This window comes from Streptomyces sp. NBC_00285, from assembly GCF_036174265.1.
GTDB lineage: Bacteria > Actinomycetota > Actinomycetes > Streptomycetales > Streptomycetaceae > Streptomyces.
This window is the reverse complement of the sequence record NZ_CP108055.1, coordinates 7,234,415-7,292,085: the sequence shown is the minus strand read 5'-3', so window position 1 is coordinate 7,292,085 and position 57,671 is coordinate 7,234,415. Positions and strand designations below refer to the sequence as shown.

30 protein-coding genes and 1 tRNA gene (2 of these 31 running past the window's edge) are annotated in these 57,671 nt (G+C 69.7%); 14 read left to right on the top strand and 17 right to left on the bottom strand.

Translation table 11 applies throughout. From position 1 onward, the window contains the following. Both nrtL and OHT57_RS33760 read right to left on the bottom strand, forming a co-directional pair. A protein-coding gene (gene nrtL, locus OHT57_RS33765; RefSeq protein ID WP_328750509.1) for an ArgS-related anticodon-binding protein NrtL crosses the window boundary here: on the bottom strand, positions 1-1,086 show its 5' portion. Its footprint begins 24 nt before the window's first position; the window shows 1,086 of its 1,110 coding nt (coding positions 1-1,086); its start codon is at positions 1,084-1,086; the stop codon falls past the left edge of the window. A 210-nt stretch (positions 1,087-1,296) separates the two neighbouring features. Beyond that, positions 1,297-1,815, bottom strand: a complete 519-nt coding sequence (locus OHT57_RS33760; protein ID WP_328750508.1) for a response regulator — start codon at positions 1,813-1,815, stop codon at positions 1,297-1,299. 129 nt (positions 1,816-1,944) lie between these two features. On the opposite strand from OHT57_RS33760, the gene OHT57_RS33755 reads away from it, so the two are divergent. Continuing rightward, positions 1,945-2,016: transfer RNA gene (locus OHT57_RS33755), tRNA-Arg, on the top strand. A gap of 737 nt (positions 2,017-2,753) precedes the next feature. Here OHT57_RS33755 and drmC read toward each other — a convergent pair. The 4 genes from drmC to OHT57_RS33735 form a co-directional block, all read right to left on the bottom strand. Next, positions 2,754-3,515 carry a DISARM system phospholipase D-like protein DrmC gene (gene drmC / locus OHT57_RS33750; protein ID WP_328750507.1) on the bottom strand — a complete coding sequence of 254 codons (762 nt, stop codon included), beginning with the start codon at positions 3,513-3,515 and terminating at the stop codon, positions 2,754-2,756. Then, positions 3,512-5,416, bottom strand: coding sequence for a DUF1998 domain-containing protein (locus OHT57_RS33745; RefSeq protein WP_328750505.1), 1,905 nt, complete (start codon positions 5,414-5,416; stop codon positions 3,512-3,514). Before OHT57_RS33745 ends, drmC begins: the two co-directional genes overlap by 4 nt. Continuing rightward, positions 5,413-9,285: a DISARM system helicase DrmA gene (gene drmA, locus OHT57_RS33740; protein ID WP_328750504.1), complete on the bottom strand. Its 3,873-nt coding sequence runs from the start codon at positions 9,283-9,285 to the stop codon at positions 5,413-5,415. The genes OHT57_RS33745 and drmA overlap by 4 nt, the downstream gene beginning before the upstream one ends. Positions 9,286-9,413: 128 nt before the next feature. Then, positions 9,414-10,997: a hypothetical protein gene (locus tag OHT57_RS33735; protein ID WP_328750503.1), complete on the bottom strand. Its 1,584-nt coding sequence runs from the start codon at positions 10,995-10,997 to the stop codon at positions 9,414-9,416. Positions 10,998-11,391: 394 nt separating this feature from the next. Between OHT57_RS33735 and OHT57_RS33730 the strand changes: the two genes are divergently transcribed. Then, positions 11,392-12,216, top strand: coding sequence for a hypothetical protein (locus OHT57_RS33730; RefSeq protein ID WP_328750502.1), 825 nt, complete (start codon positions 11,392-11,394; stop codon positions 12,214-12,216). 155 nt (positions 12,217-12,371) lie between these two features. Here OHT57_RS33730 and OHT57_RS33725 read toward each other — a convergent pair whose 3' ends face one another. The 3 genes from OHT57_RS33725 to OHT57_RS33715 form a co-directional block, all read right to left on the bottom strand. Further along, complete coding sequence (locus OHT57_RS33725; RefSeq protein WP_328750501.1) at positions 12,372-16,607, bottom strand: hypothetical protein; 4,236 nt, start codon at positions 16,605-16,607, stop codon at positions 12,372-12,374. Positions 16,608-16,647: 40 nt separating this feature from the next. Next, positions 16,648-18,129, bottom strand: a complete 1,482-nt coding sequence (locus OHT57_RS33720; RefSeq protein ID WP_328750500.1) for a lipase/acyltransferase domain-containing protein — start codon at positions 18,127-18,129, stop codon at positions 16,648-16,650. A gap of 145 nt (positions 18,130-18,274) precedes the next feature. Further along, complete coding sequence (locus OHT57_RS33715; RefSeq protein ID WP_328750499.1) at positions 18,275-18,682, bottom strand: ATP-binding protein; 408 nt, start codon at positions 18,680-18,682, stop codon at positions 18,275-18,277. A 230-nt stretch (positions 18,683-18,912) separates the two neighbouring features. Between OHT57_RS33715 and OHT57_RS33710 the strand changes: the two genes are divergently transcribed. Both OHT57_RS33710 and OHT57_RS33705 read left to right on the top strand, forming a co-directional pair. Continuing rightward, positions 18,913-19,752 (top strand): helix-turn-helix domain-containing protein, encoded by an 840-nt coding sequence (locus tag OHT57_RS33710; RefSeq protein WP_328750498.1) that lies wholly within the window; start codon positions 18,913-18,915, stop codon positions 19,750-19,752. Continuing rightward, complete coding sequence (locus OHT57_RS33705) at positions 19,749-19,970, top strand: DUF397 domain-containing protein (protein WP_328750496.1); 222 nt, start codon at positions 19,749-19,751, stop codon at positions 19,968-19,970. The genes OHT57_RS33710 and OHT57_RS33705 overlap by 4 nt, the downstream gene beginning before the upstream one ends. 42 nt (positions 19,971-20,012) lie before the next feature. On the opposite strand, the gene OHT57_RS33700 is transcribed toward OHT57_RS33705, so the two are convergent. The 5 genes from OHT57_RS33700 to OHT57_RS33680 form a co-directional block, all read right to left on the bottom strand. Continuing rightward, positions 20,013-21,995, bottom strand: a complete 1,983-nt coding sequence (locus tag OHT57_RS33700; RefSeq protein WP_328750495.1) for a competence protein CoiA family protein — start codon at positions 21,993-21,995, stop codon at positions 20,013-20,015. A 128-nt stretch (positions 21,996-22,123) separates the two neighbouring features. Then, complete coding sequence (locus OHT57_RS33695; RefSeq protein WP_328750494.1) at positions 22,124-26,458, bottom strand: Eco57I restriction-modification methylase domain-containing protein; 4,335 nt, start codon at positions 26,456-26,458, stop codon at positions 22,124-22,126. Then, the gene (gene drmD, locus OHT57_RS33690; protein ID WP_328750493.1) at positions 26,455-29,676 is read right to left on the bottom strand and encodes a DISARM system SNF2-like helicase DrmD; all 3,222 of its coding nucleotides are present in this window, start codon (positions 29,674-29,676) and stop codon (positions 26,455-26,457) included. The genes OHT57_RS33695 and drmD overlap by 4 nt, the downstream gene beginning before the upstream one ends. Positions 29,677-29,801: 125 nt before the next feature. After that, positions 29,802-31,385, bottom strand: coding sequence for a serine/threonine-protein kinase (locus OHT57_RS33685; RefSeq protein ID WP_328750492.1), 1,584 nt, complete (start codon positions 31,383-31,385; stop codon positions 29,802-29,804). 38 nt (positions 31,386-31,423) lie between these two features. Further along, on the bottom strand, positions 31,424-32,362 hold the full coding sequence (locus OHT57_RS33680) for a serine/threonine-protein kinase (protein WP_328750491.1): 939 nt from the start codon (positions 32,360-32,362) through the stop codon (positions 31,424-31,426). A 74-nt stretch (positions 32,363-32,436) separates the two neighbouring features. On the opposite strand from OHT57_RS33680, the gene OHT57_RS33675 reads away from it, so the two are divergent. Then, a complete protein-coding gene (locus tag OHT57_RS33675; protein ID WP_328750490.1) occupies positions 32,437-34,587 on the top strand; it encodes a UvrD-helicase domain-containing protein in 2,151 nt (716 codons plus the stop codon). A gap of 76 nt (positions 34,588-34,663) precedes the next feature. Here the strand turns inward: OHT57_RS33675 and OHT57_RS33670 are convergent, their stop codons facing one another. Next, complete coding sequence (locus OHT57_RS33670; protein ID WP_328750489.1) at positions 34,664-37,249, bottom strand: GmrSD restriction endonuclease domain-containing protein; 2,586 nt, start codon at positions 37,247-37,249, stop codon at positions 34,664-34,666. Positions 37,250-37,454: 205 nt separating this feature from the next. Between OHT57_RS33670 and OHT57_RS33665 the strand changes: the two genes are divergently transcribed. After that, on the top strand, positions 37,455-39,503 hold the full coding sequence (locus tag OHT57_RS33665) for an N-6 DNA methylase (RefSeq protein ID WP_328750488.1): 2,049 nt from the start codon (positions 37,455-37,457) through the stop codon (positions 39,501-39,503). Positions 39,504-39,542: 39 nt separating this feature from the next. On the opposite strand, the gene OHT57_RS33660 is transcribed toward OHT57_RS33665, so the two are convergent. Then, positions 39,543-41,036 carry a serine/threonine-protein kinase gene (locus OHT57_RS33660; protein ID WP_328750487.1) on the bottom strand — a complete coding sequence of 498 codons (1,494 nt, stop codon included), beginning with the start codon at positions 41,034-41,036 and terminating at the stop codon, positions 39,543-39,545. A 148-nt stretch (positions 41,037-41,184) separates the two neighbouring features. Here OHT57_RS33660 and OHT57_RS33655 point away from each other — a divergent pair, with 148 nt between their 5' ends. Genes OHT57_RS33655 through OHT57_RS33640 form a run of 4 tightly spaced genes read left to right on the top strand, consistent with a single transcriptional unit; the run spans position 41,185 to position 50,556 of the window. Beyond that, positions 41,185-42,819, top strand: a complete 1,635-nt coding sequence (locus OHT57_RS33655) for a PD-(D/E)XK nuclease family protein (RefSeq protein WP_328750486.1) — start codon at positions 41,185-41,187, stop codon at positions 42,817-42,819. Continuing rightward, positions 42,816-43,997 (top strand): restriction endonuclease-related protein, encoded by a 1,182-nt coding sequence (locus tag OHT57_RS33650; protein WP_328750485.1) that lies wholly within the window; start codon positions 42,816-42,818, stop codon positions 43,995-43,997. Before OHT57_RS33655 ends, OHT57_RS33650 begins: the two co-directional genes overlap by 4 nt. Beyond that, a complete protein-coding gene (locus OHT57_RS33645; RefSeq protein ID WP_328750484.1) occupies positions 43,990-47,601 on the top strand; it encodes a hypothetical protein in 3,612 nt (1,203 codons plus the stop codon). Before OHT57_RS33650 ends, OHT57_RS33645 begins: the two co-directional genes overlap by 8 nt. A 15-nt stretch (positions 47,602-47,616) precedes the next feature. After that, positions 47,617-50,556 carry a pPIWI_RE module domain-containing protein gene (locus OHT57_RS33640; RefSeq protein WP_328750483.1) on the top strand — a complete coding sequence of 980 codons (2,940 nt, stop codon included), beginning with the start codon at positions 47,617-47,619 and terminating at the stop codon, positions 50,554-50,556. A gap of 187 nt (positions 50,557-50,743) precedes the next feature. Here OHT57_RS33640 and OHT57_RS33635 read toward each other — a convergent pair whose 3' ends face one another. Further along, entirely contained in the window at positions 50,744-53,239 is a 2,496-nt protein-coding gene (locus OHT57_RS33635; RefSeq protein ID WP_328750482.1) for a hypothetical protein, read from the bottom strand. Positions 53,240-53,761: 522 nt separating this feature from the next. Here OHT57_RS33635 and OHT57_RS33630 point away from each other — a divergent pair. From OHT57_RS33630 to OHT57_RS33615, 4 genes are all read left to right on the top strand, one after another. After that, positions 53,762-55,279: an AAA family ATPase gene (locus tag OHT57_RS33630; RefSeq protein WP_328750481.1), complete on the top strand. Its 1,518-nt coding sequence runs from the start codon at positions 53,762-53,764 to the stop codon at positions 55,277-55,279. Positions 55,280-56,089: 810 nt separating this feature from the next. Beyond that, on the top strand, positions 56,090-56,353 hold the full coding sequence (locus OHT57_RS33625; RefSeq protein ID WP_328750480.1) for a CopG family transcriptional regulator: 264 nt from the start codon (positions 56,090-56,092) through the stop codon (positions 56,351-56,353). Continuing rightward, positions 56,350-56,763 (top strand): PIN domain-containing protein, encoded by a 414-nt coding sequence (locus OHT57_RS33620; RefSeq protein ID WP_328750479.1) that lies wholly within the window; start codon positions 56,350-56,352, stop codon positions 56,761-56,763. The genes OHT57_RS33625 and OHT57_RS33620 overlap by 4 nt, the downstream gene beginning before the upstream one ends. A 149-nt stretch (positions 56,764-56,912) precedes the next feature. After that, positions 56,913-57,671 carry the 5' portion of an acyltransferase family protein gene (locus tag OHT57_RS33615; protein WP_328750478.1) on the top strand. It continues 312 nt past the right edge of the window, so 759 of the gene's 1,071 nt are visible here — the first part of the coding sequence; its start codon is at positions 56,913-56,915; its stop codon lies off the right edge, out of view.

Sequence of the window (57,671 nt, the reverse complement as noted above, 5' to 3'; positions counted from 1 at the left end):
GCCGAGCAGGGACAGGCCACCGGCCAGCACCGCCCCGGCGGCTTCGGCGAGCGCGAGCCGGGCACGGTGGGCGGCCTGGGGTTTCTCCGCGCCGCGCGGGAGGACGGTGGCAAGGAACGGCAGAACGGCATCGGCGACGGTGACGAGATGCCGGGCGAGCAGATCGGGGGCGTGATGCGCGGCCGACCGGGCGAGGACGCGGGGGTGATCGGCGAGGGCGCTTTCCAGCGCCCTGGGGACCTGTGGGACCTGTGGGACCTGTGCGCCTTGCGGGTCCTGTACGGCGGTGTCGGCGCCCTGCGTGTCACCGGGCTCGGCGTGGAAGCCCAGGTCGGCGGCGTTGCGACGCACGGCCCGGGTGCGGGCGTGGGCGTAACGGACGCGGAAGAGAGGGTTGCTCTCGCGCTGGATCAGGTGGTCGGCGCTGATGCGGGGACGGTCGTGGGCGGCGGGGTGCAGGAGAGCCCAGCGGGCGGCGTCACGGCCGAGGGGGATGGGGTCCTGGTCCGCCGGTACGAGCCGTACGTTCGGGGCTTCGGGGATGCCGTACGCGTCGATGTGGGCAGCGAGGACGTCGATCCACTCGGGCTCGGGCCGGTCGGCGCAGGTGGTACGGACGAGGGCGCCCTGGGAGCGGAGGATGCGGGCGACAGCGTCGACGACGATGACGGAACGGACGTCGTGGGACGCGTGGAGTGGGAGGAACTTGTCGGTGGGCCGGTCGGTGGACCCGCCGGTGGGCCGGTCGGCATGGCCGTACCTCTGACCACGCCGCAGGATCTCCCGCACGAGATCCGCCCCGCTCCCCCGAACGCTGATGTTGAGAAACCCGGGCCCGGTGACGACGACGTCACTGACGCCGTCCGCACGGGCAAGGTGCCGTCGAATGATCTCGGCGACCCGCAGCGGCGGCTCTCCGGCCGGCCGGGCGAGCTGAAGGGCCACGTTGGTGGCGTAGTCACCACAGCCGCCGGCGCCGGGGGGCGTGACCTTGGCCCACCCCGGCACAGCCACGTCCAGCTCCCCGTCGTCGACAGCACGACGCACCGCGCACAGCACGGTACGGGAGAGCTCGACGGGGGTCACGGGACAAGCGTAGGGGAGGAGGGGGGTGGGTATGCGAATGGGTTTGGGCAGCAGTCCGGGATGTGGACGGTGGCCGCGCTGCGGGAGGAGGGGGAGGGCGGCCGGACTCTGAGAACGTGAGCGTCACGGAGAACGTGGGTGAGGCGAAAGCCTGCGTGCTGCGAGAACGGTGGCACAACGGTGGCACACGGAAACGGATGGCTCCGGCGATCAGCCGCCGGTACGACCGGCCCGCTCTGCCTCGCCACCACCAAGGACACCCCCGACGAGGGGGCTGTCCCCCTCCACCGCACCCCGTCCGCCCTCACTCTGCTCCAGCAACTGCCGTACGAGCCGTACGAGTTCGGCAGGCTCGAAGGGCTTGGCGAGGAAGGCGTCGACACCGACGTCGAGGCCACTGTCGACCTCGTACTGCGTGCAGGCGCTGACGATGGCGAGGGGCAGATGAGAGGTCCGGGGGTCGGAACGCAACCGCGCGGCGGTCCGCAGCCCGTCCAGCCGGGGCATGACCACATCGAGGGTGACCACATCGGGCTGCACCTGATGCACGACATCCAGACACTCGACACCATCGGCCGCGGTCACGACCTCGAGACCCTCCAGCTCGAGATTGACCCTGATCAACTGCCGGATGACCTTGTTGTCGTCCACAACAAGCACCCGACCCGACGCGCCTGGCACAACTCGAGAGTAGGTGCGGACCGGCCACCGCGTCCGGGTTTTCCCCACTTCCACCCCGCACGAGGACGCACCCCCACTCGGACCGCCCGGCGCCACCGCGAAACCCGTTCCTGATCACCCGGAGGGAGCTGGTAGTGTTCTGTCCGTCGCCACGAGCCATCAGCTCAACGCCGACACGCCCCCGTAGCTCAGGGGATAGAGCAACGGCCTCCGGAGCCGTGTGCGCAGGTTCGAATCCTGCCGGGGGCACCTTGCAGAAGGTGCCCAAAGACCCCGCCATCAGCGCAGTAGCTGAGGACGGGGTCTTCGCGTGTGTGCAGGCAGATGCCGTCAAAAGCAGCTGGTTGCCAGTGATCACGTTGTAATAGCGTGTTGATCTTGAGGGGGTTTGCGGCAGGTCAGCGGCCATTTTCAGGCTCTGCGATGATTACCGTGCTTCTTGGGCGCTCTAAAAATCCAGAGCAGCGTCGAAGGCAGCGAGAGTAGGGGCCATGGCTCTCCACTCATACAACACGGGTTCGTCGAGACGTAACTGCCCACGATCCGCGGGTCGGCGCGGTAGTCGAGGGCGAGGGCGACGTCATCGCCGAGTAGGCGATTCACCGCGATGAAGAAAGCCTGCTCAGCGTCCAGCCAAGGCAGTCCGGCCGCAGTCTCCTGACTGCGGCCCCGCGCCACATGCAAAAAGGCGGACTACCCGTCATCGTCTAAGGTGTCCAGCGAACGGGACTCCCATTCCATCCGGCCCGCGCTTGTGAGGGAATCGATCGGGCTCTCGAACCACGGGATCAGTCTCGCCATCTCAGTCGCCCGGATGGCACCACCGGCCTTGGTCGAGCAGGGAAATCAGTTGTGCGGGCAAGGGCAGTCCCGCACCGTCGGGTACTCCATGATGGACAGCGTGGCACAGTCCGTGTCGACCTCTACGCCCCCGTTACCTGCCCCGAGCCGGGGAAGTGGCCGCAGCACACGCGAAGGCAGGTTACTCAGGGCAGCGGAGTCAGAATCCCCCGGCGCTGCAGTTCTTTGATGTGTTCGGCAGCCCTCTGCGGAGCAGTGCCGCCTGTGATGAGCACCCCGGCTTCCAGATTCCTGCGGACCCCGGATTCCGTGAGGTTCGCGCTGCCCACCAGCAGGACGCGGCGGTCGGCGACGGCCAGTTTGGCGTGTTGCCGGGCACGTTCGTGCTCGCGTGCCGCAGGAGCCCAGTGCCACAGCCTCAAGCCCGGCACCGTGGCGAACGCGGCGGCAGGCTCGGGTCCGCCGAGCAGTCCGGCGGCGCCTTCCCGGGTTTCGACGACGACGTGGACTTCCACGCCGCGTGCGACGGCTTCACGCAGGGCGGATATCAGCGGAGGGTAGCGGCGGGCTGCATACGTCATAGCCAGGAGTTCGGAGCGGGCCTGGCTGACGACCTCGGTGAGGACGCGTGCGGTCGCGCGGACCGGCACGCCCGGTGTAGCGGGCCCGCTCCACACCGTACGTACTTCGGCTTCGTCCCGGCGCCGGGACCACCCCGCCACGAAGCCACGAAGATAGGCGGCGGCTTCGGCCGGCGGGATGTGGTCGTTGTGGGCTGCCTCGTACAGCGCCCTGATCGCATCGCCCGCGGCAGGGGCCTGCACCAGGAGCAGCGCGTGCTCCAGGCCCCTGCCGCGGGCGAACACCCCGGCCAGGTCCTTGGCGCGGGAAGGCCCGAGCAGGACGACAGCCTGCTCAGCCGCCGCCTCGAACTCCACACGGCTCACGGCCGCAGGTTCACCGGCGTCAGCACCTGGTCGGTGTCGTCGCCGAGTGGGACGAGGAAACGGCGGTCCAGGAAGCGGTTGCCGCGTTCGCAGGTCGTCTCGGAGACGAAGAGACAGACGTGGCAGGCCGCGCCGTGCAGGTAGTCCGCGGGGTCCTTCGGCAGCCGTTCGGCGCACAGCGGGTCGGAGGAGCAGCGGGCCGCGTCCTCCAGGGCCCTGCGCACGATCCGTTCGAAGTGGGTGTCCTCGGTGAGCGAGACGAGGCCGCCCAGGGTGCCCTCGGAGTCGGGGACTGCGGTGTAGATGAGGATGCCGGTACGGGTGTTCTCCTCGTCTCCGGCGTAGATACGTTCGCCGAGGCTCGCCGAGCTGTAGCCGCATTCGAGGGCGATGGTGCGGATCAGCAGGTGGGACAGGGTGTGCAGAGCTATGTAGCGTTCGCCGGGCCAGCCGCGCATGGGGTCGAAGGGGCCCGTGATGCGGTCCGACTTCCGGTTGCTGCGGAACCGGCCGAAGGCTTCCCGGTGCGCCGCCATCTGCGGCGACTTCTGCATCCGGTCCTCCCACTCGGCCATCAGGTCCTCGCGCACCCGCAGAAAGATGCCCTCACCGCGGACCTCACTGGCCGGCACCCAGCTCTGCGAGGTGCGGGAGAGCCGTACGAGGGTGGCGATCTCGTCGGATTCGGGGTCGGGGGCGTCAAGGCGGGTGAAGCCGACCAGCGCGCGGGCCTCCCGAAGCCGCTGCACCTGGCGGACGTCCGCGAACAGTCCGCCAAGGGTCGCGGGGACGGTGCCGCTCTCCATCGCGAAGTCGTCGGTGGGGTCGGGTACGTGCGGCGCGGCGAGGACGTCCCATTCGGGGCTGAGCAGGTCGGCCGCCACCTCGGTGGCCTGGTTCTGCTGTCCGGTCGCGCCCTGTCTGCGGGCCTCGACGGCGGCGATCAGCACGTCCGGGTCGTACTCCTTGAGGTAGGTGAACTGCGGCATGGCGGACAGGGCGTCGTAGACGGGACGAGAGGTGACGTTCTGCAGTTCCACCCAGCGTTCCTCGACGAGTTCGGTCAGGTCCTGGTTCCTGCTCGGCGGCAGGGCGAGGGCGCTGAGCGTCATCGGGAACCACTGGTTGGAGGCGCCCGCCACCATCAGGGTGGCTTCGCGGTCGCAGCCGTCACTCTCGAAGGCGGACAGGTGCGGGTGGCGGCCTCGGCAGGCGGGCAGCTCGGCGCGGCCCCGCTCCCCCATCGCGTCGCGGATGTTGCGCTTCTCCCCGCAGGCGACGCATTCGAGGGTGACGTTGGCCGCCTGGTTGCCTCCGTGGTCCTTCATCCGCATCAGCGGTCGGGGGCTCTTCGCGCACACGTTGCCACGGTGCACGAACATCGCGTACGGGAACTCGTCGAGGTGTCCGTTCGTGCAGACCAGGGTGAAGCGTGCGGTTACAGCGAGCGGCCTGCCGAACTTGCAGTCGCTGTGGGCGAACTTCGCCTCGTGCGGGGTGCGAGGGTTGTTGTTGAGGAAGGTGAAGGCGTCCGCGTCGATGGGGGCGAGCAGGTTGCACGCGGTACAGCGCAGCCACTGCGGGAAGGGCGTGACAGGGACCCCGATGCCCTGCGCTGCCCAGTCCTTGGGGGCGCCGTCCGCGCCCTCCATCCAGGGGGCGGAGCGCAACTCGCTGATCTGAGCCCGCCCGTAGAGCTGGAGGGCCCGGTTTACGGCGGCGCGCAGCCGGGGTTCCTCGATGAGGTAGTCGTCCGGGAGGAGCCCTGTGTGGCTCCAGGATTCGAGTCCCTTGACGAGGACGGAGAAGTTGGGCAGGTCGACGAGCGCACCCACCCCGGCCGTGTACATGAGGTGGCTGGGGCGTGCCGCGCCCACCCGCCGGTAGTAGTTGCCGCTCATCGCCGTCCCTTTCCTGCCGCCTCGGCGGCGTCCCCGTACTCGTCGGCGTCGACCTGCGCGCCGTCGTTGCCACCGTCTTCCCCGCCCGCTCCCTCAGGGTCCTTGCCGCCTGCGGCCCCGAAGTGCCAGGAGGGACCACCGTTGGTGGGCTGGTCCACGAAGTTGCCGCCGCCCGGCAGCAGCAGGTTGAGTTCGTTCTCGGTCTCCCGCATGGACATGGGCACGGTGAGCTCGTCCCAGCGTGAGCCGTCGGCCCGGTGAAGAAGCCCGGTGACCAGGGTGTCCTTCTTCTTCTCCTTGCGGTAGCCCAGGACGCCGCCGCTTTCGCGCCGTTCCTCCCAGCGGTCCTTCAGGGCCTCGATACGTTCGGTCAGGTAGCCCTGGGCACGCTGCCCGCCGACACGGTCCGCCCGTTCCAGCAGCCGTCGTTCGACCTGCTGGGCGAGTTCACCGTAGAGATCTACGTGCTGGGCATCGGTGTTGCGGGAGTGCTCGTACGCGGTCTGACGCAGCGCCGCGATGTACGTGGGTGCCGTGCCCCGGTCGAGCGCGCGGCGAGTGAACGGGGTGACCGACAGGGCTTCGACCTGGCGGTAGAAGGTCGCGTGGTAGTGCGCGAAGTCCTCGAAGTGCGCCAGGTCTCGCGGGCGGGACCAGTTGTAGAGGGTGACGACAAGTCCGGGGCGGCGCGCGTCCCGGCCGACGCGGGAGGACGCCTGGATGTACTCGGCGGTGTTCTTGGGCTGGCCGACGACGAGCATCAGGCCGAACCGGGAGACGTCGACGCCGACCTGGAGCATGGATGTGGCCAGTACGACGTCCACCGCCCGCTCCTGAACGGGCGTCATACGGGCCCGCGGCTCGCGCTTGTCCCGCCGGGCCGCCACGTACTCGGCGGCAAAGGCCTTGCGGCGCTTCGAAGTGTCCCGTTCCGGGTCGAAGGGGGACTCCAGCCGCTTGAGGGTGGCGCTGATGTCCGCCGAGGAGATGCGGGAGGTCAGTTCCTGGATGGTGAGCATCCCGGACTTGGTGGGAATGCGGTCCGCGATCGTGTCGTGCCCCTTGCGGCCACCGTTGGAGCGGACGCGGGTGGCGATGTCGTCGTCGAGGTAGCGGCGCATGCCGGCGAGTTCGCGGGTGGCGTTGAAGTAGCCGACGAGCGTCATGTACGGGTCGGCGGCGGCCCCGTAGGTGTCGAACTGCTCCTGTCCGGCGAGCAGCAGGATCTCGGCGACCCGGATCTCGGCGGCCTTGAGCCGGGTGCCGTGCGCGCACACGCCGAGGTAGCGGCGGCCGGGGTTGTCCCGGGCGAGCTCCACCTGCCGGGAGAAGAAGGTGTCGCCGACATCGAGGACCTGCGGTGGGAAGACGGCGACCTTACGGGCGAAGACGCCGCGCACCTGCTCGGCGGCGCGCTTGGTGGTGGCTGTGGACGCGACGATCTTCGGGCCTACCTCGTGTCGTACGCCGCCGCCGTCGGTGTACGACCAGCTGCACAGCTGGTCGATGGCGGCTTCGAAGAGTCCGACGGTGGTGCCGAGCGCGCCGGAGATCAGGTGCAGCTCGTCCTGGATGATCAGGTCTGGGGGCCGCAGCCGGGTGACAGGCTGGGCCGTCACCGCCTCCAACGACGTTCCCTTGCGGGTGTGACGGCTGCGGCAGCCGGTGCGCTCGTCGAGGTCGTCGTGGCGGTAGCCGTGGCGCGGGCACCATTCGGTGACGCGGCCGAACAGCAGCCCGGCGTACCCGTTCCAGGGCAGCTGGGCGAACTTGTCGACGGTGGCGATGACCATGGCAGGTGCGAGGCGGTAGATCTCCTCGTCCACGGTGAGCACGGGGATGCCCTCGCCGGGTGAGCCGAGCCGGGAGAAGGGGCAGCGGTCCTCGCCCTCGCCGCGCGGGCAGTACAGCAGCACACGGCGCCGGTCGGGGTCGTAGTCCATGTTGGAATGGGCGGTCAGGCCCTGCCCGCACCAGGGGCAGCTGAGGACCTGGATGACCCGCGCGTGCTTGTCGCTGGCGCTCTCCCGGGCCCCCGCGATCTGCTCCTGGGCCTCGCCGAACCAGTTGGGGGACACCGAGGTTCCCACCCACAGCCCGATACGGAACGGGGTCGCGCCCCAGCGCCGGTCGCGCGCGTACTCCTCGCGGCGCAGCACCTCGCAGGCGCTGACCAGGGCGGCGGCCCGCTGGAACTGCTGGGCCGTCAGCAGCCGCAGGGTGTAGCGCATGAGGACGGCGACTCCGGCGCTGCCGTCGCGGGCCTCGGCCGCGCTGCCCACGATGCCCTGGAGCCTGCGCAGGGCGAAGGTGTACGCGGCGAGGCCCAGGTAGGCCTCGGTCTTGCCGCCACCGGTGGGGAAGAACAGCAGGTCGACGAGGGCCTCGCGCCCGGTGCCGCGGTGCAGGTGGCCTGGCGCGCTCAGCGAGGCGAGGTTGAGCAGGACGAAGGCGAGCTGGAAGGGTCGCCAGGCGGCCGCCTCCTTGCCCTTCTCGTCCACTTCCTGGTGGGCCCGCCGGTAGGAGGCGGGATCGTCCTCGTGCCCGGCGCGCCGAGCGGCGATGGCGGTGTTGCGCCGCTGGAGCGCCATGGCCCGGTTGGCGAACCGGAACGCTTCGAGCGCGTCGTCGTCGGTGGAAAGGACGTCGATGCCGAAGGCGATGCGGTGACACACCTCCTCGGCCTGGTCGATAGCTGCCTCGGCGGCTTTGCGCAGGTCTTCGGGGAGGGTTACCGCCTTCTCGCGCTGTGTCTGGAGCCAGGTGCTGTAGCCGTCGGCGAGCGGAGCCAGGGCAGCGCTCAGTTCCGCGCGGCGGCCGGGCACGGCGAGGGCGGCGAGTTCGTCCATGCCGAGTTCCAGTCCGGCCAGCAGCGGCTGCTCGGCGACCTTGGGAGCGGTGGTGGCCCGCACGTCGTACTCGGGCAGCCAGGTGGTGACCAGCCGGTGGGCCCGCCGCTCATCGTGGCGTACGGCGGTGGTGACGGCGACGTTGCGGCCGACGGCGTAGCGAAGGCTGTCACGGTAGAGCAGCCGCAGCCGCCGCTCCTCCGGCTCCTCCGAGGCCCCGACTGACCTGGGGTCCAGCGGGTCGTCGATGGGCAGGAAGACGGCCGCCCGGTCGTCGGGGAACGCGGTGACCTCAAGGCCTGCCTGGAACAGCCACTGGGTGTCCCTGCGGTCGGTGGTGCTCTCGGGGAGCCTGTTGACCAGGGCGACCTCCACGACGCGCAGGTCCTCGCCCGTTACCCCGGCCGGGCGTTCGCGGACTTGTACGTCGAGGTGGATTCCGTGGGTGTCGTCCCCCTCCAGGACGCGGCGCTGGTCGCCGGCCCTGGTGACCTCGATGTCGATGGGGTGATGCTTCACGGGCTCGCGGCCCCACACGCGCACCGGGTTCGGGCTGGTGTCGACGATCCTGTCGGTCAGCGAGTACCGCCCCCAGCCGGCCGTGACGCTGAGCGTGCCGATCGACGCCGGAACCACGAAGGACAGCCCCATGGAGGAGGCCCAGATGCGGCCGGCGGCCTGCGGTGTGAGGCGCTCGGGCAGTTCGCCGCCCTCGGCGCCCTGCCCGTCGTCGCTGCCGGGTTCGTCGTCGCCGGTCTGCGCGGCGCTGCGGGCCATCTGTCGGGCGTTGTCACCGCCGTCCGGGCGGGGGCCGAGCATGCCCACGAGGTAGCGGTCGCGCGGCCCCGCCGACCGGTGCGGCAGTTCCTCGGTCTCCCCGTCCCAGGGGCCGAGGAGGTCCCGCCGTATGTACGTCACCAGCCCGTCGCGTACGTCGTACGAGTCGCCGGAGCGGAAGGTCTGCGGCACCTCGTTCAGCGGATGCGGCACGCCGGGTGCGGCGGGGGGCTGGGACGGCATGGTGATCGGGCCCTTTCTGGCATGACTGAGCCAACTGGGTGAGGCTACCGCGCGCAGTGCGGAGCGACACCGAGATGAAGCATGACGTTTATTGACTCAGTTCACAACCGAGTCAGGGAAAGGCTCCCTCAGAACAGGGTGTCCCCCCTGGGGAACAGCCCACCATCGACGGCGTCTCCCCATGTGTCGTCCACGTCCTCGGCCGGCGACTCCCCCCGCTCCCCGGCCGCACGCCCGCCCGCCTCCGGCGCGATGAGGACCGCGAGCTTACGCGGGTCGGCCCCCGTCATCGCGTCCAGCGCCCGGAGCGCCTTGCCGCGCATGGCCTCGCGCAGAGCCGGGGGCACAGGCACGCTGACGACCCGCAGCACCCGGAACCCGCCGCCCGCGTCCCGCACCAGGAACCCGAGCCGGACCCTCCCGGCCCGCGCCAGCACCAGCAGCTCGCACATCTCGTGCGGGTCCTCGACGTCGTACCGGAACCGCATGATCAGGTTCTGGGCGTGGGGGTCGTCCGGCGGGAGGCCGACGAGCATGTCGTGCGGATCGTCGAGCGTGCGGTGCCCGATCCGGACCTGCCCGTCATGCTTGAACCTCATGGCGGCGGCCGACTCGATGCCGCTTTCGGCGGCATAGAGCCACCAGGGCTGGGACCCGATCGTGCCGGTCCAGCCGAACTGGGCGTCCTCCGAGTACACCTTGGCCACCATCGCCATCCACTCCGGGGCGACGGCCCGGGGGCGCTCGGCCGGCTTCAGCGGGGCGTAGTCCTCCTCGGTGAAGACCGGGGTCGGCAGCGTCCCGGACTCCGGGGCGCACCAGATGTCCGCGTACTGCCGCAGATACGCCTCGCAGCGCGCCGCCTCCGCCGCACCGAGGCCGAGGTACGCCCGCTCCAGCGGAGTCAGCCGTTCGGTGAACTCCCCGTCGAGCCATGCCAGGTACGACTTTCCGGTGTCCCGGATGGACGGCAGGACGGCACACAAGGCGGCGGGGAGTTCACCGCCGCCTTGCTCCAGGTTCCCTGCGGCGACCGCGGTCAGCGCGTCCGCGAGCGCCCGCTCCCGGTGGACCAGGTCGAGATGGGGCACGGCGGCGAGTTCGTCGGCCTTCTCGGAGGCGAACGCCTCGATCTCCTCGGCCAGCGAAGGCCACCGGGTGACGAGCATCCGCGCGTACGCCGCTTCCTGACCCGCAGTGGCGGCCTCCAGATGGTCGAAGAAGCCGCGCCAGTCGCCGTCCGGCCCCTCGACGGCCATCAGACCGCGCCGCCAGATCCCGTCGCTGTCCAGCGACCAGCGCTCCCGCAGCTCCTGATGGACGCGCGTCCAGCCCACCTCCTCGGCCCGGATCTCCGCCCAGTGCGCGAGAAGCCCCTCACCGAGCGGCTCCCGCCACCACGAGCGCAGGAGCGGCACGGTCGGCTCACGCAGGGCGGTCCACAGTTCCTCGACCTCTTCCACCCGCTCGGGCGCGCGTACCCCCTGCGCTCCCGCCAGGCACACCAGGCCACCGGCGACGAAGGCGATGTCCTGGCACTCCATGTCCGCCTGCGCCACGCGGGCGAGCACGGTCGCGGAGACGAGGTTTCGCGGCCCGAGGTCCTTCGGGACAGCGTCCGCCACGGCGGGCGACAGATCCTCCAGGAGCCATGCGAGCTCTTCCGCGATCTCGTCGAACCAGGCTCTGCGTAAGGTGCGGAACCGGGACATCTCTTCTCCCCCGCTGGTGTCATCGGTCATGGGTTGCGCGCGGATCGCCACAGCGTCGGCTCGGCCGGCGTACTTCCCGGCAGCCGGGCGCGCGAGTCCCTACAACTCCCGTGCGTACGCCGGGTGTTGATCGGGACGACTCGAACAGTACAAGGGCCGGAGGAAACCATGCCGGTCACCATCGAGGATCAGGCGAGAAAGTTCATGACGAGCACCGAACTCCTAAATCGATTGACTTAGTTCACACAAAAGCCCATCCTGGTGCGCGTCACGTCGCCCCCGAGGGCCCAACTCCCGGGCGCCGAAGCGGCATTGAGAGTACATCTCGACGCACGATCGAGCGGAGGAAGTTGTGCCAGGCACGGGTGGGGACGAGGATCAGGCGAAGCAGTTCATGGCGGTCCCTGGGCGGGACGTCATCGCATGGCTGGAACGGCAGGGGTGGACACGGCCGACCACCGAGAACAGCGGCTCGGTGTGGACCGTCCGGGGCGGAAACCAGGACAAACTCTGCTACGTGTGCGACGACTTCGACGGCTACGGCCGGTATACGTACTGCGCCGAACACGAGGACCCTGTGGCCGCTCTGGTGTACCCGGTGCGAGACCGCCGGAGCGCCGAAGCCGCCCTGCGCACCATCTGCGCCCAGGAGCGGATGACGGCCGATGAGCTCTTGCACGCCCTCACCCTGCGGGGCTGCCACGAGGCTCACCTGTACTTCACGGGCTCACTGTTCCGGTACCCGGCCGACATCGAGAGCCTCTGGAGGGCGCTGGCCAACCTCACGGAGATCATGAGCTTCAGCTATGACGCCGCGGGCGCGGAAGACGCGAATGGTTCGGCGTACAGCCATGCCTCGCTGGTCGCGCCCGACCACGTGGTGTTCGGGTACGGGTACGGGGACGAGGAGGAGGAAGACCCGAAGGACGGTGACGGGGAGTCGAGGGCTGGAGGGCGGTTTCGGGCCCCGGCCCGCAGGGCGGCGGGGAGGCTGCAGACCACCCTGGGCCTGCTCCATCCGTCGCCACGGGCGACTTCGGTCGTCAGGCAGTACGCCACAGGCGAGCTGACGACGGAAGAGGTCGTGAGCTGGGAGGACTTCAGGCCCGCGGCGGGCCCGGAACGCGACCTCTGGGACATGCTCGACAACTTCCGGCATGAGCACGCGCCATTCCAACACTGGCGGTTCGACTGGGGGCTCGACGGACATCAGGACTGACGGGCAGTCTCCGGTCGGACCTCCGCCGCCGCCGTTCGACGATGCGTACGCGACGAGTTCGCCGGGGTAGGAGGAGGCCTGGCCGGCCTTGCGCGGTAGTCCCGCCGGGTGTAGCGGCCGTGCGTGACAGGGTCCAGGTGGGCAGCAAGTACGGCTCAGAACGTGCTGGCCAGGTTGGACGCCGCCTCAATGCTCACCTGCAACAGGCCTTCCGCCGTGGCCAGGGCCAGGTCGCCGTCGACGACTGCGACATCGTGCACGCGAAGGCCCAGGGGAATCCTCAGCGCCTCGGCTTCCGTCTCGCAGTTCCAGAAGCGGACCGTTCCGTCGGCGTCACCTGTGACGAGCATGGCTTCCTGGTCCGGGAGCCGGTACGACTCCACGGAGGTCAGGCCGGGGTGGGCGAGTGGTTTTCCTACGGCCTGGCCTGTCATGAGGTTCCACCGTCGTACGACCCCGTCCGCGCCTGCCGTGGCGAGGAGGGACTGCCCACCGAGTCCGACAAACGCGGACAAGGCCCGCACCCCACCGGCGTGATCCGTCACCACCTCACCAGTCTTCTCACCCGTGCCCGGATCCCACAGCCGCACCACCTCGTCCTCACCGCCCGTCGCCAGGAACGACCGCCCACCGAACCCGACGAACGCCGACAACGCCCGTACACCACCGGCGTGATCCGTCACCACCTCGCCGGTCATCGCACCGGTACCCGGATCCCACAGCCGCACCACGCCGTCCTCACCACCCGTGGCGAAGACGAGCTTGTGCTCATCGTCCTGGACCACTCGGAGCGCGGTCACCGCGAGGACGTCTCCGTCATGTTCGGTCTCCAGCATGTCGACCTGCTCGCCCTCGGCCGGGTCGAACACGCGGAGCACCCCCTCGGCGTCCACCGCGGCGATCAGGGTCTGTTCCTCCTCGCCGGTGAAGGACGTCAGCGTCCGCGTGGTCGTCACGGCGTCGTCGAAGGGCACGCCTGCCGGTTGGCCGTCGCGCGGTGCCCAGATCCGCAGCGTGTGATCGTCGCCGCCGGTGGCCAGCAGTTGGTGTGCGCCGGACAGGGGCGGCACCCGCGACACGGCCCTCACCCAGTTCTCGTGGCCTGTCAGAGGCGCTGTGACCGGCTGGCCGCCGGCCGGATCCCACAGCCGTACGCTGTTGTCCTGACCGGCGGTGACGAGCAGGGTCCGTGTACCAGCCTCGGTCTCCTCGACCAGCGTTCCCACCGCGAGGACCGGCTCCCCGTGGCCGGTGACTGGCGTCATGGTCTGTCTGCCGGTCTCCGGGTCCCAGATCCGTAGCGTCCCGTCCTCACCGCCCGACGCCAGCAGCGTCTGTCCGTCCCGCCCCTCGAACGCCGTGACGGAGAAGACGGCTCCGTCGTGACCGGTCAGAGGATCGATGGTTTCCTCCCCGGTGGTCGGGTCCCAGATCCGTATCGTGCCGTCGTTGCCCGCGGTGGCCAGGAGCACGTGCCTGTCCTGGCCGTCCAGGCCGACGAACGCCACCACCGAGTAGACGTCGCCGTCGTGGCCGATGGCCACGAGTTCCTCTGTCTCCCGGTCGGTGTACGGGTCCCAGCCCGTCACGTACTCCTCCCGGCCGCCTCCCACCGCCAGTTCCTTGCCGGTCAGCGGCTCCCAGACGCGTACGGTCCCGTCTCCGCATCCCGTGGCAAGCAGCGTCTGCCCGTCGTCGTCCTCAAACTTCGCCACCGAGTGGACCCAGTCGTCGTGACCGGTCAGCGGCTCCCCCACGGCCTCTCCCCTCGCGGGGTCCCACATGCGTACCGTGCCGTCCGCGCCCCCGGTGGCCAGCAGTGTCCGCCCGGCTGGAGCCTCGAACGCCGTGATCGACTGGACGGCACCCTCGTGCAGCGTCACCGGGTCCCCTACGGCTTCCCCCCTCACCGGGTCCCAGACAAGCACCATCCCGTCATCGCTGCCCGAGGCCAACAGCACCCTCCGTGAGGCGTCGGTGAACGCCACGAGGGTCTGTACCGAACCGGAGTGACCGGTGAGACGCAAGTGCGGTGCGTGGCGCTTCAGTTGCCCCCAGGCCACCGACCAGGCCGAATCAGGGTCGGAAGACCTTCTGCCGAAGCGCTGCACGACGGTCTCCGGTGCGCAGCGAAGGCTCGCCAGCTCCCGCAGTCCCCGCCTGTCCCTGGGGTCCGCGGTGGTGAGCTGCTCCCACGCGAACAGGACTCCCGCCACCGCCGGAGGCAGCTCGAACCGGCCCAGGGCTCTGAGCATGACGCTCGCGACGACCGCCGAGGGGCTCAGCCGGTCGAGCAGTTGGGGACGGTCCGCCAGGACCTGCCATCCGTCCGGCCCGGCGAGACCAGCATGGGTGGGCAGGTGTTGCACGACATAGGGGTTGGGCCGGTGGTCCGACACCGGGCCGTTCGAGGGTCCCGCCAGGTACTCGGTGATACGGCGGTGCCGGTCGTCGTGCGCGGAGGGCGGACCCGTCCGGGTGAAGTGCTCGGAGAAGGTCCGGTGTGCCAGGCGGTACACGCTCTGGCCCGATTCCGTGTCCAGCATGAGGTACGGCGCGGCAGTGTCCGTCAGCTCCGTGATGTCGTCGTCGGTGACGGCGATGTCAGGGCTGTCGGCGAGGGCCGTGGCGATGCCTGCCCACACGCCGTCGGCGATGGGCAGGCCGCGCCCCTGCGCCAGGGCGAGCGCTTCGAGCAGGAGGCGATTGCAGGGGGCCTGTTCACTCAGCCGCTCGACGGCCCGGGTGAAGAGCTGTCGGTGGTCGCATGCGAGGAGGGGGGTCGGGTCGGCGGCCAGCTCGGGGTTGCTGATGACCTCGTGCACGGCGAGGCGGCCGTAGAGGAATTCCCGGTCGAGGCTGCTGAGGGCTTCCGCAGTGCTGTCGATCTGCGAGGGTTCGACGCCCAACCGGGCCCGTGCCGCGTGCAGTCGGTTGCGTATGTACTGGCGCATGGCCGCGGGGTCGCGGGTGACGCTCAGTGTCTCGCGGTTGCCGTTCCGGTCGGCTCCCAGTGCCTCCATGAGGTCGGCATCCTCGGATACCGGCAGATCGGGGCCTTCGGCAGTGGACCGGCGTGTGCCGACGACGACGCGAACCCCGGGCAGGTCCGCCAGGGGGCTGAGTATCCGTTCCGCGATCAGCAGAGGCAGGTGTGCCTCGTCGAGCGCATCCGCCAGTAGCGTGAAGCGGACCTCGGCATCGGCCCTGGGGGGCTGTCCGCCGGCCCCTCTGTCGACCGTGCGAAAACGCTCGACCAGCCAGGCGCACTGTTCGCCGATCGCCGCGTCGGGCGGAGTGCCGAGCCCGGCCGATTCGGCGATCCGCTGCACCACGGTCCGGGGCGTCGCCCCCGTCAGGTGAAGCACCGAGTCGAATACGTCGTAGGGAGGAACGCTGCCCTCGGGCAGGGGGCCGAGCTTCTGATGCTTCATCAGGATGTCGGCGAGCTCCCGCCGGGAGTGCACCACGACATGCCCGAGAAGCGCCGACTTCCCCGACCCCGCCGCTCCGGTGACGACGAGCATGCCCCCTTGCGCGCTGTCGAGCCACGCGAGGATCCGGCGGCGCTCGTCCTCCCGGCCTTCGAAGTACCAGTTCTGTTCGCCGAGTTCTGCGCCACTGGCCTTGGGAACGAAGTGGAGACGCTCGTCGTCCGTGAGTGATTCGAGGACCTTCTCGATGTCGGTCACGGTGTCCAGAGAGGCCTGCATGCGGCCCGCCAGAGTGGGGAAGGTACGGCGCAGAGCTGCACTGCCGTCATCCAGACGTATGTGGATGGCACAGCCGTTCAGGTTCCGCTGGAGCTCCCCGACGAGTTCGTAGAAGCTGATCGTGTCCTTGGTGCGGAACGTACCGGTCAGAACGGTGGTCAGCACCCTGCGGAAGGCGCCGAGGGCAGTGCTCCCCTCCGCGGCCGTCGCGACCAGTAGGTAGTTGCGCGCTTCTCCGTCATCCAGGGCCTTGGAGTACATCCGGTCCACGAAGTCACTGGAGGAGCAAGCGTCGATGATCACGATGGCCCAGCCGGCGTCGACCTGACACTGCCGTGCCTTGAGCGACTGCAGCAGGTCCTCGGGCCCGATGCCGTTCTGAGTCAGCTCCGCGGGGCTGAGGGCGTGGGCGAGCAACGTCGTGGAGCCCCCGTTGCTCCACCCATGGCCGACCCAGTACAGAAATGTGTCACCGGTGACGTGGGGGGCCGACCACTCTTCGAGGCGTTGTTTGACAGCACCGACGTCTCGCTCCGCCGCGGGGACCGGCCAGGGGTCGACGCGGGCGCCGAACGGTTCCAGCAGCGCGGCGACGGCCGCCGCCTCCGGCTCCGTCTCCAGGTGGTCGTGGTGAACGTACACACCGATGTCGACGGGAAAGAACTGCAGCGGCCCCACGGCATTCACACCGTCCGAAACAGTCATCATCGGCCGCGTCTCAGTCGTCCTCGGGATCGACTGCCAGAACGAGCTGTGTGACGGGTGCGTTGCCTCCGGATTTGGCCTTGATCCGGTACAGACCGGGTGCAGGCAGGGTGACTTGAGCGCCGAGCTCACCATCGATCCGGCGGAGGCCCGCCCTGGCGATCTGCTGATCGGTTGCCGCGTTGTGGACGGTGCACCGGGTCCCGGCGTTCGCGGGCTGCCCTGAGTCCGGTGCGGAACGTACCCACAGCGGCCAAGGGCTGCCCGCCACGACGTAGTCGGGAACGTCCAGGCCGAAGAGGCCGTCTCCCAGCGCGGGACCGCGGTTGTGGTCGTACTCGGTGAGCACGGCTCGCACGTACTCGATGGCGGCGCTGTCCTTGGCCAGGCCGCCATGCTGCAAGGGGAGCCCTATGGGCTCGTTCGAGGCGAGGTGGGCCGCGTCCCGGTAGACGGTGCCGTCGCCTGCCCGGTTACGGCGGATGGGGTTGCGGTCACTGTCGCGGGCCAGCTCACCGTCTCCGTTCCGCTCGAACGCGACGTACTGCTTCTGCACCACCCCGGCTTCGAGGCGCAGACTCTGCGCCGTCGGCTGCGCGACGCCGACGACCGCACGGTGTCCTGGGAGCGCGGGTGCCTGTTCACGCATACGCTGCTGGAACAGCTGGGCTTCACGGGCGAGTTCCGCGTCGCCGCCCAAGGCCACCACGTCGGCCGGACCGAGGCGGTGCACGTCCGTACCCGCGTCGACGCAGCGGTAGTCCGGCAGCAGGTCGTGTACGCCGGGCAGTGTCGCCGACAGTGCCTGCATCCGGCGTCGCAGCCGGGCGGGCAGCCGGCTGGAGCGGTCGCCGTTGAGGGTGACGGCTGCCTTGACCGAACCGAGGAACGGCGTGCCGAGCGTGACCACTGCCCTGGTCTCGGGGGCCAGGTCACTGCCCTGCGATGCGGCGTGGGCGAAGGCGGCCCGGGCGACCAGGCCGCCCATGGAATGGGCGACGAACACCAGGCGGGCATCTCGCCCGTCCGGGTGCCGACGGCGTGCCCGATCGTGCTCGTCACTGGCGCGCCAACGGATCAGGTGACGGTGGGCGGCTTCCGCCAGCAGTTCTCCGTTGACGGCGACGGGCAGCCGCCAGTCGTACGGGAACTCGAGTACGGCCTTCGGGTCGGCGACCGTCCGCTCGACGGCGGCGAGCAGGGCACTGTAGGGCTCGAACCCCTTCACGAACGGCGCCCAGGCGGGGAAACGCAGCAGCTCGGTGGCTTCCACCCGGCCGTATTTGCCGGACCGCTCGTCCTCGTCCAGGTGCAGCGGGTGCATCCCGTCGTCGCGCAGCCAGGCGCCCAGCCACCGAGGGTCACGCAACCCCCACACCGTTCGCCCCGTGGTGGTGTCCCGCAGCGCGCTGCCCATGATCCCGGGCACCACGACCACGGCGTCATGCGTGACATCAGGTGCCACGCCGGTGCGCTCGTTCCCCCCATACGTCATGCGGGAACGATATCCGGCATGTGCCGTGCGCAGGGCAGGAAAGCCGAGGACCGCCGCCGACAACAGGCAGCGGCGGCGGTACATGACCCAACGTCGTTGTCAGAGCGGGCAGTTCCCCTTCCGGGACCAGGCCACCGCGATGTCGTCACCCATGACGGGGCGGCCGGTCGACCTCGGCCCACAGCGTCTTGGTGTAGGGGTTCCGTGGTCCCGTGCCCCATCGGTCGGCGAGGGCTTCGACGAGGAGCAGGCCGCGCCCCGATTCCTCCGCCGGTCCCGGCGGTTCGGGCACTCTCCCGGGTGCCGGAGGGAGCCTGTCCGGCCTGGTGTCGGTGACCTCGATGCGCACCGACTCCGGCGTCAGCGTCAGGCGCACCGCGAAGTCCCGTCCGGGCGTGTGGCCGTGCGTGGCGGCGTTGGCGGCGAACTCCGCGACGACGGCCGCCACGGTGGACGCCGTACGGCCGTCGCGAGGGATCCCCCAATCGTCGAGCTGCTGCACAGCAAGCAGCCGGGCGAGCCGCGCGCCGCGCCGGGTCGAGCTGAGCTGCACGCGGAACGACAGGGCCGGGAGCTGAGGTTGGGGTGTGCACGCTGAGGCACCAATTCCTGACTTCACACCGTAACCGTCTCGTCACGCGACTACCCTGGCCAGGGCAGACGGTCGTACCCGGCGGTGCTGTATGGGTGGGGTACGGATTGGTACGGGTCACGGCCCGTGACCGGTGGCCGGGAGCCACGTTGGTCCACGACGGCACGGCGAAGTGTGGGGACGTGACGCACATGACGAACAACAGCCGTACAAGACGACGCGAACGGGACGACGACCATCCGGCGATCTGGGTCGGCTACGGCAAGCTGGTCAGGCTCTTCCGCGAGCGGGCGGGGCTGACGCAGACCCAACTCGCGGATGCGGTCGGGTACTCCTGCGAGCAGGTGGCGTCCATCGAGCAGGGGCGACGGCCGGCGAAGTCCGCGTTCACGGAGGCGGCCGAGCGTGTCCTCGGGGCGGGCGGGGTGCTCGCGGAACTCCAGGAGGACGTGGATCGCGCCAAACTGCCCAAGTTCTTTCAGGACTTCGCGGGGATCGAGGCGGAGGCGGTGAGTCGGTTCGCTTACGATCCGTTGGTAGTGCCGGGGTTGTTGCAAACGCCGGAGTATGCGCGGGCGTTGCTCTGCGGGCACTGCCCTCCGCTGGACGAGGAGACCATCGACCAACGGGTGGATGCCCGCATGAGCCGCCATTCGCTGTTGACGCGGAGCCCTATGGTTGAACTGTCATTCATCATCGGGGAGCTGGCACTTCGCAACCCGGTAGGCGATGCCCAACTGATGCGGGCGCAGCTTCAACGCCTGCTCACGGTATGTGCCTTGCAGAATGTGGAGCTTCAGGTCATGCCCTCTGAGGGGGGCGTACATGTCGGTCTCAACGGTGCTTTCGTCCTCCTGGAGACCCTGGAGCATCAGCACTACGGGTACATCGAGGCACAGCAAGTGGGCCTGGTGATCAGTGATCCCTCGAAGGTCAGCGCCTTTGGCCTACGATATGGCAAGCTGCGGTCGCAAGCTCTGAACGCCGAGGAGTCCGCACGTCTCATCGAGCGCCTCGTAGGAGCGGAATGAACACGGAGCGAGTCATGGGTGACCGCGGACAGTTGAAGTGGCGCAAGAGCAGCTACAGCGGAACCGGCGGAGGCGACTGCATCGAGGTGGCCACCGCTCCGGGTACGGTCCACGTCCGCGACTCAAAGGATCGACAGAAACCAATCCTAAGCTTCTCCCACGAGGAGTGGTCCGCGTTCGTGGGCTACGCGAAGACCGGGTACGAAGCCTGCATCTGACGCTATCCCGGTCGGTTCGGGTCACGGGGGCTGGTGCTTCGCTCAACCTTCGATCTGGTCAGCGCCCGCCCCCATCCCATGGTTGCCTGCTCTGGGCACGAGGCGGGGTGGCAGCAGCGTTGAGGAATCACCGCACGCTACGTAGGCGCGTTCCTGCTCTCGCTCCCAGATCATCCGAAGCGCCTCGTTCGTTCGCGGTACCTCGAACCCTAGTTTCCTGAGCACCTGACGGTAGTAAGGAACAGGCCCGCCTCCGGGAGTCGTCACCAGAGCGGACAACAACGGTTCTGCCGTTGCGGATTCGGCGTCGACCCGTGACAGAGTCTCCCACCGTGCGCTGTAGGGGAGCGCATCGAGCGCGTCGGATATGCCGCCAGTCAGGGCCTCCCACGTCACGGTACGACGATCACGCGCAACCTTGATCAGCCTTTGGCGAAGCTGTTCCGTCTGCATGGCCACCGTGATGGCGGCAGGTGCTTGGGGCCGGGCAGCAGTGGGCTTCGGCGTCTTCGCGTGCCCTTCGCGCTTCTCGCGCTGCTTGTCCGACTGCCGTTTGGCGATGCTCTGTTCGGCCGAGGCGATCACCGCATTCAGGCTGCGCGCGATATCGCGGGCCTGCGCAAGGTCAGCACCGCTGAGGCTTTCGCCCTGTCGCCCGCCCCAGCCCTCCACTCCACTCAGCCACCGCTGAGCGTGGGTCAGCTGCCTCTGGAGACGCTGGCGCGGCTTGCTCCGTTCGAGACGGCTCAAGAGCTGCTGACCACGGTCGGCCAGTTGCTGAACCTTGCTGAACTCACGGTACCCTCGCTCACTCTCACGCTGGCGTTTCCGATCGGCCGCTTCGTTGAGCGCTCGGTAGCCGGGGACGTGCTCCAACGCAGTTATGGACAAGCGCTCCGGCATCGTGCGGGCGGGCACGCCGTACTTCGCAAGTGCGCGCTCGACCTCGCGCAGGCGCCATCGTCTGATCACGGGAGGCGAGCCGGGATTCCCCAGTCCGAGGCTGTACGTGATGCTGCCGAGATACGGAAGCGGATCCCCGTCTTCGACTTGAAGCAGAGCGGACAACACGGGCTCGTCCTTGTCTGCCCGCCTGTCGACGTCGATGAGGAGGTCCCGAAGTTCGGAGCTGTTGTACTCGGCCAAGTCCATGTTCACGGTGTGCGCGAGACGCCGCCATGTAGGCCTGGTGCGCCACCGAGCATCCAGCTCCAGCGCCTGGCGCAGGTCCCGGACGAGTTCGCCCCGACTGCGAGCTCGCGTCTTCGCGGCGGCTGGCTGCTGCGCTCGTACCTCTGATGACGGACTGGCGAACGGCCGTCGCTCGGCAAGAATCGCTTCGACGGCCGGCGTCCGTAACCCCTCTGGTGTCAGCCAGCAATCCTCGAACGGAGCCCACTCGATCTCGCCGCTCGGGCGCTGGGTCCCGATGTAGGGACATCGTGCCGCGCCCTGGGTGTCAAAGCGGATGCGGAAGGTGTAGCCATCGCGATCGAGGAGGTCGTGCGGTGGTATGCCCTTCATCCCGAAGACCCAGTCGACGCTGTCTTCCGCGTCTCTGTCGAGCTCCCGTGCGATGCGGCGCCAGTCCGCGTGCTCGACAGGGCTCAACTGGAAGCGCAGGCGGCGGCCCGTATCGCGCACGTCCACGTCCACGGCATCTCCGGGGCCCAGACCTAGGCTGCGGAGTTGGACGCCTCCACGTAGTCGCTGAGAATCGAGCCATTGGTGCACCGCGCGCTTGGCGAAGAGGTGGTCGGCGCTGTCTTCTCCGTTGGCCGTCCGGTGGCACTGGCGGTGCGGGTGGTGGGCGAAGTGACAGACCTTGGAGTGGTAGAGGCGGTCGGTCAGCGGCTCTCCACAGCCACCAAGCAGAATCCCGCACCAGTAGGTGTAGTTGGGGTGCTGCTTGCGCCAGCGGGCCAGTTCGGCCGCCTCCATCGGGAGGATGATGGCCAGGTCGGACTTCTTGTCGCCGATGACTGCGGTCTGGACGAGGCGGTGGTCTGAGTACGGCGAAGGCATGGCGGGTTGGCCTCCGGAGATGGGCGGTTGAGATGCGGGCTCTCGGGTAGGGCCGCCAGCGCGGCCCGGTACTGGTCGGAATGCGCAGTTCGCTCAGCGGGGGGGCCGCCACTTTGAGAATGGGCATGTTAGAAGAGCGCATTGTCGGGCGGGAAAAGCCCGCCGTCCTCCCATCCAGCTCGGCCATCAGGGGCAGCACCCTGCTGATCGGCTTTCCGCCGCCTGGCGTCGGCCGAGGGCGGTGGCATGTCGGGGTGCTTGTTGGGCGTCTTATGCAGACCAAGGAATACCTCGTCGGCGTACGCCTGGTGGTTGAGCTGGCGGAGCCGGTCGATGATCTCGGTGCGGGCGAGCAGGCCGATGGTGTAGCGGACACCCTGGTCTGTCTCGTGGAAGCCGTGGTCGAGCGGGAAGGTTTCGTGGGTGGGATCCGTGGGTGGCGTAGCCCCGGTCTCATCCAGCAGGTCGTGCCAGCCGTATGCCTCGACAGCGGCTTTGTCGATCTCCTCGTGGATGCGGCGGAGTTCAACGATACCGGGGTCTTGGCAGGTCTTGTCATGGACAAGGTTGTACGTGGCTGTCAGGCCGATGTTACGGCGGACCATGAATTCACAACGGAACTCATCAAGGCGTACGCCAACAGCGTGAAGCCGGTCAGTTGGCTGGGGGCGGACAAAGCTTTCGAAGGCGTCAGTGGGGGTGTACCGGAGGTCACCTTTCATCGTGGAGGAGCGGTCCAGCGCCCACCAGTAGTGACATGCACTACTGAGAACCGCAAGCAAATAGATATCTCCTGAAGTGAAAATGACGAGCTGTTCACTATATACGCGCCCAGTGGGAACCAGGACCGGCATCACGGTCTTACTTACCCGAGTGAGGGCGAGACAGCGCTCCTTCCCTTCCAGTGCCTTATAGAGGTTCGGCCGGTGCGCCGCAAACCTCCACCAGTATTCCCGATATGACTTAATCGGATCGTTTTCTCGCTGCGGCTTAACAAGTGATCGAACTCGCCCTAGCAAGTCCGGATATTCTTCAGCCTTACTAAGTGGCCAATCCCTGAAAGAGATTACCCATCGACTGGCTGATGTATCGCTCCTCCTGTTCAGGTCCTCACCGTTCATGTAGGCCCGCAGCACATCAGCATTCTTGAGATCTCGAGAAATCCAACTCTCGGCTTCCTCGGCGGACATCGTGAATCCCGTGCCGAGAACATTCGATCCCTGGAATGCGATATTCTTATTCTGCACAAGCCTTCCGAGCGGCCCCGCGAACCGAGTCATCGGAGCCAGTGAAGCGGTAATGGAGCGGACTGGATGCCCGTCAAGATTCGACCGTACATCGGATCCCATTTGCTGCTTGGTCAGCCATGCCGCACAATATTCGAGAACGGCAGATCTTGAAGGCCAGGGCTCACTCTTGATGGCGCGACGAATCCTGCTGCCGCGGGAGAGTAGCTGCTCAAAGCCAACTGTTCTCGAGTCTCCCTGGGGGAGCGTGTTCGTTGCAATTACCGCAGTCTGGCCTGATCGATTAAGCAAACTGTCCATACGGAGCGCGAAATACGCAACCAGATCCGCAGTCCCTCGAATTCCACGGACTCCCCGGGCGATGAAATCTACCAAGAGCTCCCGATAAGCTTCACCGAAGACTGTCTTCAGTTTGAGGCCGCCAAGGAATGGAGGGTTACCAATGATGGCGTCGAAGCCCCCTCGCTCTTGAAAAACCTCCGGAAACTCCAATGGCCAATGCATCGGCACCCGATCCAAGCTTCCTTCCGGCAGCTCACTCGCCAGCCACGTCCGCGCCTGTTCTCTAGCCTCCGCCACCGCGACCGAATCATCCGCCACGAAGTCGCGCACAATCTCCCGCGCGACCCGGGCCGCCGAGGGGAAGAGATCGCGGACCCTCTCGCCGCCCTCCTCCTCATACCAGGGCACCCGCCCCGAAGCACACGTAGCGAGGGCAGCCCCCGCGATGAGGTCCCCCACCAACCTCAGCCGAGCCGTCTTTTCCCGTACCGCCTGCAGGTGTTCGCGCTTCTTGCCTAGCGCCTCGATGCCGTCGCCCTTTATCTCCGTGATGGCGTGCCGCTCGGCGATAACTTCGGCAACCAGACTCTCCGTGTCCGCCTCGGCTCCGAGCAGGTCACCCTTCGCCAAGTCCAGGTGGACGGCCTTCAGCTGCTCCAGCGAGGTAACCCCCAACAGCGAGTCCCCCGCCACCAGCCGGTCGTCCAGGAAAGTAAACGGACGCGTCGGGTCCATGGAGATCAGCCACAGCGACAGCTTGGCCATCTCTACGGCCATGGGGTTGATATCCACCCCGTACAGGCAGTGCTCAATCGCCTGGCGCCTGGCCTCGATCACCACCGGGTCGGACTCTGCGTCCGCCGCCGTGACCGCGTCAACAGCCCGCCCGGCGCGATACTTCACCGCTTCCTCGTGACCTTGCCGCTCCCACGCCTCGATCAACCGGTCCGCCAAGTACCGGCAAGCAGCCACCAGAAACGCCGCCGACCCCATCGCGATGTCAGCGACTTTCAACTCAAGGATCTGCTCGGCCGTCTTCGGCACCCACGCACTCGTGTCCGCCGTCTGGAGCGGCCCCGGCTCGTACACCAGCGGCTCCAGCGCGTGCAGGACAACCTCCTCCGCCAACCGGCGCGGCGTGTAGTGCGTGCCCGTGTTCTTCCTGAGCGAGGACTCGGTCACGAACAGCGCGCCCGCCGGGATGACCACCGGCAGGTCCCGCAGGTCCCTCCGAATCACACCGAAGAACGGCAGTAGACGCTCCGTCAGGTCCGCGTCACGGCAGACCGCGAGCAACACCCGCCTGGCCTCGGTCGCGGCCTCCGCCTTCCCCGGGGCGAGCAGCTTTTCCAGCCGGGCAGTGCTCGCCGGTGGCTTCGGGTCCTTCCACGTCTCGTAGATCTTCTTCGCGAGAGTCTTCACATCCCTCGACGAGGCCGCCAGGGACTCCAACTCCCGCAGCGGGACCTCGTGTTCCACACCGTCCGGGCCGATCAGGCCCACCATCGTCTCGACAGCGCGCCGGCCGTCGTACGAGAGCAGGCCCTCGTACACGTAGCCGATCTCCTCGACGCCCAGCGCACGGAAGCTGAGCGTGCGGGTCTCCTTCTGTCGGCCCGTGCCGACGCGGACCTCCTGCACGGACTGGAGCATGTGCAGCACGGTGCGGTCGTCGATGGGCAGGAGCGGGGAGCTGTTCTCCAGCCAGGGGTACCTGTCCGGGTCGAAGATCGAGCCGTCGTACGCGGGGAGTTCGAGTTCCGGGTGGCTGACGCCGCCGTGCACGGCGTGGAAGAGGGCGATGAGGCGGTGCCAGGCGGCGGTCGTGTGCTCCAGCGACGCCTCACCCTCGGCGTCCGCCCGCGCCTTCAACTCGGCGCGCAGGAAGCGGGCCGAGTACGACCGGGCGTACACCTCGTTGTCGGCGGGTAGCAGGCCGCGTTCCTCCGCGAAAAGGAGGAAGACGACTCGCATCATGACCGCGACCGCGCCCCGGTAGACCTCGCTGGCCTCGACGCCGCTCGCTCGCAGGCCGGGAGCGCCGTGCTGCATGGCGCGGGCATCGGCGCGGCCGATGGCGTCCACCAACTGCTCAACCGCCTGCCGGACCTGGATGCCCAGCGCCTCGGTGACCTCGTCGCCCGCGTCGAGGCTCTTCTTCAGCAGCCCGACGAGGGTCTCGGACTCCTCGTACTCGAAGAACCGGCGGCGGCGCAGCAGGGAGACGAAGGCGCGTACGACGTTGCGTTCGGCGGCCTCGTTCCAGCCGATGGCGTCGAAGACGGCGCTGGTCGTGACGCCGCCGACGGGTGCCCAGACCAGGTACCACCAGCGGCCGTCGGTGACCAGCCCGAGGGGTACGTCGTGGTGGCGCAGCAGCCGGGCGAGACGGTCGGCGGGGCTCGCGGCCCAGTCGTCGCCCCAGTTGGGCCGGGCGGTGGGTGCGGTGCCGCTGGGGACGGTGATGCCGAGCAGGCGTACGCGCTTGGTCGCGGACTCGGTGTCCGGTTCGGCGGCGAGGTCGGTGCCGGGCTCGGTGAGGGCGAAGTCGGCGCGGACGCGGGCGCCGTGCTCCGGGACGTCGAGGGTGAGGCGGTCCAGGGCGAGGTCGTCGTCCTGGCCCTGGCGCAGAGCGAGCGCGTCGCCCCACTCCAGGAGGGTGCGCAGGATGTAGGCAGTCCACTCGTCGCGGCCGGCGCTGGTGTCGGCCTGCCAGTCGGCGTGGCGGGCGCGCAGTCGGGTGCGCTGGTCCTTGTCGAGGGCGTCGAGCTGGGGCCAGGCCTGAAGCAGCACGGGCATCGTCAGGAAGGGGCCGGAGACCTCGGTGAGGTCGAGCCATTCCTGGTGCTGGCCCCGGCCGTCCATGGCCTTGGCCCTGGCTGCGGCGACTCCGTGGGAGGAGCCACGGGAGGAGAAGGCGGCGGGGCGGCTCATCGGCTGGCTTCCTTTGCGGGGACCACGAGGACGACGGCGACGGGGAAGAGGTGGGAGCGCGGCTCGTGGTAGCGGGCGGCGATGGCGGCGAGTTCGCCCTCGCGCTCTGCGACGAGTCCTTCTATACGGGCCTGCCAGCGGTCGCGGTCCTCGCGGTACTGGCGCTGTTCGGCGGTGGTCACCTCGCGGGTGCCGAAGAGGGCGATCTGCTCGTTGGCTTCGTCGCCCTCCTCCTTGAGTTTGGCCCGCAGGGTGGCCTCGAAGCGGTCCAGGGTCGCCCGGATGCGGTTCTCCTCCTCGGTGCGGCGGGCGGCCAGCGCCGATTCGAGGCTGGCGCCGCGTTCGCGGGCGCGGGCGGTGAGGGAGTCGTGGAGGGGCTTCTCCAGCCGGGGCCAGGCCTCGGTGAAGGCGTGCCGCAGGTCGGGGGCTGCCTCGGCGCCGTCGGTGAGGGCGCGGGCGAGGACGGCTCCCTGGGTGCGTACGGACTCCCAGCGGCGGAAGCGGCCCGTGTCGCCGAACCAGCCGCCCGCGTACAGGATCTCCTCGTGCAGGCGGGTGCCGTCGGCGCCTACGAGGACGTACCGGGCGTAGGCGGAGACCAGTGCGGTCTCAACGGCGGGGTCGTCGGTGACCACGGCGGTGACGCGGTGCAGGCCGACGGTGTCGGCGTTCCACACGGCGGCGGTGAGCAGGCGGGTGGAGAGGGCGACGAGCGGGTGCTTGAGGTGCGTGAGGACCACGTCGTCGCGGCCGAGGGCGGCAACCCCCGGGTCGAAGGTGACGGGGCGCTGCTCGGCGGGGCGGAGCTTGTGGGCGAGGCCGCGCGTGGCGCGCTCCCAGGTGCCGGAGAGCGGCGGGACCGTCCACAGCCCGTCCAAGTCCTCGCTGTAGTACGGGGTGAGGGGCTGCTGGTGATCCAGGGCGAGGGCGGTGTCGACGACCCGTTTGATGTTGGCGTGGGTGAGGCCGAGGGTGTCGACGGTCTCCTGGTACTGCTCTGCGAGGCGCTTGGCCTGGGCCGTGACGTTCTGCTCGGAGGCCACAGTGCCGCCGGTGCGGCGGCCGGCGATCTGCTTCGGCTTGGCGTTGTCGATGTCGACGGGGGTGGTGTCACCCGTCATGCGGCGCTGTACGGCGTCGGCGATGACGGCGTTGACGGAGCCCAGGTCGGCTTCGGTTCGGGCGATCTTGCGGGCGATGCGGGAGAGGAACTCCAGGTCGGCCTCGTAGGAGCCGGCCGCGGCCTTCTCCCAGCCGGCGCCGATGAAGTGGGTGATCTCCGGGTCCTTCTTCTGGCCCCAGCGGTCGATGCGGCCGATGCGCTGTTCGAGCTTGTTGGGGTTGAAGGGGATGTCGTAGTTGAACAGACGGTGGCAGTGGTTCTGGAGGTCGATGCCCTCGCTGGCGGCGTCGGTGGCCAGCAGGATGCGGACCTTGCCCTCTTCGGAGGCCGGGTGGGCCTGGAAGCCGAGGCGGATCTGCTCGCGGTCGTCGGTGTTGAGGCCGCCGTGCAGGATGGCGACGCGGCCGCCGTCGGTGAGTTCCTCCTGCTGGAGCAGGTTGAACAGCCACTTCTGGGTGTCGCGGTACTCGGTGAAGACGACGACGCGTTCGTTGGTCCAGAACTGGCCGTCGGGGCGGCAGATGGCCTTCAGTTCCCGGATGAGTGCGTCGGCCTTGGAGTCGGCGGCAGCCTCGTGGGTGAGTGCCCAGCGCTCCATCTGCTGGAGCAGGGTCAACTCCTCGCCGTCCTCCTGCGGGGTCAGGCTGGTGGAACGGGTGAGGGCGTCGTCCTCGGCCTCCGCGAGGCCCAGGTCGTCGAGTTCGGCGACGAGATCGGGGAAGTCCTCCAGCCACTCGGGGACTTCGGCGGCGGCCGAGCGGGAACGGGTCCGGGTGTCGTCCAGGTGGGAGAGGTAGACCTGCACGGTGTGCAGGAAGGCGGCCGGAGAGGAGAACAGCCGCTTCTTCAGCAGGAGGGTGACCAGGTCGGCGGCGCGGCGGCCGCCGCGGGCCTTCGGGGTCATCCGCCTGCGGCGCAGGTCGGAGAAGCTGCTCAGCACGCCGTGGATCTCGCGCTCGGTGTCGGTGTACTCGACGGGAAGTTCGCGGGGGTCCTGGCGGGTGCGGAAGCGGGGGGAACCGTCGGGGTTGGTAATGGTGGACTTCAGGCGGCGGACGACGGTCTCCTTGCGGGCCTGCTCGTCGGGGTCCACGCCGCGGGCGAACTTCTGGTTGTCGATGAGCTCCAGCAGCGCGGTGTACGACTCGGGGTAGCCGTTGTGCGGGGTGGCGGAGAGGAAGAGCCGGTGCTCGAAGTGCGGGACGAGGCGCCGGATCAGCTTGGTCTGCTGGGAGTCGACGGCGTACACCTGCTTGGGCGCGGCGGGCGCCACGTGGTGGGCCTCGTCGAGGACGAGCAGGTCGAAGAAGCGGCGCTCGGTGCCGTCGTCCTTCGTCTCCTGGCGGGGCGGGACGACCTCGTCAAGGAGGCGCTGCGCCTTGGTGCCACGCAGCCACGGCAGGGAGACGATGGTGAGCGGGTGGACGCGGAACGGGTTGGCCGCGGTGCCGTGGGTGCGGCGCAGCCGGGCGCAGTGCTCGGCGTCGACGATGGTGAAGTCCAGACCGAACTTCTCGGCGAGCTCGTCACGCCACTTCAGAGTGAGGCCCGCCGGGCAGATCACCATGACGCGGCGGGCCCGGCCGCGCAGCAGCAGCTCCTGGACGACGAGACCGGCTTCGATGGTCTTGCCGAGGCCCACGTCGTCGGCGAGGAGCAGGTTGACGCGAGGGGCGCCTACGGCTCGCGAGACGGGTTCGAGCTGGTAGGGCTCTACGGCGACACCGGAGCGGAACGGCGCTTGGAGGGTCTTGACGTCGGCGGAGGCGACGGCCGACCAGCGGACGGCGTCGAGGAACGCGGCGAGGCGGGACGGCGGGTCGTACTGGCCGGTCGACGCGTCGGGCAGGGAGCCGCGGTCAAGGATGCGCCTGCCGGGTTCGACCTCCCATATGACAGAGAGGGTGTCGCCGAACCGGCCGTCGGCGACGGACTGGAGGTGGACGAGTGTGGCGGCGCGTCCGCTGGTGGGCGGGGCGGGCTCCACGCGGGCGACGACCCAGCTCTGGCCTCGCACTTCGACGAGCTCACCGTCTCCGGGCAGTCGCTCCTCCGGAGCTGCCGCGCTCCGCTCCCGGTGAGCTGTCTGCGTCATCGGTGATCCGCCTCCCCTGTGGCCTGGCATACAGCCTGAACCCTACGCAATACGGGGTGTCCACCTGGCCCCGGCAGTAAGTTAACAGCAGCAGTAAAACTGTGAACAGAGTTCACGTATGCCCTTCAAGATTTTGCCAGCATTCGGTCAAGGCGGGCAATCAGGCTATCCGTCCGCGCGTGCCGTTCGTCGTCGACCGGGAGAATTCGCTGCTGCTCCTGCCCCAGGGCGGTGAGCTGGTCACGTGCCTCGCGTAGCCTCCCCGTCCGGGCTACGAGCGAGCCGATCCGGAACCTGGTGTCGAACACGCTCCTGTCAGCGGCGCCGAAGACATGCTGCTGCACGGGCAGGAGGCCCTCGAACTCGTGCAGCGCCTCGTTGGTGCGCCCCAGTTCGGCCAGACACGTGGCCGCGCCGGCCCGGCAGGCCAGCACATCGCGGTCGGTCGCCGGTCGGCGGCGCCGGAGCGTGCCGCCGAGTGCGAAGTAGCCGTCGTAGGCACGGTTGAACTCCTCGGCCTTCAGCAGGAGATCGCACAGGGTGAGCCGCGCCGGCACGGCCTCGGTGTCGTCGAACGGACGGCCTGCCTCACGCAGTCGCCGCCCCAGCGCGGCGGCGGCTCCCACGTAGTCGCCACGGGCGGCCTGGTCCAGGATCTCCTGGGGCACGGCGGCGGGCGCGGCCGTGGGTCCGGAGGGTGCCGGGCGGGGGACGGGGACCGGCCGCCGGGACGGGGCAGGGCCGACGGAGGCGGAAGAAGACACGGAAGCGGAAGCGGACCTCACGGCGCCGGATCCGGCGGACGGTTGCCGGGGGACGGCCCGGTCCGACGGCTGGGCGAGCCAGGCACGCGCCGTGCCGTGGACCTCCTCCGCCGAGGGTCTGTCGTCGGGGGACTTGGCCAGCAGACGCATGACGAGGGAGGTGAAGTCCCCGGGTACGTCGTTCCTGAGATTCCCTAGTGGGGGCGGCTCCTCGTACGCGTGCCGGTAGAGGAGCGCCACGGCCGTCCCCGCAGTGAAGGGCGGACGGCCCGCCAGGATCTCGTACAGCACACAGCCCAGGGCGTACAGGTCGCTCCGCTCCGTCGCGCGCCCGCCGTCCGCCTGCTCCGGCGAGATGAACCCCGGCGTGCCGAGCACTTCCTGGGTACGGGTGAGTCGGGGCTCGTCGGGATCGGGCTCCATGACCGCCGCGATGCCGAAGTCGAGCACCTTCACCGTGCCGTCCGGCGTGAGCATCAGATTGGACGGCTTCAGGTCCCGGTGCACGACGCCGATGCGGTGAGCGTGGGCCAGGGCGTCGGCCGTCTGTACGGCGACCGCGGCGGCGTGGTGAATGGAAAAGGGGCCGTTCTGTTTGAGGAGCCGGGAGAGTGTGTCGCCGTGCACGAGTTCCATGACGAGGTAGAGCCCGTCGCCGTCGTCCCCGTCGAGCCGGCCCCACTCGTGGACAACCGGCACACTCCGGTGCCCGATCCGGGCGGTGAGCCGGGCCTCACGCATGAACCGCTGTTCCATGCGGTCGAGATCGGAGCCGCGACCGCCCGCCGAAAGGAACTTGACCGCCACGGGTCGGTCCAGCCGTAGGTCCCGGGCCAACCACACGTCGCCCATGCCGCCGCGGCCGAGGCGGTCGGTCAACTCGTAATGGTCCTTGATCCGTCGTGTCACGCCGTACTCGGCCCCCTGCTCGGCTTGCGCGGTCACCCGTACGGCATATTCTCACCCCGCCGGTGACCGGGCCGTCACACCGGGTACGGGCCCTGCGGGAGCACGAACGGACGGCGCGGATCCTCGGGGCCGAAGCCGCGCAGGGTGCCGGGTCCCGGCCGCGCGGCGGGCAGCCACGGCCCGAGCGCGCCGTACACCTCGGCGGCCGAGGCAGGCCGGTTCTCACGGTCCTTGGCCAGCAGGGCGAGGACCAAGTCCTGGAGAGCGTCCGGTACCGGCGCGCCTGCTTCGGCGAGGCGGGGCGGTGTGTCGTGCAGGTGCCCGCGCAGGACGGCCATCGGGCGGTCGCGGGGGAAGGGCGGGGCTCCAGCGAGCATGTGGTGCAGCAGGCAGCCGACGCTGTACAGGTCACTGCGTCCGTCGAGGTCCGGGACCCCGGACAGCAGCTCGGGCGATGCGTAGAGGAGGTTGCCGGGCTGCTCGCCGGTGGCGGTCAGCCTCGGACCGTCGTCCGCCATCAGTTTCACCAGGCCGAAGTCAAGGATCTTCACCACGCCGTCGCGGCGGACCATCACGTTCTCGGGCTTCAGGTCGCGGTGGACGAGACCGGCGGCGTGGGCGGCGGCGAGGCCGGAGCAGATCTGGGCGGCGACGGCCGCGGCGGAGGCCACGTCGAGTCGTTCCCGCTCGTCGAGGACCGTGCCGAGCGTCGCCCCGTCGACGAGCTGCATCACGAGCCAATGCGTGTCGCCGGTGACGGATGCGTCGTAGACAGCGGCGATGTTGGCGCTGTCGAGCGTCGCCGCGGCCTTCGCCTCCCGTACGAAGCGCCGCCGCACCCGTTCGCGGTCCTCGGCCTCCGAGAGGAGTTCCGCGGCGACCGTCTTGACCGCGACCGGACGCCCCAGATGCAGGTCGCGTCCGCGCCAGACCTGCCCCATACTGCCCCGGCCGAGCGGCTGTTGCAGTTTGTAGCGGTCGCCGAGCACAACTCCCGGCCGGATGTCGTGCACGATCTCTCCCCCGGCCGGTGACGGTCAGTAGAGTGATCGTAGTTCCTGGAGGGGACGCGTCGGAGGGGGCAGGGATGGCGACGCTGGGTATGCACCGGGACTTCCTGATGGAGTTCGCGGCACTGGAGAAGCCCGTCCAGAAACGCGTCTTCGAGGTGTTCGAGAAGTTCGCGGCGGCCACGCACGCCGGGCTGCACCTGGAGAAGCTCACCCACCAGAAGGATCCGCGGCTGCGGACCATCCGCATCAACGACTTCTGGCGAGGCGTCGTCCTCAAGGCGGAGTCGGGCGACAGTTATCTGCTACTCAAGGTGCTCCCCCACGACAAGGCCAACGACTGGGCCGCCAAGCACCGGGCCTCGGTGAACGGGGCGACGCAGGGCATCGAGATCCGCAACGACGTCGGCCTGGAGCGGGCCACGGCCGGGCTCCGGGCGCGGGCGGCCGAGGAGCCCTCCCGCCTCTTCCCGGCCTCGGAGTACCCGGACAAGGTGCTGCGCAGCCTGGGAGTGGACGAGGAGATCCTGCCGATCATCCGGCTGGTGCCGGACGAAACGCACCTGGAGGCCCTGCACAAGGTGCTGCCCGAGCAGCAGTACGACGTGCTCCTCGGGCTCGCCACCGGGATGGAACCGGCCGAGATCGACCGGGAGATCGTACAGGCGTACGCCCGGGCCGCACCGCGGTCGGCAGACTCCTCCGAGGGGGACGAGCTCGCCGCCGCCATGGCCCGTTCGCGCGGCCGGGTCGCCCTGGTCTCCGGGACCGAGGAGCTGCAGGAGATCCTGGACCGGCCCTTCGACGCCTGGCGGGTCTTCCTGCACCCGAGCCAGTACCGGGTCGCGTACCAGGAGAGCTATGCCGGGCCCGCTCGCGTCACGGGCGGGCCGGGCACCGGCAAGACCGTGGTCGCCCTGCACCGGGCGTTCCACCTGGCGCGGCGGCTGCCCGCCGACGCGCCCGACGGTTGCGTGCTGCTCACCACGTACACCAAGGACCTCGCCGCGGAGCTGGAGCGCTGCCTGGCACTGCTGGTCACGGACCCGGCGGTGCGCGCGAAGATCCGGGTGGTGAACGTCGACGCTCTGGCCAACGAGACGGTGCGGGCGGAGCGTGGTGGCGCGCCGCTGAAGCTGGTCTTCGACCAGAAGGAAATCACGGCCCGATGGGCGCGGATCGCTCGCAGGGTGGAGGCCGACTTCACGGATGTGTTCCTGGACCAGGAGTGGCGGCACGTCGTCCTCGCCCAGGCCCTCACCACGCCGGAGGAATACCTGAAGGCGCCGCGGACCGGCCGGGGCAGTGCGCTGGGGCCGCTGAAGAGGCTCCAGGTGTGGCGGGCGGTCTCCGCGTTCGAGGAGCAACTGCGGCAGGCAGGCGAGTGGACGTTCCTTCAAGTGTGTGCGGAGGCGGCGCGGGTCATGGACGGGCGCGAGGAGCGGCCGTTCCGGCATGTGGTGGTCGACGAGGCGCAGGACCTGCACCCGGCGCAGTGGCGCTTGCTCCGGTCTCTGGTCCCACCCGGCTCCGACGACCTTTTCCTCGCCGGGGACACCTATCAGCGCATCTACGGCAACCGGGTCTCGCTGCGCTCGCTCGGCATCCAGGTGGTGGGGCGTTCGCACCGGCTGCGGGTCAACTACCGCACCACGCAGGAGATCCTCGCCTGGTCCGCCTCGCTGCTGACGGGTGAGGAGCCGGACGACATGGACGGGGCGAAGGAATCACTGGCCGGTTACCGCTCCACGATGCACGGCGAACGGCCCGAGACGTCTGCGCACGCGGCCAAGACCGAGGAGACCGCGGCACTCGTGTCCCGGGTGGAGAAGTGGATCGCCTCGGGGGTGGAGGCGGAACACATCGGTATTGCGGTGCGGTTCGTCCAGTTCGGCAAGGACATCGCGGGGGCCCTGGAACGGGCCGGGATCGCGGCGCGCGTGCTGGGCGCCGGTCGCGGCGGCCCAGGGGTGCGGATCGGAACCATGCACCGGATGAAGGGGCTGGAGTTCCGCTGTGTGGCGGTGGCCGGGGTGAACGACGGCACGGTGCCGATGAAGGCCGCGGTCACTCCGGTGGAGGTCGACGCGCAGCAGCACCAGGAGGACCTGAACAGCGAGTTGAGCCTGCTGTTCGTAGCGTGCACGCGGGCGCGGGAGGCGCTGCGGGTGTCCTGGCACGGCGAGCCGAGTCCGTTCCTGGCCCCGGTCACCGGCCCGCGTCCGTAGCGCCGCGAGCGAGTCCGACCTGCGTGAGGCCCCGAGAAAGTCCCCTGAGCCTCACGCACGCGACGGATGCGGAGTGTCAGAGAGTGCCGGGGTCATCGTCAAGCATGCGGCGGGCCTCCGCGAGGGCGGCCGTGTGCGCGAACCACTCCAGCACCACGCAGATCTCCTGGCTGTGCCCGGCGAAGACCTCCACGGGGAAGGACGGGCGCAGGTCGAGCTTGGCCTCGGCCAGGTCGATGCCCGCGATCCCGTTCAGCCGGGTCATCAACTCGCGCCGCAGCGGCTCGTCGTCGAACGGGGGGCGCCGCTTCAGATACTGGAAGACGACTTCGACCGTCCCGGAGACCGGGTAGATCGCCAGTGGCCACAGCGCGCGGGTGTCGAGCGTGCCTCCGAACCGTGCCATGGGGAAGCAGCTGGTCTCGCTCGCCCGGCCGTAGGCGAGGTGGCCGCCCTGCTGTTCCCAGAAGCGGAGCGCGCTCAGAACACCTTCGGCGGTTTCCTTGGTCTGGTTGTCACGCAGTTGCGTTTCGAACCGGTCGGCCGCCGACTGCTGCTCGTCTTCGGTCCCCGGGGACGGCACGGCCTCCTCGGAGATGTCCATGTCCAACAGGGCCGAGAGATCGGCCGTCGTCAGCCGGTGGGAGCGGCGGGCCCGGTCGGCGTCGTCGAAGGGAACGCCCTCTGCCTCCAGGCGAGTTCGCGCATCCCCGGACTCCTGGCCGTCGGGCCCGCGGAAGCCCGCCGCGACACGGCCGTCCGCCGTCAGCACCCGGTAGGCGCCGTGCAGGCCGGGCCTGGACGCCAGGTGCTGGCCGACCGGGACGGCATGGGTGCCGATGAGCGCCGCGACATCACCGTACGTCGTCCACGTACCGGCCGGCATGGCAAGGAGCGCGGCCCGCAGCTCCTTCCAGCCGGACCACTCGTCGTCCTCGGGGACTGTTCCGGCGACGGGCCCGGGCCACAGCCGCACCGCCCGGTCGGCCAGGCCGGCGGCGCGGTCGAGGATCTCCGCCATCCCCCACCGCTCCCGCCCGGCGATCTCCTGGTTCATGCGCAGGGCGCTGGAGTCCAGGATCTCCTGCTTGCGGCGGAACGGATGGTTCGAGAGCTTCGCGTTGTCCGCGGAGAGGGTCAGATTGCCCAGTGTGTGGACGAGCACGGCATGGAGCTCGTCCGGGCCCTGTCCGTCCTCGGCCTCTTCGGCGAGCAGATCGAACCACTGCTGGGCGGGGTTCTGCGGCAGTACGTGCTCGACGGTGAGACGTGCCTTGGCGTAGTCGACCGGCTCGCTCCCCCCGTAGCTCTCCTCCAGCCTCCGCAGTACCTGGAACCGCTGATTGCCGCGGCCCGCCTTGTAGAAGGGCCGGGTGCGGATCGCTTCGCGGACGGCGTCGTCGTCGGGCCAGACGCGCGCGCCCGCCTTGTTCTTCGACAGGATGCGGCGTACGGCCTCCGCCGGGTCCTCGTCCTTCTCCAGTTCCTTGGGCATCTCCATGAAGACTCGGTTGCTGCCCGTGGTGGAGTAGCCCGCGAAGAGACGTCGCACCATGTAGCTCTCGGCGTACGCCAGTGCGCGGGCGGCCTGATGGGGTGTGGCCTGTCCACCGTCCACCCGGTCGAGCAGCTGAAGCGCCAGCGGGTAGTGGGTCTGGCCGCCCCAGCGGGACAGCCTTTCCAGCACCTCGCGCAACTCCGGATCAGGTTCCCGTTCGGGCTCCAGAATCCGCATCAGGCGTTCGGCCCGCCGGGAGAGGGACTCGATCTCGGCTTCGAGTGCCGCTTCGTCCGTGCTCAGGGGTTCCAGGCGCTTCTTCTGGTCGCGGTAGATCTCGCTCTGTTTGGCCCGGCTGTTGCCGGCCACGACCAGGTCGAGCCAGACCAGGAGTTCGAGGCTGGCCGGGCCGAGCAGTTCCTGCATGGGCAGCCAGCGGTTGCGGTAGACCGACTCGCCGCGGGTCGGCAGACACATGAAGAGGTAGTTGCGCAGCAGGTCGCTCTGGCTGAGTCCGACACCGGTGTTGTTGATCGACTCGAAGATCCGGTAGACGTTGTCGCCCTCAGCGGCGGTGATCTCGACGATCGACAGCAGACCGCTCAGTACGGTCTCCACCGCGTCCGTCCACGCCTCACCGCCGCTCTCCTCACCCTCGGTCAGCGCGGCGAGGAAGAACCGGTAGGCGGCGCCCACGTTGCCCGGGCCGCCCGCCTTGGGTGAGTTCTCGACACAGGCGGTGAAGGCGTCCCGGTCCGCCTGTGTCGGCAGGAGCCGGTAGTGGTCGTCTCCGCTTCGGTACTTGTTGACGAGCACGAGGTCCTGGATGCGGTCGGCCTTCTGTTCCGCGCCGCCACGTTCCCGGTGGCGGTCGCGCAGCGCAGTGAAGGCGAGCATGAGGGTGGTGAGCCGCTGCTGGCCGTCGACGACGAGCCAGCGCTGCATGCCGCCCGCGGTGATCCGGCCCGGTGCCAGCACGACGGAGCCGAGGAAGTGCGCTGCGGGGGCCCGCTCTTCCAACTGCTCCTCGACCAACTCCTGCACGTCGTCCCAGAGTTGCTGCAGCTGCTCACGCTGCCAGCTGTAGGTGCGCTGGTAGAGCGGCACCTGGTACTGCTTCTCGCCCTGGACGAGCTCTTTGAACGTGGTCTCCTGAGCGTGCACGTGCGCCTCTCCCCCTGGGTGTCCCCGACCGGCTGCCCATTTTCCACGATCAGGGGTGCGCATGGGAGTAACCGGAAGTTCTCGACTCTGGACGATGCGTTCATAAACTGAGTCAAGAGACACATGCCCGTGTGCGCTGCATGCCCGGTACCGTAGGCCGCCGCACCCTCACGCACAACAGGTCTGTACCACCCCGGAGAGTCCGATGCCCGAGCCCGCAGAATCCCCCACGGTTTCCGTGCCCCTCGCAGAGGTCGCGCGGATCGCGGGCGTGGGACGTGCCGCCGTCAGCAACTGGCGGCGACGTCACGAGACCTTCCCCGCACCGATCGGTGGCACCGACGCGAGCCCTGTGTTCTCGCTCGCCGAGATCGAGGCGTGGCTGCACAGGGAAGGCAAGATCAAGACGGCTGTGGAGCCTCTGGAGCGGCTCTGGCCGGAGTACGAGGCCCTGGGGGACCGGGATGCGATGGGTTTCCTCGTCGCGCAGGTCGGCCTGCGGCTCTGCGGGGAACCCGGGAAGCCGGACGACGGTCTTCCGGCCGCAGCGGGGGTGCTCGACGAGCGGCAGTCCGGCCTTCTGGAACGGACGCTGGAGCTGGCCGGGACGAAGGGCCCGGCGGAGACCTTCGGGTTCCTCCTGGAGCGGTGGCTGCGCACCCACGTACGGCAGATCGCGGTCACTCCGGGGCCCCTCGCCGAACTCGTGACGGACATCGCTGCGGTCGTCCACGCCGGCGCGGTCCGCACGGTTCTCGACCCCGCGTGCGGCACCGGGACCCTGCTTCTGTCGGCGGGACGGCGATGGGGCGACTCAGAAGGCGGCTCAGGACTGGCCGAGCTGCGAGGGCAGGACAAGGACCCGGTGCTCGTGTCCTTGACGCGCGCACAGCTGGCCGTCGCCAGCTGCACAGGGGCAGCTCCACCGGAGATCACAGTCACGGCCGCGGACACCCTGCGCGCCGATGCCCATGCGGATGTACGGGCCGATGTGGTCCTGTGCAACCCGCCCGCGAACGAGCGTGACTGGGGGCATGCAGAGCTCGCGACGGACACCCGCTGGGCCTTCGGTCAGCCGCCCCGCACGGAGTCGGAGCTCGCCTGGGTCCAGCACATCGCCGCCGCTCTGGCACCGGGAGGTGTCGGGGTGATGGTGCTGCCGCCCGCGGTCGCTGCGCGGCGGGCCGGCCGGCGTATCCGGGCGGGTCTGCTGCGTGCAGGTGTACTGCGTACCGTGATCGCCCTGCCGCCCGGCGCCGCGCCTCCGCACGGGGTCGGCCTTCATGTGTGGGTCCTGCGGGCAGGCGGCACCGGTGAGGAGCCGGGGACATCCCCGGCCGAGATCACCTTGGTGGACACCGCGGCCCGGCAGAACGGTCCTCGCGCCATGGGTGCCGGGGGCGTCGACTGGGTCCAGATCACGGAGCAGGTGGTGAAGGCCCTTCAGGGGGCGGGCGGACCCGGAAATGTGACGGTTCCGGTCATCGACCTGCTGGACGAAGAGGTGGACCTCACTCCGGCCCGGCACATTCCGCGCGGCCGTGCCGCAGACCTGATCGGACTGCGGCGGTCGTGGGCCCGGTTCGACGCCCATGCGAGCGAGCTCCGCGATGCGGCTGGTGTTCTGTCGGCACTTGAGCCGGTCGAGGCCGGTGACGTCGCCCCGCTCATCACAGTCGCCGACCTGGAGCGCGCCGGAGCGCTGGAGATCCGGGGCGGGCAGGCGCTGCCCGAAGCCGAGGTGGAGCGGGGTGCGCGCCCGGCGGACGGCGCGCGGGTGCTGACCGGTCTCCGCCTGCCCGGGGGCCCGGAGCTGTGGCTTCCGGCACGGGCGGTGACGGATGGGGAGAAGAGTGGCGCGCTGACCGTCACGGCTTCACAGGATGTCGTCGTGTCCATGCTGGCCCGCGATTTCGACGTCCATGTGGACACCGAGGCACCGTCGGTTCTCGGGCCGCAGCTCTGTGCGCTGCGCGTGGACCCCTCGGTCCTCGATCCCTGGTTCCTGGCAGGCTGCCTACGGGCTCCCGACAATGCCCGCCGGGCGGGCACGCACGCGTCCACGACGTCCCGTGTCGATGTACGGCGGCTGCGGGTGCCCCGGTTCTCCCTGGAGGAGCAACAGCGGTACGGCGAGATCTATCGCAGGATCACGACGTTCGAAAGAGAGCTCCAGGGGCTCCGCCGGGTGGGGGGCGAACTCGTCCGGTCACTCGGTGATCTTCTGTCCCACGGCCAGTTGCCGCGCGTCTGATCCAAGTGCCCGGTCGGCCGCTGGTTGCTGCCGGCACCCCTACAGCGCGGCCAGACCGCCGTCGAGGGAGGAGACCTCGGGCCCGAAGCCCCGCTCGCCCAGTTCGAGGGCTACCTCACGGCAACGGGCGACCAGGCGGGCAGGCGGAGAGGCGAGCCGCAGCGTCTCCGTGGCCGCCTCGTGCCAGTCACCGAGTGCGCCCCGAAGATCGCCCTCGGGCACCTTGCATTCCGCGAGGCCGATCCGGGCCTCCAGCACCAGTGATGCGAGGCGAGGATCCGCACTGTCTCCGAGCGCCACCGCCACCTCCCCGTACAGCCTCCTCGCCCACTCTGTGTCGCCGTCGAGGCGCGCCGCGTCCGCGCACACCAACTGCGCGTCCACAACGGCGGGTTCCCTGGGGCCCCACGCGGACACGGCGCGAGCGAGCGCCGATGCGAGCTGCGCGCACTCGGCAGCGGGTCCTGTGGAGTCGAGTTCGGCCCTGGCGAGGGCGATCCGGTCGGCGAACTCGCCCCGCCCCAGCCAAGAAGCGCGGCGGCTCCGGCCACGCAGGGAACTTCTCGTGCGCACTCGGTCGGCGTCCTCGGCGATCGGTCCCCCGCGCAGCCGGTAACGGGCCGTGGGATCGGGGTGCAGCTCGGGGTCGGGGCCGGGGTCGCCGGGCGCGGGAAGGTGTGCGCGCAGCACGGCGAGGGCTTCGCCGATGCCGGCCGGGCGGTCGGCGGGCGTCTTCCCCAGCAGGTCCCAAACGAGCTCGTCGAGGTCCTCCGATATCCCGATGTTGATGCCGCGGACCCGGGGAGGAAGGTCTTCGAGGTGCTGCGTGTCCTTGTTCCGATCCGGCTTGTCCTCGAACGGCTTCTCGCCGGTGAACAGCTCGAACAGCACGGAGCCGAGCGCGTAGAGGTCCACCGCGGCGGAGATGTCCTGCTGGCCGCGGAGCTGCTCCGGCGCCATGTAACCGGCGCTGCCCGGAGTGGCGCCCAGCGCGGTGTAGCGCGTGGCGTCGGGGTCGGCCAGGTGGGCGATGCCGAAGTCGAGCAGCTTCACCGCCCCGTCCACCGCGGCGATCACCACGTTGCCGGGCTTGAGGTCCCGGTGCACCACGCCGTTCGTATGGGCGTGGCCGAGGGCCTCGGCGATCTGGACGGCGATCGCGACGGCCGCGCCGAAGGGGAACGGACGGCGCAGGTCGAGGAGTTCACGCAGGTTGACCCCGTCGACGTACTCCATGACGAGGTACGGCTCCTCGTGGTGGTAGCCGCGGTGCAGCAGGCGCGGGATGGCGGGATGATCCAGTTCCTCGAGGATCACCCCCTCGCGCTCGAACCGCTTCATCAATTCCACCCGGCGTCGGGTCCGTTCGGCCGGGCTGAACCGGCCCTGGGTGTAGGCGTCGAGGCGCAGCGCCTTGACCGCGACCAGCCGTCCGGTGGCGGTCTCCGTCGCTGTCCAGATGCTTCCCATGCCGCCCTGATCGAGCGCTTCCTCGATCCGGAAGCGTCCGTCGAGGACTTCCCCGGTTTCCACCCGTACCTCCGGTTCACCGCAGCACCATCCCAGGCACAGGATAGCGGTTCACAAGACAAGCGAGAGGCATCGCTTGACTTAGTTCACAAACATGCGCTTCCCTGAGGTCATGGGTTCCCTTCTCCAACTCCGCCGCGAGGGAGACAGCGTGACGCTTTATCAGCCTCCGCCCGGCACAGTCGGCGACACCCGGCTCATCCGGACTTCGCTGCCTCTGCTCCGCGAGGATCCGCAGGACTGCCCCCGGGGAAACGCCCTGCGGGCCAGGCCGCTCGTGGTGCAGGCACCGGAACGACCGCGCGGAAAGCCCCTTGAGGACTTCGCGCTCGGGCCGGTGATGCGCACCCTGGACCTCATCGAGTACGAGGGAATGGATCCGCAGGCCGCGCTGCGGCGGCTCCATCGCAGCACGAAATGCCATCCGGGTCACGCCAGTTGGGCCGAGATGGCGGTAAGCAACTACCTGGCCGCGCGCGAGGCGTCCGAAACTGACCGTCGCGAGCTCGGGCGCCCCGCGACGACCGCCGTGCACGCGCAGTGGACCGCGATCGCCCAGTCGCCGGGCGATGCGCCGGACGAGCGAGGGGCGACGCGGTACGAACGCACTGCCTGGGGGCGGCGGTACTCATCCTCGGACGGCTCGGAGCGCGAGCTGTGGCTCCTCTCCGTGAACACGGTCAAGGAGGACCGCCCGCTCGGGGAGATCGCCGAAGCAGCCGCCGTCACCGCCACCGGGGTTCCCACGCGGGCCGCCTTCGGCGACATCCACCGCCCCGTGGCGGGCAGCACCGTTCCTCCACGGCAGGTCAGGGTCATCGGCATCGGCTGCGGGGACGGTCGGCACATCGTCCTCGCAGACTGGGACGCCGGCCGGACGGTCCATGAGTTCACCCTGCATGCCAAGCCCGTACTGGCCCGCGTGGCCGAGGACGACCGGCTCAACCCCGGCTCCGGGTGCGAGCGGTGCGAAGGACTGACGGGTTGTGAACAACCGCCCCGCGTGAACGGTCTGATCGGCGTACCCGGACCGCGCCTGCCCCGCAAACGCCGCTCGGTCTCCGCCACCGATCTGCGCGTGCACTCCCGCTGTCCCGCCCAGTTCCACCTCACCCGAGTACTTCACCTCCGGTCCAGCGAGCCCGAGAGTGAACCCGTCCGAAGGGGGCGGGCGGTCGATGACTGGCTCAACGAGCGGCATCGCCAAGGGAGTTGCGATGGCGCCACTCTCCCCGCCAGCCTCCCGGGGCTCTCCGAGGCCGAACAGCCCCCTGCCCTCGCCATGCTCGCCCAGCACCTGCTCGACTGCCCCCTCGACGGACTCCGGCCCGATGAGGACGTACGTGTGCAGCCGCGCCTGACCGCGTACGACCCCGAGCTCGACGTGCTCCTCATCGCCGACCCCGACCTCCTCTACACCCGTTCCGGCGGATGGATCTGGCACGAGACGAAGACGGCCTCCCGGCGCCCCTGGGAGGGGCGGGAGCTGATGGAGACCTACCCGCAGCTGCCCTTCGCAGTCCTGCTGATGGCGGCGGGCGTGCCGGGTGGCGATCCGCGCCGGTCGCTGATCGAACTGGAGATGCTGTACGAGGGCAGCTCGGGCTGCGAGGAGATCGACCCCGGCGAGCCGGAGACGCAGGCCGAGGCGCGCCGCATCATCGCGGAGCTGGCGGGTCCCTGGGCCGTCGACGAGACGTACGCCCCGAAGCCGGGGGGTCATTGCGCGGGCTGCGAGATGCTCGGCCACTGCGCCGTCGGCCGGTCCCACCTGGAGGCCCGGTGAACGCCGTGCCCGCGAACGAGGACGGCTTGCCCGTCCACGCCGCCGACTGGTCCGCCCACGACGGCATCCCGCTGATGCGCACGCTGGCCTCGGCACTCACGGCGCTGGACGCCGAGACCGGACTGGACTCCTTCACTCTGCCGTACCCGGCCGAGGTCCAGCGCGCCCTGGACCGGACCGTCCTGGCCTGCCTGGAACGGCGTGCCGAGCCCCCGACGAGCCTCCCCGACCTTCTGTCGTGGTGCCGGGAACGCCCCGTGGCCGACTGGCCGGTCGATCTCCCGCCCGACGCGGTGGGCCCCGCCGACCTGCTGCTGGACCCGGACTCCTCACGGCCGACCGAGCTGTGCCACGAATGGGCGGAACAGACCAGGGACAGCGCCCTCGTCCTGCGTGACCGGGAAATCATCCGGGCCGCGCTGCGGCTGTGCCGCGAGTACGGGGAGGAGGAGGCGTACACCGAGTTCCGGCGGCTGCTGGTCACCCGGCCGGTGCTCACCGCCGCGGAAGAGTTCGCGGTGTCGGTGGATCACGTCCTCGACCCGGTCAAGGAGCTGCTGCGCCGCATCTACCAGCCCGTTCCCGACAGCTATCTGCGGGGCGACACCTACGCGGTCTGCGGACGCTGCCTGACCCTGTTGACCCCGTTGCTGCACGGCGGCGGCTGGTGGTGCGAGCGCGATCGCTGCCGCCGTCTCGGGCCGCCCCCGGTGGGACGCCGAATCCAGAAGGAGGAGGCCGGCGGGCTGCTCCAGCTGGAGCGGCCACTGCGTCAGTTCGTGACCGGTCCTGGACGGGCCGAGGTGGAGCTGGAGGCGCGGCTAACGGCTCTCGGACTGCGTGTGCGGATGTGGCCGGCGTACGACGCGTACGACGTGCACATCACCTTCGCCGACGGCTGGGTGTGGGCAGTCGATGTGAAGGACTGGGCCCACCCTGCCTTCCTCGGCCGGGCCGCACGGCCCGTGCCTCCGGAGCCCCGGTACGACGAGGCGTTCTGGGTGGTACCCCGGGCCCGGGCCGACGATCGGCCAGGCTATGTCGCCTCCTTCGAGCGCAACCGCCCCGCGGCGGCCAGGGATCTGCTGCTGCTCACCGACACCGAACTGGTCGCCCGGGCCCGGGCCCGTATGAAGCGGACCGGGACCGGCCGCGCGCAGGAGGACCGCGATGCGTGACCGCGACGGCTGGCACAAGCCTGTCAGCAAAGAGCTCTCACGGTTGTGGGGGGAGGTGCCCGCCGAACTGTCCGGGGTGAAACCCGGCCTGCTGTGCCAGGTCGAGCTGGCCCTGCGGCTGCTGGAACGTCTCGCGCCGGAGGAGCCCGCCCGGGGCGCGTACGTCCTGTTCGGCGGCTATCCCTTCGCACGGGCACGCGGCATCGCGGTGACCCGGGAGCACGAAGTACTGCTCACCGCCGGCCGCCATCTGCTGTGGACGCTGCGCCGACGTCGTACCTGGCACCAGGCCCTGGAGACCTACGCCGCCCTCCCGGAGCGGCTGCGCGCCTATGACGTCCCGGCGGACGACGCCCCCGCGCGGCGCAGCGAACCGGTCGTCGCCTCCGACCGGATCGCTGTGTACGACATCGCGCTCGCCGCTCTTCCCCCGCTGGTCCGCAAGGCGTTGCCGATCGCACCCGTCGGCCGGGCCACCTTCGTCGACCGGCGACGGCCCACCTCGGTCATGCTGCCGGAGCACCTGCGGCCCGATCCGGTGCCGGGACACGCCCCGGAAGGCGGGCGTCCGGGGCGCGGTGAGCCGATCACTCTGAAGCGGGCGGACCTCGTCGAGACCGCACGCTGGATGGACCGGATCGAGCGGCAGGAGCACGTCGAGAGCCCCGGGTACTGGGAGGACAGGCTGTCCGAACTCCACATCGCTCCGCGCGACGCCGACCGGCTCGGCTTCTCCGAGGACGGCGACCTGCGTCTGGACGGCCTGCTGCACCTCGCGGGCATGGTCGGCGCGGGCAAGTCCACGCTGATGACACTGATCGCCGTGTGGGGCGCCCGTCAGGAGCCGAAGTTGCGGACAACGATCGTCGTCGGGGATGTGGCGGAGCAGCTGCGGCTCAGCGCGCTGCTGCGCGACCTCGGACTCGCCGCGACCCCCGTCCTGGGGTTGACCACGCGTGAGACGCATGTGCAACGGCTGCACCGCAGACTGGCCTCCCGGGGCCTGGACAACCTCCTCGACCATGACCTGCCGGGCTTCGACGACCTGAGCACGGTGTGCGTGGTGAACGCGCTGCGCGGCACCGAGGCAGCCGAGCCGCTGCGGTTCGCGGACGCGCCCTGCACCTCGCTGTATCCGGAGAAACGCCGGGCCGCAAAGAAGGAGCCGGACACCGTTCCCCTGCCCGAGCCGTACCGGCCGGGTCGTCCGGCCCGACCCGAGCGAGCCGCCCAGCCGCACCCGCCAGAGGCCAAGGGCACTCCCCATGGGTGCCCCCTGTGGTACGCCTGCCCGCGTCACCGCTCGGCGCGCAAACTCGTCGACGCGCAGATCTGGGTGGCCAACCCGGCGAGCCTGGTGCAGACATCCGTGCCGCGGCACCTGGGCGACGAACGGCTGCGCCACCTCGAACTGGCCTGTCTGCGCAGCGACATCATCATCGTCGACGAGGCCGACTCGGTGCAGATGAAGCTGGACGAGATCTTCGCCCCGTCGGCGACGCTGGTCTCGCCCGGCCCCGAGTCCTGGCTGGACCAGCTCCAGACACACCGGATCGAGGAACTTTCCCGGCAGGGCCGGCTGCCGCTCACGGACCAGGAGATCGAGCGCTGGTCCGCCTCGCTGACGGTGGTGCACGCCGCCACCGACCGGCTGTACAAGCTGCTGATCTCCGACGAGGAGCTGCGCGAGTGGGCCGACATGGAGTACTTCAGCCCCTGGACCCTGCAGGAGAAACTGCTGGGCGACTGGTTCGCCCCGGAGCGCACCCCGGGAGCCCCCGACGGGGTGGCGGACGAGGCGGAGCTGTACGAGGCATACGAGGACGACGCTGCGGAGCCGGAGCCGTCGGGCCCCGGTTCCGACGCCCGCCGCACAGAGCTGACGGACCTCTTCGACACGTTCCGCGACGATCCCCTGGGCGGCCTCGGGCCCTACGGAAGCACGACTGACGATTTGGTGCGGCTGGCCCAGGATCTGCTGACGACGCTGTCCTCCTCCGACACCCGCGCCCGCGTCCTCGCCGTACTGCACCCGCTGCTCGCCGAGGGCCCCGCCGACTCCCGGGCAAAGGACGAGACCTGGCTCGATCTCACCGCCCGACGGCTGGAGTTCATGCTGCTGCTCAGCGCCCTGAACCACCGCCTGGACCGGTTGGTCTTCCTGTGGCCGCAGGTGGAGGCCGCCCTGCACCTGGACTCGACGGGCAACGAGCTCTCCCGCCGACCTCCCCTGGACTACGCGCCGCTGGTCCCGGAGGCCCCGATGGGCAACGTCCTCGGTTTCCAATATCTGCCCGACGACCGGGAAAGGGACGTCGACGGACGGCACAGCGGCACCCTGCGCTTCTTCCGCTGTGCGGGCGTCGGCCGTGAACTTCTTCTCTCGCTGCACGAGGTGGGAGCCGACCCGGGCGCTGGCCGCCGGGGCCCGCATGTGGTGCTGCTGTCCGGAACGAGCTGGGCCGGGTCGTCCACCCGCGCCCATGTACTCGCGCCGGTCGGCGCCGTACTCAAACCGTCTCCACGCTCGCTGGAGGCCGTGAGCAAGTCGGTATTCACCACGCACTTCCTCTACGACGACGAGGGCCGCCCGATGAGCCTGTCGGGCACTGAGCCGAAGACCCGGCCGGCCGCGGCGCGGGCACTGGCGAGCAGGCTCGGATCCCCGGGCCGCGGCGGCGCCCCGAGCCCCCTCGAGCAGGAACTGGCAAAGATCGCCGACGACCGCCGGCGGCGGGCGGTCCTGCTGGTCGGCAGCTACAAGGAAGCGAACACCGTCGCGGACGTGCTGCACGGCATGGAACGCTGGCACGGCCGCGTCCGGGTGCTGGCCGCCGATGACGCCGATCTGGACCAGGCGGTACGCGGCTCGGGGCCGACGTCCTCCGGATCCGACCGCGCCACCGCGCTGCGCCGAGGTGATCTGGCCTCCTTCGCCGAGGACCGCAGCGCGGAACTCCTCATCGCCCCGCTCATGGCGGTCGAGCGCGGCCACAACATCCTCAATGCCCAGCGCAACGCGGCCTTCGGCACGGCCCTCTTCCTGGCCCGGCCGCATCCGCGCCCGGACGACCTGGCTCTCGCCGTGTTCGCGATCAACGACTGGGCCACCCGTTTCGCCCGCGACGAACCCGGCCTGGAACAGGGCACGTTCACCAAGCTGGCGGTCGCCGCAGACAGTCTCGACGAAGCGGGACTCGCGTTCCGTCATGTGGCGCGCGGCGAGTGGCGCAGGCTGCTGTCCCGCCGCTACATCTACTCGCGACTGTCCGACCACGAGAAACGGTCTTTCACCTGGGACCAGTTGGTGACGATCTGGCAGGTCATCGGCCGGCTGGTACGCGGTGGTGTGCCGGCCCGGGTGGTCTTCGTCGATGCCCGTTTCGCTCCGCGCACCGCCAGGCTGCTGTCTCCCGGAGCGGCGGCGTCCCCGCTCCCGCAGGAGGACGGGCTGCTGACCGGCCTGCGGGACGTCCTCGCCCCGTACTTCGCTGAAGCCACCGTGCCGCCCGACTGCCCCGATCCGGGCGATCCCGCGGTCGCCCGTCTCCTGTACGCGCCCCTCTACAACGCGCTGCGGGACATCACCCACCACACCTCCTGAACGAAGGACCCTCTCATGGCTCAGCGCTACGACTCCATCCGAACCGCTTCCTCGCTGCCCGTCTCCCGCGACGCCTCGGTGACGGGGCGGTACCGGGCTCTGCCCTTTCCCGAACAGTGGCGCGGCCCGCTGCTCGCGCTGTGCGGCGCGGGCCGCGACAAACCGCTGGAGACGGTCCCCACCTTCCGCATGGATCAGGTGATCCATGCACTCGCACCCGATGTCCTGGTGCGCCCGCGACCGTCCCTGTACCGGGGCGAAGGCCCGGACTTCTGGCTGTACGTGCCGGAGGACATCCCGGATCCTCTGCCCGACACGGCTTTCCGGGCTCTCGTCGGAGCCTGGCTGAAGGATCTCCGTCCGGAGCGCGAGTACCGGTCGCTGCTGAACGAGACCAGGGACGCCCTGTTCGAGGCCCCTCCCGAGTGGCAGGAGGGTGTGGAGGTGGAACTGCTGCGCTGCCCGACCACCCCCGGCGGCACGGCGGCCCCGGATCCCCGCCAGTTCCAGCTGACTACGGACTGGCTGGCCCGGCGACTCCTCGACGAACTGGAGCCGTACGACTTCGGCGCGGGGCGGCTGCGCTTCCGCGCCATGCCGCGCGGGCCCCGCGACCAGGGAGCCGAGCTGGTGTCGCAGGCGCTGAAGCACGAAGGGAGCCGGGGCACGGAGTGGTTCTCCGTCGTCCTGAACATCACCCTTCAGACGGTGCCGTTCGACCCGCTGCCCCGCTTTCACCTGCACACCCACATCCGGCGGTACGCCACCCACGTCGGCGTCAAGTCGGGGCGGCTGTATCTGCCGTACGGCCGCAGGACCACGGTGCTGCTGCGCCCCCGGGTGCCATGGCTGCCCGGAGCCCCGGCGAGCGACCGGTTCGCTCTCGCCCGCCTCGGGTGGAACAAGGGCGGCTATGACTGGGTGGGCGGCGGCCCCGCCGGGATGCTGCGGAGTATGTCACTGACCGATTCGTTCCCCGACGCCGAGTCCGTTCTCACCGCCCCGGCCGAGTGGCTGGAGGACGGGATGCGGGCCGCCGTCGTACACAGCACCGCGATGGGGTCGCACGAGGTGGGAACCGGTCTGATGCCCGACCAGCGTTCGAGGATCGTCGAGTGGGCCGAAGAGGCACTGCCGGAACAGTTGCGTCCGGCGCCCGCGCTGGTGCGTACCCGTCTGTCGGGGAGCACTCCTGCCAACCCGCGCCGGGAACCGTCCGAAGCGACGAAGAAGGCCGCGGAGGAACGGCAGCGGACGGAGGCCCGCCGACAGGGAGCCGCCTTCGCGCTGCGGTGCCTGGCCCCGGACGCGGACCCCGGTGAACTGCCACTCCTGGACGCCGGGTTGTTCTGGCAGACGTCCGAGATGCGCGACACCGCAGTGGCCGCCCTGATCGCCCATCTGGACCTCAAGGGGGACGGAGGTGCGCCGGAGGACGCCGGCGCCTTCGACGGCACGGTCGTGCTGGAGTGGCAGACTCCCGAGCTGACGGTACGGCTGCGCTGCCGCAAGCTCACCCGCTCGCTGGGCCACGACCTGACGCTGCCCGGGGGATCCCGGCACTCGCGCGAGGCGGTTACCACCGCACTCGGTGTCCGGCGCCGGGAAGTGGCGGCTTTCGTCGCAGAGGACATGCCCTCCCTCGTTCCCTCCCTCGCCCTGGTGGAGATCGACCGGGCCAAGGACTTCACCTCCTCGGACCACGACGCCAAGTTCGCTCTGCGGCTCGGTTGCGCGGACGCCGGTGTCCTCACCCAGTTCATGGCCGTACCGAAAAGGGCCAAGGGCTACAACAGCGAGAAGAACAAGGACTTCCGCGCGGCCAAGGCCTGGGACGACGGTCTGCGCCAGCTCGGCGTACGGATCCACCCCGAGCACAGTCTCGGTGAGCGGCTTCCCTCGGGTATGCGGTACGCGGCCGTGTGGATGGTCCGCAAGAATCGTCGCAGCCGTACGCGCTGGGCCGGGCACGTGCCGGTCGCGGTGCTTGTCACGCCGGAGGTGTCCGGACAGGGTCTGGCGCGGGTGGAGGGCTGGGACGACGAGGTGCGGGCCTGGGTGCCATATCCGGCGATGCTGCTGGGGCTGACCAAGCGCGCAGAAGTACCGGCCCCGGGCACGTTGCCCGCTCCGCGCGGCGGCGACGGTCCCGTCTCCCGCCCGTCGTGGTGGGCGGACATGGCCGAGCAGCGCCGGGCCGCCGAGGAGTGGATCCAGCGAGTGCGCCGCTCCCTGCGCGGTACGCCAACGATGCTGCTGGCCCACGGGCAGAACATGCGCTCGCACTGGACGTGGCTGCAGGACGGCAAGGTGGTGGCCGACAAGTTCCGTGACGGTCACGCGCCCGCACGCCGTCTCGATCCGGACCTGCGCCTGGTGCGGGTGCGCACGTCACGCGGGCGGGAAACGGCACAGTGGTGGGGAGTGAACCCGGACGGGGCGAACGGCCTCGCGGCCCATCTGTGGACGAACCCGAATACCGGCCCGGAGACGGCCCGTGTCTTCTGGTCCACCACACCGAAAGCGCGGACTTTCAAACTGTCGGTGGCCGCCGACAAGCTCGCCCCCCGGGTGAACACCAAGGGAAAGCTGACCGTCGACACCGACAAGGCCGCATGGAACCCGGGACTCGTCGAGTTCACGGTCCTCGGCTGTCAGCCGGAGGATGGTGACTCCCCCGAGGCGGTGGCGCTCGCAGCGCATCAGCTCCGCCAGGCCCCCGACCTGCCGGACGCGCTGAGCTTGCCGCTGCCGCTGCATCTCGCCGGCCTCGCGCAGGAGTACGTCCTACCGACGCGTGCGGAAGGGGACGAGCCGCCCTTGGCGGACGCTGCGGCCGACACCGACCCAGACGCGGGCGCGGCCCCGGGTCTGGCAAGGGAACCGGAACCGCAGGACGATGAGGAGCAGTTGTCATTGTTTGACGAGGCGACGACCCGAGCGGCGCGACTGTAGGAGCAGCCGTCGCCGTACCGCGGCCACTGCCCTCCGCCTCCCTGTTCCTTTGATGGATGGGCCAACGTCCGGCGCTATGAAATGCACGAAAGGGCGACGCGGATCAGCTGGGGGCGGTCTCCAGCGGTCAGAGCACCGAGGAAGCCCGCGAGCCACCGGCCGCTGCGGACGCGACCGGTGACCTGGTTCAGCCATGCCTTTTGCCCTTCTTACGACCGCCACCCTTACGCCCTGCGGCCGGCTGCGCTTGGCGTACCTGTCCCAGGTACGCCCTCTCGCACTCCTTGTACGCCAGCGCGGCGGATCGGGCGATCTCCTCGTCCGGATGGTCCGACAGCAGCTGAAGGGCATGCGAAGCGGTGGCGGGGTCGGCACGGGCGAGAGCCGACGCCAGCGTGGAGGCACCGCCCGGCCAGCCGGTGGCCATGTGCGCGAACCCCTCGTGCAGAGCGCCGAGTTCGGGGACGGGATGGCCGCCGTCCGCTCCTTCCGACGGCATCTCCTCGTCCTCCGGGATCTCTCCGAGGGCGAAGGACGCGCGCCAGGCGGGGATCGCGAGGGCATGGAGGCGGTCCAGCTGCCACAGCAACCGGGACGAGAGGGGCACGGCCTCTTCCTCGACCGTCTCCTCCGCCGCCCGCAGCACCTCGGCGGCCCAGGCGCCCAGTACCGGGTCACCGACGTACTCGGCGAGCAGTTCGGGCGGGGCGTCCGGCAGGGTCAGCGCCACCAGTCGGCGGTGACCCAGCAGGTCCGTGGACGGCGCGGGGATCGCCAACGCCGCCAGCAGCCTCGGCCAGCGCGCCCCGGGCCCCTCGCCACCCGCGACCCACTGGCTCAGCAGCCGATGGGCGGCCGGATCGTCCCACTGCCGCGCGGCGGGGACCAGCCGTTCGGCTTCCATCTCGATCATCGCCTCCAGGGTGGGGAAGCGCTTCGCCACGCTCGACGGAGTCCACTGTCGCTCCTGTCCATGCCCCTCCTCCTGCCCCTCGCTGTCACCCGCGGGGGAACCGGTTGTCTCCCACGCCGAATCTCCGGTACGCGGTGGCCAGCCGCCGCCGTACGCCAGCAGCAGCGCCTCGCGAAGGACCGCGGCGGCCAGCGGCGTCAGCCCGTACGCGTCGCCGCGCCGCCACACCACACCGGCCGCGGCCAGCAGATCCAGGCGGCCGACCAGCCGCCGAGCCACCGGCGCCAGCTCGGCGGCGTCCTGTTCGTCCAACGGGCCCAGCTGCAGCAGCCGTTCGAGCTCCGGCAGCGGCGGCAGGCGGTACGCCTCCGCTGTGCGCCCGGGTTCCGCCGGCTCCATGGAGTCCTCGGGTCCGCGCACCGGCGCGGCGAGCGCCGCCTCGGGCGATACCACCCAGTCGGCCGCCACAGCCGCCTCCCGTGCCACCGACCGGGTCTCACCCGCCGCGCAGTGGAGTGACACCAGATCGCCCAGGGTCTCGCCCTTGAAGTCGTCCCCGAGATCCGGATCCGTGCCCAGCCGCGCGCACAGCTCCACCAGGGCTCGCACCGCGAGAGCCGCCAGTTCGCCCGCGTTCCGCTCGCGCCATGCCTCCAGGGATGGCCCGGGCTGCGGCCTGCCCTCCGGATCCAGGACGAGAAAACCAGTCGTGAGCGCGAAGTCGACCCCGTCCGCATCAGCGTCCGCGGGCGGGGACGCGGCGAGCTGCGCGGCGTGCGCGAGCAACCCGCTGCCGAACAGCGCGGACAGGAAGCCGTCCCGGTCCGCGGGCAACGGGTGCGGCGGTGCAAATGGTTCGTCTCCCCGCAGAATGTGGTGCTGCTCGACCACCTCGCCCACCGCGTTGAACAGCGCCATGTCGTCAGGACGCGGACCTGGCGCGGGAAGTGCCGCCGTCGGCAGTTCGGCCGACCCGAACGACCAGCGGCGACTTAGACGCAACCCGGCTTTCGTGACCGCCTCAGTCCACTCGTCCACTCCATCGGCGTCCATCAGACGCGCCAGTTGCTCGGGGTCCAGCAGTCCCAGCACCCATGGCGCCTCGTTCGACTCGGTCAGACACAGGGCGAGGCGCTGCCCCAGTGCGATCGCGGCCACCGCCTGCCGCTCCATCGCCAGTCCGCGCCGGTAGGGGCCGAGCGCCCAAGCCGCCGGGCCCGCGCCCACGGAGCCGGCGTCCGGCTCTACCGCGTCTGTCACCTCCGGCAGGGACAGCAGCCCGACACGCTCCGCGTACGGCAAGCGCGCCAGTTCGTCCAACTCTCCGCGCACCGCCTTCGCGTCCCGTACGTCGACACCGCGCGCCCGCAGCAGACCGCCCCAGAAGCGAGGGAGCGTCAACTCGCGTGGGTCGCACATCACCCGCAGGTGCTCGTCGGCGCACTTGTCGATGGCCTCGCGCAGCCGCACGTGCCGCTTGGCGTTGAGCCGCCCGTCCGCTCTGGTGCGATCCGCCAGCACACGCAGCACCGCGAGCGCCGCGCCCTCCTCGCCCGGCGTGACGGACAGGAACTGCGGCAGCACCTCGAGCAGCACGGCCCGTACCAGGTCGGGAGTGGCCTCGGGCAGCCCGTCGCGTACCTTGGCACCGCTGAGCGCGAGCAGATGCACGACCGCGTCCGCGGCCACTGGATCAAGACGTTCACCATGCTCCGTGCCCCACGAGAGAAGAGAGCAGGCGGCCAGACCGGATTCCGCTTCGCGTGTCACCCGAACACCGTACAGAGCCGTTCCCGGCGTGGATTCCACTCCTGTCCGTCGCAGGCTGCTCGCGGAACGTGATCAGAAGGCACGCTCCCATGCCCCCCCAGGCCCGTGTCGGCGCTGAGCAATGGAGATCATCGATCGCATCCCATTCTGCCCCGCAGGGACACGGAGCCCGTCCGCTGGGCGATCCGCGAGGCCGGGCCCACCCTCGGACCGTCGCAGCGGGAACGTGCAGGAACTCCGCAGTCCGCTTCGGGCTGCCGATACCCGCGTGCCGCATCGCGACAGCCCTTGGACTGAAACCCGGACGCCGTTCTCCACGGTGACGGTGCCTCGACAAACTCGCATCGATCGCGGGCAGTCCACCCGGGCGGCGGTCGTAGCGGAGCCGGACGGGCACGCACGTCGGCCCGGAGAGCCTGCGTGTGCGGGTCACCCGCAGCGTGGCACCGCAGGCGGGCAGAAGAGTTAAGCTCGCCCCATACCGAATTTGTGCAGGTGAAACTGAACAGAAATGGGATACCTGTGCGTGAACAGATCGACAAGCCGGGGCGGCTGCTGGACCGCGATCACGAGTGGGCCCTCCTGAACGATTTTCTCGCCGATCCAGCCACCGAGCTGCGGCTGGCCATCGTCTCGGGGCGCCGGAGAAACGGGAAGTCGTTCCTGCTGGAGGCACTCGCAGAAGCAGTGGGGGGGCTGTACCTGACCGCTGTACAGGAGGAGGGCCGGGTGCCCGCGCTGCACCGGTTCACCGAGACGATCGCCGCACACGCAGGTGTGCGGCCCGGGGCGATGCGGCTGGACGACTGGCGGGACGCGCTCACCGCCGCGCTGGAAGTGGTGAACCGGGCCCCGGGGGCACCGCTGATCGTCATCGACGAGCTGCCGTACCTGATGCAGCACTCCCCAGAGATCCCCGGGTTCCTGCAACTGCTGTACGACCAGTCGCAGTCCGGCAAAGCACCGGGCGGCCGGATCGTGCTGTGCGGCTCGGCAATGAGCGTGATGTCCGAATTGTTGTCCGGGACCAAGCCACTACGCGGCCGAGCCGTTCTGGACCTACGTCTGCCGGCCTTCAATTACCGCACCGCGCGCACCCACTGGGGGATCGCGGACCCGGCGGTGGCACTGCAGGTCGACTCCGTGCTGGGCGGCGCCCCTGGCTATCGACCACTGGCCGCGGGGCAGGCCCCGCAGAGGGAAGAAGAGTTCGCCCCCTGGGTCGAACGCACCCTGCTGGACCCGGGACGGGCCCTGTACTCCCGGGTGGAGGCGGAGTTCCTGCTACGCGAGGACCCACGGATCACCCACCGCACGCTGTACTACGACGTACTGTCCGCGGTCGCCCTAGGCGCCTCGACCCCGGCGAAGGTTGGCTCGATGCTGGAACGGTCCCGCTCCGCCATGGTCGCCCCGCTGGAGGTGCTCGAGTCCACCGGCTACGTCCGCAAGGAGCAGGACCTGCTCAAGGCACGGCACCCGGCCATCAGCGTGGCGGACCCGGTGATCCGCTTCAACCAGCTGATCACACTGCCCATGGTGGACCTGGTGGAACGGAGGCGCGGTGCCCAGGTGTGGCAGTCGTCCCGACCGACGTATCACTCGAAGATCCTCGGCCCGCATTTCGAGGAGACCGCGCGCGAATGGGCCCGCTCCTTCGCCATCGACGAGACGGGGCTGTCGCTCGGCGCGGTGGGCACGGCGGAGATCTCCGACCCGGCCGCCCGCACCAAGCACGAGGTCGACCTACTCGCCGTGGCCCCCGGCGAGCGCCCTCAAAACCCGCGAGCCACCATCGTCCTGATCGGTGAGGCCAAAGCCACCGTCCAACCGCGAGGGCTCAAGGACCTCGAGCGCCTCGAGCACATTCGGACCCTCCTCGCCGACCAGGGGCACCGGCCCGATGACGCGACACTCGCCCTGTTCTCCCTGCACGGTTTCCATCCCGATGTCATCGACGCTGCCGGACACCGCCGCGATGTCCTCCTGGTCGACATCGGCGCGCTGTACGGCGACGGACCCATCCACGGCCTGACATGACATGAGCCAGGATTGCGTGACTCACGGGGCACCATGGGTCCAGCCCCGGTGGCCGATCAGGGCGGGATCCACGCCGACCGGCACGCGAAATCACCGTCAACGCCCCCAGGCGGAACATTTCGCTACCGCGGGACATGCGCGGGATGACGGGCCTGACGAGGCGTCAAATAGGCTGTTGACCTGCGAAAAAACGCGGGAAGCCGACGGCCTCTGGAGCCGTGTGCGCAGGTTCGAATCCTGCCGGGGGCACCTTGCAGAAGGTGCCCAAAGACCCCGTCACCAGCGGAAACGCTGAGGCCGGGGTCTTCGCGTATGTGCAGGCGTGTGCCGCCCTGAGCGGCAGTATGCCGGGTCCCGTGGACTGGCTGCAGACCTCGGACCCGCAGGTCAGCGCCGGGCCTCAGGCCTTGCCACGAGCATCCGGCAGCCGCTTCTGCACGTCCAGGACCAAGTGCTGCAGACGCCCCGGCAGCACTGCCTCACGCTCCATCCATTCGTCCAGGCGGGGCCGCAGGTGCCGCACCATCACCAGCCCATGCCGTCGGAGAACTGGGCGATTTAACCGAGACCTCCTCTACGTTTCCGGCCGGGGACGCCGTGCGCCTGCGATTTCGAGTTCCTCATGACGTCCAGCTGCTCCCTGACTCGTGAACGTCTCGGATGCCCGTGCCAAGCCCGGCAGCGACAACGTCCCCCTGACGTCCCGTCGTACGCCCGAACCCAGATTCGTGGTCACGTCGGACCAGCACCGCGACGGCTGTCTCTGCCAACTCCGCCCAACCAGGGAGGATGCAAGGTAGGATAGGTGGCATGAGTGAGCCTACCGGCAAGTACTCGATCACAATGCCGCGCGACATCGCCGAAGCCGCCAAGGCCCGCGGCGGCCCATCCGGACTGTCCGCCTACGTCGCCGCAGCCGTCGCACGCCAGATCGAGCGGGACAACCTCAACGAACTCATCACGGTGGCAGAGGCCGAACACGGCCCCATCACCGACGAAGAGATTCATGCTCTGCGCGACCAACTCCACCAAGCCCGAGAGCAACAGACCCAAGGCGGGGCGAACGCCGCGTGACCCCCTCCCCCGCCACCCCGGGCGGCACCCTGGTCCTTGACAGCGAAGGGCTGGCCAAGGCCGTCCTACGCGACCGTACGGTCACCGGCTGGCTCGCCCTCGCCCGCGCCGACGACCTACGGGTGATCACTTCCGCAGCCACCCTCGTGGAAGTGGTCCACCCACGGATCAATCGCCCAGCCCTGGAATGGACGTTGTCCCGCCTCGTCATCGAACCGGTCACCGAGGCCATCGCCCACCACGCCGCCGCCCTCCTCGCCGCCGCCGGCCTGCACGGCCACAAGTACGCCGTCGACGCCATGCTCAGCGCCACGGCGCTGGCCGCCCCCGGACCTGTCACCGTTCTCACCTCTGACTCCGAGGACCTCGCCACGCTCTGCGGCGGGCGCGTCACCGTCATCAAGATCTGACGGCACGCCGTCCGCCCGATCAGTCGTCCGCGCGGAACTGCAGAGCGCCATGCGGGAGCCCTGCCGTCAGGGTCCGCGTGCTCGCTGAGGGGGGCCGTTCGTACGTGTTTCCGGAGTTTGGGGCGGGCCGGGTTGGTGAGGTGCCCGGGATGCGCGAACTACTTCTCCCAGACGTCCCTCAAGACAGAGCCGTGGAGCGTTCGAAGGAGCGGGACGCCTTCTTCGACAACGCGAAGTACCTGGCGATCGTGCTGGTCGCGGTGGGGCATGCGTGGGAGCCGTTGCGGGACGGGAGTCGGGGGGTGTCCGCGCTGTATCTGTTCGTGTACGCCTTTCACATGCCGGCGTTCATCGTCGTGTCCGGATACTTCTCGCGGAACTTCGACTGGAGCCCGGGGCGACTGCGGCGGTTGGTGACCGGGCTCGCCGTGCCGTACGTGGTGTTCGAGACGGCGTACACGTTCTTCACTCGGTGGACCGACCAGGTGCCGGACCGGCCGGTGAGTCTGCTGGATCCGCTGTATCTGACGTGGTTCCTGGTGGCGTTGTTCGTGTGGCGGCTGACCACTCCTCTATGGCAGCGGGTGCGGTGTCCGGTGCCGCTCGCCCTCGCCGTGGCGATGCTCGCGACCCTCACGCCGTCCATCGGCGACGACCTCGACCTCCAGCGGGTCCTGCAGTTCCTGCCGTACTTCGTGCTCGGTCTGTCGCTGCGGCCGGAGCATTTCCGGTTCGTTCGCCGGCGTGCGGTGCGGGTGGTGGCGGTGCCGGTGTTCGCCGGTGCGCTCGTGGCGGCCTACTGGGCCGTGCCGCGGATGAGCGCGGCCTGGTTCTACCACCGGGACAGCGCCCAGGAGTTGGGCGGGCCCGCCTGGTCGGGGCCGGTGATGACGTTGGTCGCCTTCGGG

Coding starts and splice junctions, on each gene's coding strand:
- OHT57_RS33745 (WP_328750505.1), bottom strand. CDS start 5,416: ATGAGCGGCAACTACTACCGGCGGGTGGGCGCGGCACGCCCCAGCCAC.
- drmA (WP_328750504.1), bottom strand. CDS start 9,285: ATGCCGTCCCAGCCCCCCGCCGCACCCGGCGTGCCGCATCCGCTGAAC.
- OHT57_RS33735 (WP_328750503.1), bottom strand. CDS start 10,997: ATGTCCCGGTTCCGCACCTTACGCAGAGCCTGGTTCGACGAGATCGCG.
- OHT57_RS33730 (WP_328750502.1), top strand. CDS start 11,392: ATGGCGGTCCCTGGGCGGGACGTCATCGCATGGCTGGAACGGCAGGGG.
- OHT57_RS33720 (WP_328750500.1), bottom strand. CDS start 18,129: ATGACGTATGGGGGGAACGAGCGCACCGGCGTGGCACCTGATGTCACG.
- OHT57_RS33710 (WP_328750498.1), top strand. CDS start 18,913: ATGACGAACAACAGCCGTACAAGACGACGCGAACGGGACGACGACCAT.
- OHT57_RS33705 (WP_328750496.1), top strand. CDS start 19,749: ATGAACACGGAGCGAGTCATGGGTGACCGCGGACAGTTGAAGTGGCGC.
- OHT57_RS33700 (WP_328750495.1), bottom strand. CDS start 21,995: ATGCCTTCGCCGTACTCAGACCACCGCCTCGTCCAGACCGCAGTCATC.
- OHT57_RS33695 (WP_328750494.1), bottom strand. CDS start 26,458: ATGAGCCGCCCCGCCGCCTTCTCCTCCCGTGGCTCCTCCCACGGAGTC.
- drmD (WP_328750493.1), bottom strand. CDS start 29,676: ATGACGCAGACAGCTCACCGGGAGCGGAGCGCGGCAGCTCCGGAGGAG.
- OHT57_RS33675 (WP_328750490.1), top strand. CDS start 32,437: ATGGCGACGCTGGGTATGCACCGGGACTTCCTGATGGAGTTCGCGGCA.
- OHT57_RS33665 (WP_328750488.1), top strand. CDS start 37,455: ATGCCCGAGCCCGCAGAATCCCCCACGGTTTCCGTGCCCCTCGCAGAG.
- OHT57_RS33645 (WP_328750484.1), top strand. CDS start 43,990: ATGCGTGACCGCGACGGCTGGCACAAGCCTGTCAGCAAAGAGCTCTCA.
- OHT57_RS33640 (WP_328750483.1), top strand. CDS start 47,617: ATGGCTCAGCGCTACGACTCCATCCGAACCGCTTCCTCGCTGCCCGTC.
- OHT57_RS33625 (WP_328750480.1), top strand. CDS start 56,090: ATGAGTGAGCCTACCGGCAAGTACTCGATCACAATGCCGCGCGACATC.